The organism is Pseudomonas sp. FG47 (genome assembly GCF_057809115.1).
In genome coordinates, this window is sequence record NZ_JBMDJI010000036.1 from 1 (window position 1) to 41,765 (window position 41,765).

Sequence of the window (41,765 nt, forward strand, 5' to 3'; positions counted from 1 at the left end):
GCGTTCGGCCTCCTGAAGTCGCGAAGTTACGGGCGGCGCCTGCACTGGCGCAGCTATCGCTCGCTGGGGTTGGCGCTAGTCTCTTGATCAGCAACAGCAACCAACATTGACCTGGCTGCTGCCGCCAATCACTGACTCGCCATTTGCAACGAGTCGTCGAGAATCTTCAACAAGGACGCCGCCCGCCGGGCAAACACCGCTGGATTCGCGTACAGCAATTCCACATGCAGGCTGTCGATGATCCCCAGGTAGGCATCCCCATAAAGCTCCAGCTTGTTGCCATCACTGCGCGCCCAGCCATGACGTTCGCGCAGGGCCTGGCAGAAGCCCTGGCGAACCTGCTCCAGGTAAGCCTCGAAGCCCCCCGTGACCACCGCACGTATCGACACCGGCGGCAAGAACGCCGTGCGCAACACAAACCGCAAATTAGCCGAGCCAGCATAACGCTCGGCCAAATGCAGCGGATGCCAGTGCCCCGGCGCCTCGCGAGCCGCCGATTCCTGGCTGAAACCCGACTCGACATAGGCCGTTTCCGCCGCCAACGCCCGCTCGAACGCGCACACGAACAAGGCGTCCTTGTTGGCGAAATGGGCATACAACGAAGCCTTGCGCATCCCCGCCAACGCCGCGATCTCGTTCAGCGACGAGCCGTCGTAGCCATGCTCGGCGAAATGCTCCACCGCGTGATCGCAGACACGGGCGGCAGAAGGGGTCAGGGCTTTCAAGGCGGTCACTCCGGGTTGGCACTGCAGGACGAGGCGCTGATTGTGTTGGCCTGGGCCGCGCGGGTCAAACCCACGATCAGCAACGCCGCCGCCGCCAGCAACCAGGCCCAGGCTTGCGGGCCGAGGGTCGCCAGGTGACCGGCAAGGGGCGTCGCGCTCGAGGCGATCACCAGTTGCAAGGCACCGAGCAACGCCGCGGTGGAGCCGACATCACGCTGCTGCGAGGACATCGCCAAAGCCATCAGCGTGGCTTCGCAGATGCCCAAGCCGAACAGCGCCAGAACCACACCTGCGAGCAGCAACGGCAAGCCAGCGCCATTGATCCCGGCCAGCACCATCAGCACGGCGCCAGCGCCCATGCACAGCGCGCCACGCCAGGCCACCCGTGCCACGCCGTGCGCCACTACCCAGCGTCCGGACAACGCCGCGCCGAGTAAAATGGCCGCGCCACAGGTGCCGAACAGCAAGCCGAAGTGCGCGCTGGATAGCCCGAAATGCTCCTGGTAAACGTAGGCAGAGCCGGCAATGTAGGCGAACAGGAAGAAAAACACTGCCGACAGCGCCAGGGCCGGACGCAGGAATGCGCCGTCGACACCGATGCGTGCGTAGGTGCGCAGGACAGTGCCCGGCGCCAGGCGCACCCGCGCGCGCTCTGGCAGGGTTTCGCCAAGGCTGAGCAGCGAGTTGGCCAGGGTCAACAGGCCCAGGCCCGCCAGCACCAGCATGATCGCCCGCCAACCATAGGCGGCATCCACCAGGCCACCCACCGCCGGAGCGAGAATCGGCGCCAGGCCCTCGATGGTCATCAGCAGGGCGAAGATCTGCGCGGCGCGGGTGCCGTCGGCGACATCGCGGACCATGCTCATGATCACCACCAAGGTCAAGGCACTGGCCAGGCCCTGGACCAGACGCGCCATCAGCAGGGCCTGCAGCGAGTCGGCCGCAGCGGCGGCGAAAGACGCCAGGGCGAACACCAGCAACCCCGCGAGCAGCGGCCGGCGACGCCCCAGGGCATCCACCAATGGGCCGAACAGCAACTGGCCAGCCCCCATGGCCAGCAGGAATACCGTCAGGGTCAGTTGCACCTGGGGATAGCCAGTGCCGAAGTCGCGGGCCATTTCCGGCAGGCTGGCCAGGTACATGTCGACGGCCGAGGGGCCAAGGGCGCCGATCAGGGCGAGGGAGGCGGCGAAGCGCAGGTTGCAGGTGCTGGGCATGACGGGTGTATCCACAAGGAAAAAAAGAAACCTACCGACCGGTAGGTTGTGAACAGGTTAGCCAGGTCGGCCTCGGGGGTCAATACGGCGCTGCTGGACGGCGGCGAACAACTCGCGCCCTTGCAGCTGCTTGCGCGCCAAATGCACCCCCTTCGCTTGTTTAGCGCCACCGGTCCGACGGCCTGGGAAAAAACCGAATCAGCCGTGGTTGCCCGCACTCCCAATTTTGTACGGCGCTGCCGTGCATTCATTCCCCAAGCCACACGAGGTTTTGCAACCATGGCCAACAGAGACAGCAACATGACCGGCCGTCAGGACAGCAACAAGACCGGCAGCCAGGGTGGAACGAAGAACCCCGGCAACTTTGCCAATGACCGCGAGAAAGCCTCCGAAGCCGGCCGCAAGGGCGGGCAGAGTTCCGGCGGTGGCAACCGCCAGAGCGAGTCCGGTCGCAAGGGCGGACGGGCGTAAGTGAGGGCACGCAGTGCCAGGTGCCCTGGCACTGCGCACACCTGCAAAGGAGAACCCCATGCGCATTCCCCCCGTGCTCTGCCTGCTGGCCAGCCTGACCCTGCTCGGTGGTTGCTTCGACCGCGACAACGACCACCCAGCCAAGGACGCCGACCCGAGCAAGCCGTCGCTGCAGATGCAGCAACCCGACACTTCCAGCCCAGCTCCCGAAACCAAGCCGCAGCAACCCTGAGCGAGGTACCTGGCATGAAGGTGATGGCCAGCAAGGGTGCAAGCACTGCGTCCAATGCCTTGCAACGACGCTATCGGGCGCTGCTGGCAGGGCGCTGCGGGCTAGCCTGGCTCGACCGCCAGTTGAGCCACGTCCAGGCGCTGCCCGACGACCTGCCCGACGATCCGCGGCACTTGCCTGGATGGGCCCTGGCCAACGTCAGTGCGGTGGCCGAGGCACACGCCGATTATCTGCGGCAACGCCGGGAGGGCCGGCCCCGGCGCTACTTCGCCAACCGTGCCCAGGCCCTTTGGTTCCTGCAGCAAGTGGCCCCGACCAAGGCGGTCGACGGTGCCTGGCTGCACGGCACCCTGCGCCACTGGCGTGACCCGCGTTACCACGGGCTGATCGGCACCTTTCTCGAGGAACTGGGCAATGGCGACCCGCGGTGCAACCATGTGTTGATCTATCAGCGCCTGCTCAGCCGCCTCGGCTGTCTGCAAGGCCCGCCGCTCAAGCCCGAACGCTACCTGCAGGGAGCCCTGCAGTTGGCCCTGGGCCAGCAGTGCGAGCAGCGCTTGCCCGAAGTGATCGGCTACAACCTCGGCTACGAACAACCGCCATTGCACTTGCTGATCACCACCCACGAACTGGCTGAGTTGGGCATCGATGCCCATTACTTCCAGTTGCACGTGACCATCGACAACGCCGCCAGCGGCCATGCCTGCCGCGCCCTGGAAAGCCTGCGCCTGTTGCAGCCCAGGAGCGCTGGCGAGGCGTTCTACCAACGGCTCAGGCAAGGTTATCGGCTCAACGGCCTGGGCATCGACACGCCTTCGTTGATCGCCACCTTCGACCTTGAGCACGAACTGCTGGGCGCATTGGAGCGCAAGCGGGTGTATGGCCAGTTCATGCATTCAGACCGTTGCCGCCTTCAGGGGCGCACGATCAACCAATGGCTCGCCGAGCCGGGAGCGATGGGTGCCTTTCTCGATGCCTTGCAGGCCCAGGGTTGGGTCGAGCGTGATCGCAACCCGCGGCAGAGCCGGTTCTGGGCGCTCATCGACGGGCCGACGGCAGCCATGTTCGGGGTTTTCAGCCCCTACGAGAAACAACTGTGGCACGACTGGATCGCCGGTAGCTGGCAAGGCGCCAATGTCCGCCGGGTGATACCAGGCCAATGGGAACAGGACCTGGCGTTGGAACCTGCAGCGCCCTGCGCGCCGCAAGCATCGACAATCGACGGGCTGATCGCCGCCATGGCCGGCAACCGCCATGCCGAGCCCTCGGGTCTGCGCGCCACCCGCGACTACATCCGCGCCACCGGCCTTGCCAACGGAGGATCCTGCTGATGCTGCTCGACCAGACCCAGGCCCGCGCCGACCAGGCCTTGCTGCAATTGGGCCGGCGCCTACGCGCCGATGGCTACCACTTCACCTGCGTGAGCCCGGCGACCCAGGCCCGGGTCAACGCCCGCCCTGCGGCGCAACGGGCGGGCAACCTGCGCGAGGTGTTCGGCTGGAGCCGGCCGTTTGCAGGTGCGCTGATCAGTGCCGATGAGCTGGAGCAACTGCTGACGGCAGGTGTACTGGTGGCGCAGGGCGAGCTGCTGCGCAGCATGGTGCGCTGGTCGAGCCTGGATGACTTGCTGCTACTGCACTCGGCCTGGCCCACCGAACGCCGCGACGCGGTGTTCTTCGGCCCGGACAGCTACCGCTTCGCCCAGGTCATCCGCGATCACCTGCAACATTGTCCCCGGCGCGTGCAGCATGCCGTGGACATTGGCTGCGGCGCCGGTGTCGGCGCGCTGTTGATCGCCCGCGCGGCGCCCCATGCCCAGGTCAGCGCGGTGGACATCAACCCACTGGCCCTGCGCTATACCGCAATCAATGCAGCGCTGGCGGGTGTGGCCAACGTCTCGGTGGAACCCAGCGACCTGCTCGACGGCATCAGTGGCCACTTCGACCTGATCGTCGCCAACCCGCCGTACATGCTCGACGCTGCCCGGCGCACCTACCGGCATGGCGGCGGTGCGCTGGGCGCGGAACTGTCGCTGCGCATCGTCGAACAGGCCTGCGAACGCCTGGCCCCTGGTGGTACCTTGCTGTTGTACAGCGGCGTGGCCATGGTCGAAGGCCATGATGCGCTGCTCGAGGCGATCCGCCTGCGCCTGGCGGGGCCTACGTTCAGCTGGCACTACCGCGAGCTCGACCCAGACGTGTTCGGTGAACAACTGCTCGAGCCCGGCTACGAGCACGTCGAACGCATCGCCGCGGTGGCCCTGACCGTTACCCGCAAGGCGTGATGCGGCCATGGGCCGTCCCTGCAGCTTCGGCATCGAGCAAGAGTACCTGCTGGTCGACGCGGCCAGTGGCCGGGTGCTGGCCAAGCCATCGGCGAAGGTGGAGCGGCGCTGTCGGCAGGTCCTCGGTGGCCACTTCGCTGAAGAAATGTTCCGTTGCCAGGTCGAGCTGGTCTCTCCAGTGTTCGACACCTTGCACCAGGCCCACGGCTTCCTCGCCGAGCGTCGCCAGCAGCTGGATGAGGCCTTGAGCGCGTTGGGCGTTGGTCTGTATGGCGCGGCCAGCCATCCCAGCGCGCAGTGGTTGCGCCAGCAGCCACGCGATACGGCGCACTACCGAGAACTGTTCGACGACTATCGCCTGGTGGCCCAGCGTAGCGTGCTCAACGGCCTGCATGTGCATGTCGGCGTGCCGCCCGGCATCGACCGCATGCAGGTGATCAACCGCGTGCTGTACTGGCTGCCGCTGCTTTTGTTGCTGAGCACCTCGTCGCCGTTGTGGGGCGGGCAGGTCAGCGGCTACATGAGTTACCGGCGGGTGATCTGTGGCGAGTGGCCGCACATGGGCCTGCCTGAGCCCCTGGTCGACTGGAGCGCTTACCAACGCTACCGGGCGCTGCTGCAGCGCACCGGAACGCTGGCCGAAGACGGCGACTTCTGGTGGGCGATACGCCCGTCGCGGCGTTTTCCCACGGTGGAACTGCGCATCTGTGATGGCTGCCCGCGGCTGGCGGATGCCCTGGCCATCGCCGGGTTGTTCCGGCACCTGGTCGAACAGTGCCTCCGGCCAGCGGCCGAGCCGCTGCAAGGCAGTCGCGAGTGGCGCTGGGTCACCCAGGAAAACTACTGGCGGGCCATGCGTGATGGCCGCCACGGCAGCTTCATTGGCCTGCACCAGCAGTTGCCGGTGACCGCCGAGGGCTGGCTGGCGCAGCTGCTGGCACAGCATCCACTCGACAGCATCGATGCCGAGCGTGCGGCGTTGCACGCCCGGCGGATACTGCGCGAGGGCACCAGCGCCGATCGCCAGCTCGAGGCCTTGGCGCAGGGGCCGGGGGCGGTCGTGCGGCAGGTGCTGGATGACCATCTGTCGCTGAGCGCGCCAGGCTGAACAAACCATCGGACCTAGGTTGTTCTCGAACTCAGTAGGGCGCTAGCGCGGGGTCAACCCGTCCACAGGGCCCGCCCATTTACCAAGGAGTCGGCCCATGTCCAGCAAGCCGCAAGACCAATACAGCCTGCAAAATCCCCTGACCCAGTATCCCCATCCGCCATTTCCTGCCCAGGGCCAGGCCGCTCCCGGCCTGGACGCCAACATGCAACCCAAGCCCGACCATGGCGAAAGCACTTACCAAGGTTTTGGCCGCCTTGCGCGGCGCCGCGCCTTGATCACCGGCGCCGACTCAGGCATTGGCCGCGCGGTGGCTATCGCCTTCGCCCGGGAAGGCGCTGATATCGCCCTGAACTACCTGGCCACCGAGGAGCGCGACGCCCGCGAAGTGGTGCAACTGATCGAAGCCGAAGGCCGCAAGGCCCTGCCGCTGCCGGGCGATCTGAAGGACCCACGGTTTTGCCGCCAGCTGGTGGATCAGGCCCATGAACAGCTCGGCGGCCTGGATATCCTGGTCAACGTCGCCGGCAAGCAGGAGGCGCGCAAGGACATTGGCCAGATCAGCCACGAGCAGTTCGACCACACCCTCAAGACCAACGTCTATGCGTTGTTCTGGCTATGCCAGGCGGCGGTGCCGCTGATGCCAGCGGGGGCGACCATCATCAACACCGCATCGATCCAGTCGTATCAACCGTCGGCGACCTTGCTCGACTATGCCACCACCAAGGCGGCAATCGTCGCCTTCACCAAGGCCTTGGCCAAGCAGGTGATCGAGCGCGGCATCCGGGTCAACGCCGTGGCGCCGGGGCCGATCTGGACCGTGCTGCAGCCCAGCGGCGGCCAACCGCCAGAGAAAATTCCCGATTTCGGTGGCCACACGCCGATGAAGCGCCCAGGCCAACCGGCCGAATGCGCGCCGCTGTACGTGCTGCTGGCCAGCCAGGAATCGAGCTATATCACTGGCGAAGTGTTTGGCGTCACCGGCGGCAACCCGCTGCCGTAGGGCAATTGCGACTAAACCTTCAGGACGCCGCGCAGTCAGTTGCAGTAAGGGCCCGACTTTGCCAGGGCCAGGGAGGTGGCTGATGAAGCTGGTCTGCCTGCTGCGAGGCTGCCAATGGCGCAGCCTGCACATCGATGAGGTTGCTGGGCTGCATTGCCAGTGTTGTGAACGTTGTGGCGCGTTGCGCTACAGCCAGCCCGGCCAACCGTCGGGCGCATAGGAGCCGACCATGGCCAGGGCTATCTGGAAAGGCGCGATCAGCTTCGGCCTCGTGCATATCCCCGTCTCCCTCAACACTGCCGTGCGCAGCGAGCGCATCGACTTCGACTGGCTCGACAAGCGCAGCATGGAGCCGGTGGGCTACAAGCGCGTGAACAAGGTCACCGGCAAGGAGATCGACAAGGAGCATGTCGTCAAAGGCGTGGAGTATGAGAAAGGCCGCTACGTGTTGATCAGCGAAGAGGAGATCCGCAAGGCCCGGCCCGAAGCGACCCAAACCATAGATATCTTTTCCTTCGTTGAGGCCGGGGAAATTCCCTTGCAGCAGTTCGACACGCCGTATTACCTGAGCCCGGACCGCCGCGGTGGCAAGGTGTATGCCTTGCTTCGCGAAACGCTGCAAAGCACCGGCAAAGTGGCGCTGGCAACCGTGGTGCTACATACCCGCCAGCATCTGGCGCTGCTGCGCCCGCTGGATGATGCGCTGGTGATGATCACCCTGCGCTGGCCTGAGGAAGTGCGCGGCCTGGAAACACTGAAACTGGACAAGAGCGTCACCGACAGCAAGCCCGACAAGCGCGAGCTGGCCATGGCCAGGAAGCTGGTCGAGGACATGAGCGGGCCGTGGACGCCGGATGACTATCACGATGCGTTCCGCCAGACCATCCTGGACCTGGTCGAGGAAAAGGCCAGCAAAGGCAAGATCGAGACGGTGGAAAAAGGCGAGGGCATGGCGGCGCAGAAAGGCGCGGACATCCTCGACCTCACCGAACTGCTCAAGCGCAGCCTGAGTGGTAAAAAGCCCTCCAGCAAACGACCGCGCAAGGCATCCTGAGCCTTGCAGGAGAACCGAACAGGCAACGCGGTGGCTGGCACTGGCTGCGCCGGTGTTCGCCGGCAAGCCGGCTCCTACACCGATAGCGGCCGGCAATACCTGTAGGAGCCAGCCTTGCTGGCGAACCGGGCGACGCGGTGGCATTCATGGCAGTTGCCCTTGCAACCCGCTCAGGTAATCCCCGAACCCTTGCCGCGCTCGGCTATCCGCGCGGCTGCTGGTGGCCACGCTGTGCTGGGCGGTCCAGACGATCTGCGCGCCATTGGCCTCGAGCGCAAGCACCAATTGCACATCTTCGTGGGCGGGCAGCGGCTGGAACCCGCCGACCCGTTGATATGCCTTGGCGCAAACCCCGAGATTGGCCCCGTGGATATGCCGGTGCCCCTCCCGTGCCTGGTAACGCTCCTGGTACAGCCGGCGCAACGCGGCGCTGTGCCAGGGTTGCCAGCGCTCGACATGCACCGTGCCGCACACCGCATCGGCCCGCCATTGCAGCTGCGACAGCAGCCAGTGGCGAGGCACACGGCTGTCGGCGTCGGTGAAGGCCAACCACTGCGCGCCGCGTTCGAGCATCAACGCCGCACCAGCACGGCGGGCGATGCCGACATTGCCTGCGCTCAGTTCCAGGATGCGCACGCCATGGCGCTGGGCGATGGCCAGGCTGGAATCGCTGCAACGGTCGAGCACCACCAGGATGTCCACCTGCAAGCCGGTCAACGCTGCTTGTGCGGCGGCCGCCTGAACCGCCTTGAGGCAATGCCCAAGGCGCCGCGCTTCGTTATGCGCGGGGATCACCACGGCGATCATGAGCACCTCTCGTCCAGGTCGACCACGCTGGGTTGGCACGACCAATATTCGAGCAGGAAGTCCGCTTCCTCATGGCGTAACAGCGGATATAGCGGCAGATGCCTGGCCAGTCGCGCATGCACCTGGCGGCCATCCTGCGGGCAACCGACGATCGGGTGGCGCCAGTGGCAGGCGAGCAGGCCGCCATCGCCGACCAGGCTGGCCACCGACTGTTCGATCACTTGCAGCCAGTCGGTGGGGTCGAGGTAATAGCCGATCTCGCTGAGCACGATCAGGTCGAACTGCCCTGCGGGCCAATCGCCAGGCAGACGGGCCTGCTCGACGCAGGCATGTCTGACCCCGGCCAGGCGCTGGCGCGCCAGGCCCACGGCGCGGGCATCGATGTCCTGGCACAACAGGCTGGCGCAGCGCTCGGCGAGTAGCGCGCTGAGCTCACCATTGGCGCAGGCCGGCTCGAACACCCGTGCATAGCATTGGCGCGGCAGGCTGGCCAGCAACAGCTCGCGCTTGCGCCGTTCGTACCAGCGGCTACGGAACGCCCAGGGATCGTCATCGTTGGCGTACAGGTCGGCAAAATATTGCGCGTCGAGGCTCATGGCGACTCCCTTTTACAAGAACATCAGTTCGAAAGGTTGCAGCAGACACGCCTGCAAGCGCGATGGCAGGACCGGCGGGCGCTGGTCGTCGGCCTGCACCTGGCTGGCATGGCAGGCCAGGGCCTGGCGCTTGCGTGCCAGGCGGTTTTCGTCGAGCTGGATGCGCAGGGCTCGGGCCCAGGGCAGGCGCGGATCGTCCGGTCGCGCCCAGTGCCAGGCCCATACCGGCACTTCGGCCAGTTGCGCTCGGCGCGCCTGGGCCGCCTGGGCACAAGCGCGTCCTGCCGCTTCATGGTCGCAGTGACCATCGCCGCGCCAGGTGGTCAGCAGCAGGTCGTCGGGCTTGAGCAACTGGTTCAGATGGTTGGCCAGGAACGCCTCGTCGCGGGGCAGGGCGCCGTCCTTCAAGTGCAGGCGGCGCCAGTCCAGGCCGTTGAGGTCAAGCTCCAGTTGTTGCAGGGCGTGGCGGCTCTCCAGGGGGCGCTGGCGGCGCAGGCGATGTTCGGTCCAATGCGCGGAGCCGGGGTGGCTGCTTTCGCCGTCAGTGGCGGAGATCAGTAGCAGGTCCTGTTCACGCCCGGCAAAGCCTGCCAGCAGGCCGCCGGCCATCAGGACTTCATCGTCCGGGTGCGGTGCCACTAGCACCAGGCGCCTGCCCGGTGGGCACAGTTGCTCGGGCCTGAGCCAGCGGGCCCGGGCCAGGCGCGCGCTATGCTGCCAGGCGCACCAAGGGGTACCTTGGCTGGCCTGAATCAGGTTCTCGCTCATAGCTGCCAGGCCCCCGCGGGCACTGCGGTCACTTGCCGCCCCAGTTCGGCCAGGTCGCGCTCGGCATGGCTCTGGCGCAGGAACACCGGCAGGTCGGCGCTGAGCCGCGCGAAATGGCTGTCGCGGCAATACGGCGTGGCGCCCAACGCCCGGCCGACATGGCGAATGACCTGCTCCACCGCCTGCTCCACCTGGGCGCGGGTGCGGCGCACCTCGAAGCTGGCATCGGCCCGTGGCTGGCGGTCTATCCAACTGGCACATTCGCGCAGCGCGGCGCGGGCTCCGTACAAGGCACCGTCCACGGCGCCGAGGTGGGCATCGGCGTGCACGTCCACGCGCGGCTTGCGGCAATGTTCGCGCAGGTAGTCGGCCAGCGCCTCGGCGGCGCCATACCAGCAGGCGGCGATGCCGGCGCCACCGTGCCAGAACCCTGGCCGCGACACATACTGGCCCGTAGCGCCCACGGCCACGCCGGGTGAGTCGTCGAACTCGACGGTCACGCTGGCGGTGGTGCCCATGCCCACTGCTTGCCAGTCATTGGCCTGGATCCGCTGGCTGGGATCGGACAACTCGATGGCCACCAACTGCGATTGCTCCTGGGTATCCCAGGCGGTGATCAATGCCCGGTCGATCTGCATGGCGCCGGAACACCAGGCCTTGCGCCCTTGCAGGCGCACCTGCGCGCCTTCGCGGCCAACGATCCGTGCCCGGGCGTCCGCTGGTTCGGCCGCCCACATGCCCCAGATGCCGTCTGCCGCCAGGTGCGCGGCGCCACATTCGGCGAGGATCGCCAAGGCGTCGGTATGGCCTTCGTAGAGCTTGGCCAGGGTCAGGTCGCAACCGGCGATGCGCGCCAGGGTCTGCCAGCGCTCGAGGGTATGGCCCTGGCCGGGCAAGGGCAGCAGGTCGAGATGATCGGCCTGCAATGCCTGCAACAGTTCTGGCAGGTGGTTATCGAGATCGAGCGCCCGCGGCCGCCTGCCGAAGCGCCGGAGCAGGCAGTCGAGATGGGTCAGATCGAAATCCTGGACGATGCTCATGGGCTCAGTTCCCCTTGGGTGTTCTTCTTCCAGCCACGCAGGTTCATGGCGCACAGGCAAAATTGCAGGACGATCAGGGCCCAGGCCTGTACCTGCCAGCCCCAGGCCACCCACAGCACATTGCTGCTGATGAAAAAGCAAAAGCCCACGCGGCGCCGGCGTGGTCGCCGCGAGCCAATGCACCAGGCCGCGGCCAGGGTCAGCAACATCGCCGGCCATTGCAGCAGCTCGAGCAGCAGCCCCATCAGGCCAGCCCCAGCTGCTTGCGCATGCTCATGGTGATCGACTGCCGGGTCGCGGCCATGTCGGCCCAGGGGTCGTCGACCTCAGCCAGTCGCTGGCGCAGGTTGCCGATGTTCCATTGGTTGGCGCTCTTGAGCTGGGGGAGTTCATCGCGCCAGATCGGCACCGAGACCGGCAGCCCTTCACGGGCGCGCAGGGAATAGGCGGCGACGGTAGTGGCGCCCTTGCCGTTGCGCAGGTAGTCGATGAAGATCCGCCCCACCCGGTTCTTCGGCCCCGACACCGCACTGAGACGGTCGGGGAACAGGCCAGCCATGTGCTCGACCAAGGCATGGCTGAAATCTTTCACTTCGCCCCAGCCGGCGCGGCGAGTCAGTGGCACCACCAGGTGCATGCCCTTGCCGCCGCTGGTCTTGAGAAACACCTTCAGGCCCAGTTCATCGAGCAAGGTCAGGGTCAGCTGGGTGGCCTCGCGCATGGCCTTCCACGGCAGCGCAGGGTCGGGGTCAAGATCCAGGACGAAACGGTCGGGGCGCTCGAAGTCCTTGTCGGTGGCATTCCAGGTGTGCAGTTCGAGCATGTTCATCTGCACCGCGCCCAGCAGGCTGTCGGCACGGTTGAGCACCATGGCCGCCTGGCCGGCCTGGGCCTTGGTGTAGCTGACAACCTGGGGAATATGCAGCTGCCCGGCGTTCTTCTGGAAGAACAGCTCGCCGCCCAGGCCATCCGGCGCCCGCACCAGGGCCACCGGCCGGTGCTTGAGCTGCGGCAACAGCCAGTCGGCCACCTGGGCATAGTATTCGGCCACTTGCCGCTTGGTGGCGCCGCAGGTGGCGTCGATGACCCGCTCGGGGTGGGTCAGGCGCAGGCCGCCCAACTCGTCGGGCTGCGCCTTGACGGCTTGCTTGGCTGGCATGGCGCGCTCCAGGTCGATGGCGGTGGCGGGTTTGTCGTCGCGCAGGCCGTGGAACACCGAATGGCGCACGATGCCTTCACGGGTCATCTGCGCATAGGCCACTTCGGCCAGCAGCTGCGGTTCGAGCCAGTGCACGCCGCGGGCTTCGGCGCCGACAGGGGGCTTGGGCAAAGCCGGCTTGCTGATTTCCAGGGGTTTCAAGCGTGCGTGCAGGGTGTCCAGGGTCGTGGCGCTGAAGCCGGTGCCCACCTTGCCGGCATAACGCAGTTGGCCGCTGTCGGGGTCATGCAGGGCCAGCAGCAGAGCGCCGAACCCAGTCCGGCTACCTTTGGGGTCAGTGAAACCGACGATCACGAACTCCTGGCGCTGCTTGCACTTGAGCTTGATCCAGTCGCTGCTGCGCCGACCTGTGTAGGGGCTGCCCTCGCGTTTGCCGATCAGCCCTTCGAGGCCCAGGCGACAGGCGCTGTCGAGCAGCGAGTCGATCGGCTGCTCGAAGGCTTCGGAAAACTTCAGCCGTGCGCTGGCGTTGTGTTCGAGCAAACGCTCCAGGGCCCGGCGCCTATCGTGCAGTGGCAATGGGCTAAGATCTCGGCCGCCAAGGTAGGGCAGGTCGAACAGATAGTAGGTGATCTGGTCGTCATGTTCGGTGTCGAAGGCGTTCTGCAAGGCCTGGAAATCCGCCACGCCGTTGCGGTCGACCACCACCATTTCACCGTCCAGCCATGCCGAGTCCAGGCCCAGCGCCTGCAGCGCCGCGACTTGCTGCGGCATCTTCGCGCTCCAGTCATGGCCATTGCGGGTAAACAGCCGCACCTGGCCCGCGGCGATTCGCGCCATGATCCGATAGCCATCGAACTTGACCTCGTAGCACCAATCACCGCCGGGCGGCGAATCCACCAAGGTGGCCAGCTGCGGCTGCAGACGCTCGGGCAGATCCTGTGCTTGCGCGGTGTCGACGGGCTTTGCCCACTGCTTGGCGGCGCGCCGCGGCAACAGGGTGCGCTCGCTGAGCACACTGTCGGGCAGGGCATCGACAACACTGTAGTCAGCCTCGCTGCGCGCCTGCTCGTCGTTGGACTTGACCAGCATCCACTGCTCCTTCTTGCCCGCCAGGTGGGTGCGGAACAGGTTCCACACCCCCGCAAGCTTTTCGCCTTGCAGGCGAAAGCGCAGCTTGCCCTTGGCATAGGCTTCTTGCGGGTCGCCCTCGGGCTCCCAGATGCCCCGGTCCCAGACGATCACGTCACCGGCGCCGTAGTGACCCTCGGGGATATGGCCTTCGAAGTCGGCGTAGTCCAGCGGGTGATCCTCGACGTGCACCGCCAGCCGGCGCACCTTGGGGTCCAGTGATGGGCCCTTGGGAATGGCCCAGCTCTTCAGGGTGCCGTCGAGTTCCAGGCGAAAGTCGTAGTGCAGGTGGCTGGCATCGTGCTTCTGGATGCAGTAATGCAGGGCGTGGGCGCGGCGCGCGCGGTTGCGCTTGGCAGCCGGCTCCGGGGTGGCGTTGAAGTCGCGCTTGCGTTGGTACTCCTGCAGGGGCTTGGCCATGGCGGGCTCCGGACGGTTCGCGGGTCTTTTGCTTGGGAGGTGATGGGCTGGGGCAGAGTTCAAAAAAGCTGTGGCGATCCATGGGGCATTGGCAACGAACGCGTGTGAAAACTCTGAATCATTTGCCGGCCAACGCAGTCGACCCCATGAGCCCCCACTGATGGAGATCTGCCATGGCCAGACCCAACGACCCCAATACAACTGTCGAGATCGACGACACCGAGGACCGTATGGGAAGCGTTCGTGAACTGGATTTCAGCGAGCGGCGCGATGCGCGCCAGGGCCGGATCGGCGACGAGCGCCCAGCCCGCGAGCTAGCCCAGGACTACCCGCCACGGCGCATCGCCGAGGCTGGCATGAGCGGCGGTGAAGCGCTCAGCGACAGCGCCCACGAGGACAACGTCACCCTCGATGACTTGAGCCCCGACACCCTGTTCGACGAAAGCGGCGCCCGCGACCCACATGAGCCGGGTCTGGGCGGTCCGGCAGACAAGCATCTGCGTCACGTCGAGGCCGAGGAGATCGGCGGCGGTATCGGCCTGGACGAAGCCGAGCTAGCACGTTCCGCGCCGCTCGACGGGCAACCTTGGACGGATGAAGTGTCCAGCGAAGACGACGATGGGAGAAACCACTGATGAACGAGCAACGTTGTTCCTGCAACCACTGTTCCTGCACTGTTGATGCCAATGCCGTGGTCCAGGATGGCAAGGCTTATTGCTGCGAAGCCTGCGCCATGGGCCATCGCAATGGCGAAGCGTGCCGCATGGCTGACTGCAAGTGCGGCGAAGCAACCCAGCCCAAGGAGCGCAATGTCGACAACGCGCTGGACGAAACCTTCCCGGCCAGCGACCCGATCTCACCTTGAAGGGCATCACCAGGCAGGCCCGCTCCCAGCAACGCTGACTGGCTTTGCTGGGAGCGAGCGGGCCCGGCGACAACCCGATCAGGCCTTGCGTAGCGCCTCGATCAATTCATCCTTGCGCATGCGTGAACGCCCGACGATCGCCTGCTTGCGTGCGCGGTCCATCAACTGGGCCTTGGTCATGTCCTCCAGGCGCTGGCCTGGTCGGGCCACCCCTTGCTTGGTGGCCACCGCGCGGCGCGCCGAAGAGGCGCGCGACCGGGCTTTGGCGGCGGGGCTTTTCGCCTGACCCGAACCGCCCTTGCACTCGCCACCGCCGGACTGCTTGTTGACCGTGGCCCAGGCCCGCGCCTCGGCTTGGTCCTTGGGCACGCCTTTGCTTTCGTAGCTGTCCTCGATATGTTCGGCCTTGCGTTTCTGTTTGTCGGTGTACTTGTCTTTGTCTCCACGGGGCATGGTGGTTCTCCTTGCGTTCAGTGGGTCTGCCAGATGCCGTCGTTGCGTTCGCAATCGCTGCGCGCCTGGCCCAGGCTCGGAGTGTCGTAGTAGTAGGTGATGATCCGCGCCTGCTTGGGTACGGCGGGGCGCGTGCTTGGCTCGTCACGGCCGGCCGCGTCGGGATTGGCCAGGGTTTCCTGGGTCAACGGCGCGATGCAACTGCCGATGCTGCCGTCGGCGCAGCGTTCTACCGGGCGCTTGCGGCTGTTGAGCATTGCCTTGCTTTGGTTGCTGCAGGACCAGGCAATCGCTTCGGCGGGCATGTTGCTGAAGCTATAACAAGTATGCCCCTGCACTGGCTTGACCGATTCGCTGGAAGACTGGGTGACGACGTCGCAGCCGGCGGCTTGTACCTGGCCACAGGCCAGGCCGGCGAGCAGGCTGAACAGCAGGATCGTTCGCATGACAGATCTCCTTTAGCGCGTGTCTGGCGCAGCGCTTGTCTGTTGGCGCAGAGCCTTGGCGCGTTTTTCCAGGATCAGGTAGGTGATCACCGCCAGCAGCAACGGGATTAGGTAGTACAACGTGCGATAGCCCAACAGCGCCGCGACCAGGCTGCCTTGCCCGAGTTGGCCATGCAGCAGGGCCAGGAACACCGCTTCCAGCACACCCAGCCCAGCGGGAATATGGGCGACCACGCCGGCCACGCAACTGATCAACAACACACCGAGCACCGACGGATAGGCCAGCTCGGCCGGCAGCAGTAGGTGGATCAGTGCCGCCATCAATGCCCAATTGCTCGCGCCCAATGCCACCTGGCACAGCGCCAGGCGTAACGCGGGCAGGGTGATCGGGTGGCCACGCAAGTGCCAGGTACGGCGCCTGGCGAATGCGCAAGCCAACAGGTAAGCCACAACCACGGCGATCATCAGCCCTCCGACCAGGCGCAGGCCGCCAGCGCCCAGCGCCCAGTTGGCCGGTAATTTGACCTGGCCCAGGGCGAACACCGTGCCGGCCAGCAGCATGTAGCCCATCCAGTTGGTCAACAGGCCCAAGGTGAGGATGCGGGTAATGGTCGGGGTATCCAGGCCCAGGCGGCTGTACAGCCGATAGCGCAGGGCGACACCGCCGACCCAGGTGGTGAAGTTGAGGTTGAATGCGTAGCACACGAACGCCACTGGCAGCACCTGGCGCGCCGGCAAGCGGTGCCCGGTGTAGGCCCGCGCCAGCAAGTCGTAGCTGGCGAACACCAGGTAGCTGCACAGGGCCAGCAGCAGGCCCAGGGCCAGGGTGGCGGGCTGGTAGGCCAGCAGCGACTGGCGCACTTCCTGCCAATCCAGGTTGCGCGCCAGCAGAAACAGCAGGGTCGGCACCAGCACGATGAACAGCAGGGTCAGCAGGCGCTTGCCCCAGACCTGCCACGGTTTGCCTGCCATCAGCTGTTGCCTCCGTGGTAGTTGGCCGCCGTCTCGTCCTCAGGGCGCAGCGCGGTGAGGCGCTGGCGGTGGGCCGGGAACCAGCCGGCAATGCGCGGGAAGTAGCGGGTGATGTGAAACCCCAGGAAGATCAGCGGCGCGCGCCACCAGTAGCCGCGCACCATGCGCTCGAGCGTCACGACCTTGCACTGCTTGGCGGCCAGCTCGCTGAGGTGTTGGTACAATCCTTGGTTGAAGGCCCGGTCGCGAATTAGCAGATTGGCTTCCAGGTTTAACGACAGGCTCAGCGGATCGAGGTTGCTCGAGCCAACCGTGGCCCAGTCGTCGTCCACCAGCGCCACCTTGCCGTGTAGCGGGCGTTGGCAGTACTCGTGGATACGCACGTTGTCGCGCAGCAGGTAGTTGTAGAGCAGGCGCGACAGTGCCCGCACCCAGCGCATGTCGGGTTGGCCCTGAAGAATCAGGGTCACCTCGACCCCGCGCCGGGCGGCATTGCGCAGCTCGCGCAGCAGGCGGTACCCGGGGAAGAAGTAGGCATTGGCCACGACGATACGCGCGCGGGCCTGGCGAAAGGCCTGCAAGTAGTGCTGCTCGATGTCGTTGCGGTGGCGCTGGTTGTCACGCTCGACCAATAGCGCGCTGCAGCTACCGCTGGCGCCGGTGCCGGGGTTGACCTGACTGGGCGTGCGCAACACCGCCGCCAGCAGCCGGCAACTGCTGGCATGCACCTGGGCCACCACGGGGCCTGTGACCTCGACGGCATAGTCCTGCTTGGCCTGTGGGCCGAAGTCGGCGAGGTGATCGGCGCTGTAGTTGATGCCACCAATGAAGGCCCGCTGGCCGTCGATCACCAGGATCTTGCGGTGCAGGCGGCGGAACAGGTTGGTGCGCATGCCGGCCAGGCGCGGCTTGGGATCGAAGGCATGGACGTGCACCCCAGCCTCGGTCATCGACGAGACGAAGGCATCGTCCAGGTCGGCCGTGCCATAGCCGTCCACCGCCACTTCCACCCGCACGCCTCGGCGGGCGGCGTCGATTAGCGCCTGGCGCAACGGCTGGCCGACCTTGTCGTCGTAGATGATGAAGGTTTCCAGGAGGATTTCCTTCCGGGCCTGGGCCATGGCGGCGAACACGCGCGGATAATATTGCTCGCCGTTGATCAGCAACTCGACCTGGTTGCCGTCCAGCCATTGCCCGTTCATAGCGTCACCTGCGCCACCAAGGGCGCATGGTCGGACAGGTGCGACCAGGGGTATTTGGCTAGCACCCCGGCGCTACGGGCCCGGGCATTGCGCAGATAGATGCGGTCCAGGCGCAGCAGCGGCAAGCGCGCCGGGAAACTGCGCGCAGGTCGGCCGAAAGCCTCGACCAGACGCTCGGTCAGCACGGCATTTGCCTTCAGCCGCCAATCGTTGAAGTCGCCGGCGACGATCACCGGCGCATCCGGCGGCAACCTGTCGAGCAGCTGCAGCAACAACTCCACCTGGCGTTGCCGGTGCGCCTCGCGCAGACCCAGGTGCACGCAGATGGCGTGCACCTGGGTCTGCCCAGGCACCTCCAGGCGGCAATGCAGCAGGCCGCGCTGCTCGTTGCCTTGAATCGACACGTCGAGGTTGTCAAACGCGCTGATGGGAAACTTCGACAGCAAGGCGTTGCCATGGTCGCCATGGGGATAAACCGCGTTGCGCCCATAGGCGAACTGCGGCCACATGCTGTCGGCGAGGAACTCGTACTGCGGCGTCTGCGGCCAGGTCGGGTGCCGCTCGGCGTGCTGCTGGTGGCTGCCATGTACCTCCTGGAGGAACACCAGGTCGGCCCCGGTGGCCCGCACCGCTTCGCGCAGCTCGGGCAGGATGAAGCGCCGGTTGAACAGGGTGAAACCCTTGTGCACGTTCAGCGTCAGCACCGTCAGGCGGCGTACCGCGGTGATCTTGTCGATGATGCAGCTGGGGGCTGGCAAGGTGCGGTTCATAGTTGCACCTTTGGGGGCACGCCCGGCTCGGTAGCCAAGTCACCGTCCAGTCCCAGCTTGCCCAACAGGCGCCGGGCGTCGTAAGGGGCATGGACCTTCTGATCGTTGTCGAAATAGCAGTACACTGCGCGCGAGGCCCGCTTGGCCGGGGCGCGCGCAACGATCAGCTGCGCATCGTCGGGCTGGCCTCCCTGGTTCCAGGCCTGGATGCGCAAGCGCCAGCGGCGCAGCGCTTTGGCGGTGTAGCCGCTGCTGTAGAGCTCGACGTCGCCATGCAGACGCATGTAGATGAAGTCGGCGGTAACGTCCTCGACATACGGCCATTTGCCCGCGCTGTCGGCGACTACCAGCGCCACCTTGTGCTTGCGCAGTAGCTTGACGAAGGTGTCGCAGAGAAAGCTCGGGTGACGGATCTCCACGGCATGGCGCAGTCGAGCCTGACCGCCGATGGCGTTGCCGGCGTTACCCCGCAGGCGTTCAGCGCACTGTTCGGCGCAGGCGCGAGCGGCCCGCCGATCCTTGGGCAGGCGGGCGAGGAAGTCAGCGAAGCGCTGCTCATCGAACTTCATCGATGGCGGAAACTGCCAGAGAAAAGGCCCCAGCTTGGTGCCCAGCAATAGCGGCCCGGACGCGAAGAAGTTGGCCAGCGCCTCGTCGATGTCCCTGAGCCGCCGTACATGGGTTATGTAGCGCGGCGCCTTGACGGCGAAGACGAAGTCCTCCGGCGTCTGGTCATGCCATTGGCGATAGCGCTCGGGTGTTTGTAGCGCATAGAACGAACCATTGATCTCGATGCTGTTCACCGCCCGCGAGGCGAACGCCAGTTCGTCGTCCTGGCGCAGGCCCTTGGGGTAGAAGTCCTTGCGCCACGGGCCATAGCGCCAACCGGAAATACCAATGCGGATCTCGCTCACAGGGGCTCCCACTCGTTCGTGCACTTATCACTAGCGACCCTGGGCGCGCTTTGGCGGTTCAGCATTATTGACGAGTGGGGCGACGGACAACCTGGCGGAACTTTGCCTGGCGCCCATGCCTCCACCGGATGGCGGCTGCAAGAACTGGAGGAACGGCACAATGAACGAAAACACTGATTTCGATGAACTCAACGACCCACCGGACCGGCCTGCGCCGACGCCGCAAGACGAACCGGAAGTTCAGCCAAGCGCCCCCGATATCGAAGGCCTGCCTGGTGAACAGCAACAACCTGGTTGAGGGCCTGGGCCATGAAATTCGAGCGTTTTGCCCAATGGCTGGCGAAGGTCAGCGGCCGTCCGCTGACCTTCGCCATCGCTCTGCTGTTGATCGTCACCTGGGCGGTCAGCGGCCCGCTGTTCGACTTCAACGACACCTGGCAGCTGGTGATCAATACCTCGACCACCATCATCACCTTCCTGATGGTGTTCCTGATCCAGAACACCCAGAACCGGGACAACGACGTGTTGCACATAAAAGATCGACGAACTGCTGCGCACCACCAAACGCGCCCACAAGGCCCTGCTGGACCTTGAAGACATGGACCCGGCCAAGCTGCATGCCCTGCGCAAGCACTATCAGCAGATGGGCGAGCAGCAGGCTCCGGACCCAAGCGATGACCCCGACTGATCTGGGAGGACGGCATGGCCAGACATATCATTCACTACACCGGCCCGATCAACTCCGCCACCTGCGGCAACCTCATCAACACCTGTTCCCGGGCGTTGCAGCAAGGCGCCGAGCTGCTGCAGATCAACGTCGCCACCATGGGCGGCGAGTGCAGTTATGGGTTCACCCTGTACAACTACCTGCGTTCGCTGCCGGTGCCGGTGCATACCCATAACCTGGGTACCGTCGAGTCGATGGGCAACATCCTGTTCCTGGCTGGCAGCCAGCGGACGGCCTGCGCCTGCAGCAAGTTCCTGTTCCACCCTTTCCACTGGACCCTGCACGGCTCGGTTGACCATGCGCGGATGGCCGAGTACGCCATGAGCCTGGATTATGACCTGCGGCTGTATGCGCAGATTGTCGCCGAGCGCACCGCGGGCGCCGACCAGGTGCTGGATGTAGCGCGTTACTTGATGGCCTATCCGCGCATCCTCGGGCCCAAGGAAGCCCTGGCCAGCGGGATGATCCAGGCCATCGACGAAGTGCCGATCGCGGCGGATGCCTGCCAGTGGAGCGTGCATGCCTGAGGCTCGCCGGCAAACATCGGCGTAGCCGGTGCCGCTCAGTAGGGCACCGACCCGTTCAGGGCCTCTATCGCCTCGATCAGCTCGTCATAGCCAACCGGTTTGTTCAGGTGGCGGTCGAAGCCCGATTGCCGCGACCTGTACTGGTCGGCGCTGGCGCCATAGCCGGTCAGGGCGATGGCCGGGATATAGCGTAGGTGCTCCAGCGCGCGCAGCGCCTTGATCAGGGCATGGCCGTCCATGCCTGGCATGCCGATATCGGACAGGATGACGTCGTAACGTCCGGCGACGGCCGCCTCCAGCGCCGCGTGCGGGTCGCTGTGGGCCTCGACCTCGGCGCTTTCCATTTCCAGCAGTTGCTGCATGACCTCAAGGATTTCCACCGAGTCGTCCACCAGCAACACCCGCACGCCGCTCAGCCGCCCCTCGGCAGCTTCCGGGTCGGTGCCGGGCTGCGGCTGCTGCCGTGGGTCGCACAACGGCAGGCGCACGCTGAAGGTCGCGCCGCGTCCCAGCCCCTGGGAGTGGGCGCTCACCGTGCCACCGTGGGCCTTCACCAGTTGGCGCACCAGTGACAGGCCAATGCCCAGCCCGTCGCGGCTGTGGCTGGCGAGCTGGGGCGCGGCCTGGCTGAACAGGTCGAACACCGTTTCCAGGTTCTCATCGGTCAAGCCGACGCCCTGGTCGATCACATCCAGTTGCGCCTGGCTATCATGCCGGCTCAGCACCAGGCGGATCTCGCTGCCGGCGGGGCTGAACTTCAGCGCATTGTTCAACAGGTTCCAGATGATCTGCTCCAGTCGCGTGCCGTCACCTTCGATGTAAACCGGCGCGCCATCGGCGGGCAGGGCCAGGCGCACGCTGCAGTCGTGCTGCTCGTTGACCACCACCGCGTGTATGCCCTGCAGCACCAGGCTCAGGTCGAGCTGTTGGGTCTTGAGCTTGAGCTTGCCGGTGCGGATACGCGCGACATCGAGCAGGTCGTCGATGATCCGTGCCTGACTGGCGACCGCCTCGCAGATGGCCGCCACGGCCTTGCTGGCGGCACTGGCCCCCTTGACCGCCGGGACCCGGCGCAGGATCTCGGCGTTGAGCTGGATCAGGTTCAGCGGGTGCTTGAGCTCGTGGGACATGACGGCGAAGAACTCGTCCTTCATGTGGCTGCTGCTCTGGGACTCGGCCAACTGCTTGGTCTGCTCGTCGTGCAGGCGCTTGTGCCCGGTCAGGTCACGGGCGATCTTGACGTAGCCGCGCAGGCTGCTGCCCTTCAGGCGCGACACCTCGCCGCTGCAATAAAAGCGGCTGCCGTCCTTGCGCACGTGCCAGCGTTCGTCCTGGCCACGGCCATGCAGGCGTGCGGCGCGCAGCTCGCGTTCGGGCACACCATCGCCGCGGTCTTGTTCGGTGAAGATCAACTGGTAGTGCTGGCCAAGCACTTCGTCCTTGCCATAACCGAAAATCAGCGCGGCGCCGGTATTCCAGTCGATGATCAGGCCCTGTTCGTCGAGCAGGATGATGGCGAAATCGTGGGTGCTCTCGGCCACCAGGCGCATGCGCTCCTCGCCTTGGCGCAGGCGCTCTTCGGCGGCGCGGCTTTTGCTGATGTCGATGAAGGTCAGCACAGTGCCGTCGACATTGCGCTCGCTGGCCCGATACGGCAGCAGGCGGGCCAGGTACCAGTGCTGGTTGTCGCCGAGCACTTCGCGTTCGATGGTGGTCTCGCGCTCCACCACGGCCCGTGCGTCATCGGCCAGGCCTGGGTAATCGAGGCGGTGGGTGATGTCGAGCAGCGAGCGCCCGGTATCGACCGGCAGCATGCTGAAGATGTCGGTGGCACGCGGGGTGAACCAGCGGATATGCAGGTTGCGGTCGACGAATACGGTGGCGATGTCGGTGGAGGCGATCAGGTTGCTGAGGTAGTCGTTGACCTTGTCGGTTTCCTCGACTTTGGTCTTGAGCTCGTAGTTGACCGTCAATAACTCCTCGTTGATCGACTGCAACTCTTCCTTGCTGGTTTCCAGCTCTTCGCTGGCCGAGCGCAGTTCGGCGTTGATCGCCTGCATCTCTTCGTTGGACGCGGTCAGCTCCTGGCTGGAAAACTCCGATTGCTCGATGGTTTCCTGCAATTGCAGGCGGGTGCGATGCAGTTCGCGCTCCAGGTTGCCCAGCAACGTGCCCTCGGCCAGTTCGATAGCTGGCCCGACAGCGGTGGGTTGGTCCGCTTCGCAGGCCTGGAACACCACCAGCAGGCACTCGCTGGCGCTGAGCTCGTCCTGGTGCGGCTGTACCAGGATGCGCACGTCGCTGCGCTGCTCATCGAGGTTGACGCTGATCGCCCGTGATGTCACCGCCTGGCCGCTGCCCTGGGCCTGCAACAAGGCGCTGCGTAGCGCTGGGCGCAGTGGCGCGAGCACCAGGTTGAGCAGGTTGTGGCTGAGCTCGCCGCCTGCATGCCGTAAAAAAGGCCCGACGCCCTCGCTCATGTGCAAGATATTACCGTCGGCATCGACGATCAGGCTGGGCGGCGACCGACGCGCCAAGGCGCGGTGATGAATTTCGGCGTAGGCCAGCCGGCGCCCGGCCCGTGCCTTGACGGGCGCCTGCGCCGCCGCTGGCAACGGGGCCTGGAGGCGCTCGGGATGACGGCTGCTGGACACCTCGCGGGCGCGGAAGATGCGGTTGCGTTTGTCCACCGCCACGAATAGCTCGGCGGCCAGGTCCGTCGATTCGGAACTGCCCAGGAACAGGTGGCCGCCGGGACGCAAGGCAAAATGGAACAGTCGCAGGATGTCCCGTTGTACTTCACGGTCCAGATAGATCAGCAGGTTGCGGCAGACGATCAGGTCGAGCTGGGAAAACGGCGGATCGGACAACAGGTTGTGCCGGGCGAACAGCACTTGCTCGCGAATCTCCTTGCGCACCCGGTAGTGCTGGTCTTGCTTGGCGAAGAACTGCCGCAGCCGTTGCGGTGAAACATCGGCTGCGATCGCCTCGGGGTACAGGCCAAGCCGGCCGATCGCCACCGCGCGCTCGTCAAGGTCGGTGGCGAAGATCTGCACCTGGGCGCTGCGCTGGGCCAGGGCCAGTTGCTCGGTGACCAGCATGGCCAGGCTGTAGGCTTCCTCGCCGGTGGAACTGCCGGCCGACCAGACGCGGATCTCATCGTCGCCATGATCATTGACCAGGCCTGGCATCACGTGACGCTGCAAGGCGTCGAACGCTTCGCGATCACGGAAGAAGTTGGTCACCCCGATCAGCATGTCGGCCAGCAATGCCCGCGCTTCCTCGGGGTGCGCCTGCAGAAAGTCGCGGTAGTCCGCCAGGTCGGTCTGTCCGGTGACATGCAGGCGCCGTTCGAGGCGGCGCAATACCGTGGCGCGTTTGTAATGGGCGAAGTCGTGGCCGGTGTTGCCATGCAGCAGGGCGAGGATTTCCTCCAGCAGCGGGTCGCTGACGGTGGGGTCGCCTTCGCGCTCACCCAACGCCGGCGGCAGGCTGTCGTCCTCGATGCGTGGCAGCTTGACCGCGCGCGCGGTGCGCCAGAGCGTCAGCAGGCGGGCGGGCATCTCGGCCACTGGCAGCAGCAGGTCGACCATCCCGGTGGCCAGCGCGGCCTGGGGCATGTCGGGGTACAGGGCATCCTCGGGGGTTTGCACCAAGGTCACGCCACCTTGTTCCTTGATCCGCGATAGCCCCACGGCGCCGTCGCTACCGGTGCCTGAGAGTACCACGCAGAAGGCATGGTCCTTGTGCACGTCGGCCAGGTCGCGGAAAAACAGGTCGATGGCCACATGGTCGCCGCGGCTGCGGTTGGCGGGGCTGACCCGCAGGTATCCATCGTTGGTCGACAGCCGGTTGGCCGGGGCGATCACATAGACATGGTTGCGCTCGATCGGTACCGGTTCGGTGACCTGACGCACTGGCATCCGGGTAACCGCCTGGATGATGCGGTCGGCCTGGCTCTGGTGGTCCGGGGACAGGTGCAGGACCACCACGAAGGCCATGCCGCTGTCTTGCACCATGTGCTGGAAGAAGGTGCGGATTGCCTCCAGCCCGCCCGCCGAGGCACCGATGCCGACCACTGGAAAATCCAGGTGGCTGGGGCTCAGCGCCGGGTTGTGCGGCGAGGCGAGGGTGGTTTTGCTGGACGACTTCATGGGCACGGGCCTTGTGCGAATCGGGAGATGGCCCTGCCGGGCACTGTGGGCGGATTATAGGCTGCGGATCGATTGGCAGACGAGCGGTCATGGGCCGTTCGACGACGGCTCCCACCGAACCGAGGGCCAATGGTTCGTGGTGCATGACTGTGACCCTTGGCAGAGGACAAAAGTGCGAACGCGGTTGCCCAGTGGTGGCATTTTTGATCGTGCTGCCTGCTGCCGCTCGTCCGAACCTTGGCCGCGCCATTGAGCAGATTCGCGCTCAGCCGGTTCGGAACCTGTGCACGGGTGATTCCGTGCCACGTCAAACCAATGGGTAAAGGAGAAACGACATGGCTCGTGACCAGGAGCAGGCCGGCCAACGCGGCGGCACCAAGGAAACCAACCCAGGCAACTTTGCCAATGACCGCGAGCGCGCTTCGCGCGCCGGACACAAGGGCGGGCAGAATTCGGGGGGCAACTTCGCCAATGACCGTGCCCGGGCTTCCGAGGCGGGACGCAAGGGCGGCCAGAACAGCCACGGTGGTGGTCGCAACCGGTGACTTGAGCGCCGCGCCTGCGGTGACGTCCGCCTGTGGTTTCAACGCGGGCGTCGCCTTGTCTGACAATCTTTTGAATTTTTTCGCCAAAGCTGGATCAGTCGAAGTGTCATCCATGGAAAAGAGGAGGGCTTCGCGCAATGCCTAATCCCCAGCTGTACACCATCGAGTACCAACTGCATGGCCAGCCACGCCAGTTCATCATTCGTCTGGAGCACATGGACAATGCCGAGGCTTGGCATTGGGCCAGTTGCGATGCGGGCCTGGGGATCATTCCGAAATTCGGCCGGGAGCGGATCAGGAAAGTCAGCCGACCCATGGCCGAGCGTTATGGGATCACCCAGGTGCGTTGGCGGGAGTAGGGCTTTTCAGGTTATTGCAGGCTGTGGCGTGGAAGCGACCAGGCGCTGCAAGCCTTTCGCCAAACGCCCTTGCGCCCAACGCGCCTCAACTCCCGGAATACTTCACCGCCGCCGCAGTACGGGTCGGCACGTTGAGGGTCTTGAGTAGCGACGAGACATGGATGCGCACGGTGAACGGCGAGATATCCAGCTCACGGGCGATCTCCTTGTTGGTCTTGCCCTGGGCGATCAGCCGCAGCACATCCTGCTGGCGATGGGTGAGCTGCTCCAGCTCGCTATCGGCGGCCATCTGCGGCAGCAACCCGGAAGGTGCATAGCGCACCACCACGTCGCCCTCGCGAATGGCTAGAATCGCCGCCCTGATCTCATCCGGGGTCAGGCTCTTGCCAATGAAACCATCGGCACCGGCGTCCATCACCTCGGCAACGACTGTAGGGTCGTCGACCATCGAGGCGATGATCAGGGTGGTGCGCGGCAGTTGCCGACGCAGCTCGGCAAGGCGGGCGATGCAGCTCAGGCCGGGGAAACGCAGGTCGAGGATCAGGGTGTCCGGGGGCGCGCCCTGGCTGGCCAGGCGCAGCACGTCCTGAAGGTTGCCAGCCTGGTCAAGCTCGGCATCCGGCAACAGGCGGCGCACGGTACTGGCCATGGCTTCCCTGAACAGCGGATGGTCGTCCGCCACGATGATGCGGCACGTCACGTCGTGGAACTCCCTGTTAGCCAACACATGCTAATTTAGCAGTCACCTGCGGCCATTTGCCGGGCACTTGCAGGAAATGACTACTGGCGCACAAGGAAGTTACCCCATGAAGTTCGAGAAAAACAACGAACTGGACCAAGCCAACCTGCGCATCATCGTCGCCTCCTGTGCCATCACCTACGTGGCACTGCTGGGTTTCCTGCCGGGGCGGGAGGTCGCAACCTATCTGCCGGTGCTTCTCTATTACGCCTGTTTCGTGGTGGCCTCGGTGGGCATGCGCCAGGCCATCAAGCGTTGGCCGGGGCATTACCCGGCCCGGCGAATCCTTGGCATGCTGGGCGACTACACCGGCACCAGTTTCGGACTGGTGGTCGGTGGCGAGGCGGCGTTGCCGCTATATGCGGTGATGGTCTGGATCAACCTGGGCAATGGCATGCGCTTTGGCTCGCGCTACCTGGCCATCGCCACGGTGCTGGCCCTGGGGGCGTTGCTGGTGGTCTGGCAACTGACCCCGTACTGGCAGCAGCAGCCGTTCATGCTGCTGATGTTGCTCACCACCAGCACCTTGATTCCGTTCTACGCCCACCTGCTGCTCGAACGCACGCGCAAGGCCACCGCCCTGGCCGAGGCGGCGACCCGAGAAAAGTCGCGCTTCCTGGCCCAAGCCAGCCATGACCTGCGCCAGCCGATCCACTCCATTGGCCTGTTCACCGCCTGCCTGCGCGAGGCGCGCCTGGGCGATGAGGAGCGGCGCCTGGTGGACAGCATCGATCGATCGCTGCTCAACGTCTCGCAGCTGTTCCGCTCGATCCTCGACCTGTACACCTTGGACAACGGCCGGGTGCAGCCGAAGTGGGAGTCGTTCGCCGTGGAGCCGTTCTTGCGCGAACTGCTGCGCCAGAACCACGAAGCGGCGCGCTGGGCCGGCGTGGAGATGCGCCTGATGCCCAGCCGGCACTGGACCCGCGCCGACCCAGGGATGCTGGCAACCATGGTGCAGAACGTGCTGTCCAACAGTTTCAAGTACGCCGCCGGGCGTCCCTTGCTGATTGGCCTGCGGCCCCGCGGCGAGGGCCTGGCCATTGTCGTCTGCGACCGTGGCCGGGGCATCGCCGAGGAGCACCAGGACAAGGTGTTCGAGGAGTTCTACCGGGTGCGCGAGCTGCGCGACAAGGACGTCGAGGGCGTGGGCCTGGGGCTGGCCATCGTCAAGCGCCTGGGCCAGTTGATGGGGCTTGAGGTCAGCCTGCGCTCGCGACCTGGGCATGGCACCTGCGTGACCTTGCAAGGGTTGGCCAAAGTGCCGGCGCAAGTGCCGCGCGCGACTGCCGACCAGGCGATCCAGGCCGGCATGCTCAGTGGTTTGCGGGTGTGCCTGGTGGAGGATGACCATAACGTGCTGCAGGCCACCAGCGCCTTGCTGCAGCGCTGGGGCTGCCAGGTGCAGGCCGAGAGCTCGGCCAATGGGCTGAGCAGTGACTGCGAGGTGATCGTCGCCGACTACGACCTGGGGCCGCAGGCCACGGGCATCGACTGCATCGACCAACTTCGCGCCCAGCGCGGCGAGCGAGTGCCGGCACTGATCATGACCGGGCACGATCTCGACCGCCTGCAAGGCGCCTTGCAGGCACGCGGCATCGCCGTACTGGCCAAGCCGGTGCGGCCGGCGGAACTGCGCGCGGCGTTGCGGGCATTGCGTGAAACCAGCGCGGCGCCTACCAGCTAGTGTCCTGTCGCGAAAATCACTCGCCAAAAGAGAACGTATTTGCGAGACAGGGCACTAAGGTGACGCTGCGAATGGTCACTGGAAGGTCGGCGCCTGACCTTCCTTCCAGCAGTTGGGTGATGGGGTGACCAGGCCCATGCCGGCGATGGCCACCATGCCGCCACTGGCCACTTGGCAGTCGAACTGCCCTTTGCCGGTGCTCACGGTGTAGTAGGTGGTGGAGGAGTCGCTGCGCAGGTTGCTGACCTTGCTCACCGGCACGCCGAGGGTGACCTCGGTGCGTTGCTTGAGGGTGTCGGCATTGGGCGAGGCGGTCTGGCAACCGGCCACGGCGGCGAGGCCGGCGAGCAGGACCAGGGACTTGATGGGGAGGGACATGGGGATCATCGCGTTGCTTCCTTGGCATTGTTCTCGGAACGCCACCCGCCCGGCCAGGAAAGGGAGGTACTGGCCGGACGAGGGGTAGAACGACTATAGCGTCGCTGTACCCTGCGGGATGTAGGGCAGATGTGCTAGGTGGCTAATGGCCGCCTGGTGCTACTTCAGGGGCGGCTGATAGGCGCTGCAAAGGCCAGCGGCGCATGCCCACGGGGCCAGCGCTCACCCCCTGCGCCGCAGCAACATGATAAAAAATCCGCCCCCCAACGCCGCCGTGGCAATACCGATGGGCAGGTCCTGCGGCGCAATCAAGGTACGCGCCGCCAAATCGACCCAGACCACGAACAATGCCCCCAGCAACGCGCAAACCGGCAACAGCCGACGGTGCTCGGCGCCGACCAGGCGCCGGGCCATGTGCGGCAGCATCAACCCGACGAAACCGATAGCCCCGGACAACGACACCAGCACACCGGTGAGCAACGCGCAGCCGACGAACACCACGGCGCGCACACGGCGCGTGTCGAAGCCCAGGCTGACCGCGGTCTGTTCGCCGCTCATCAGCGCATTGAGCGCGCGAGCCAGCGCCATCAGCAGGGCAAAACCGGCCAGCACGGCCAACCCTGGCAGCCACAGCAGCGACCATTGCGCCAGGCCCAGCCCGCCGAGCATCCAGAACATCACCGAGCTGGCGGCATGGGGGTCACCGGTGTACAGCATCAGGTTGGCCAAGGCCATCACCACGAACGACACCGCCACCCCGGCCAGCAACAGTTGCTCGCTGTCCAGGCGCCCACGCCGGCTGGCAACGCCCAGCACCAGCAGCATGCAACCGAGGGCGCCGACAAAGGCCGCCAAGGGCAGGCTCAGCACCCCGGCGAAAGGCCCAAGGTACAGCACCACCAGCACCGCCCCTAGTACCGCGCCCGAACTCACGCCCAACAGGTGCGGGTCGGCCAGCGGGTTGCGGGTGACCGCTTGCAGGGCGCTGCCGACCAGGGCCAACCCGGCACCGACCAAAGCCCCCAGCAACACTCGTGGCGCGCGGATCTGCCAGACGATCTGGGTCTGGCCACGGCCGGCGTCTGTCGCCGGGGCCAGGCCCAGTTGCTGCAACACGATCTCCAGTATCTTGCCTGCTGGTACCTGCGCTGCGCCGAAGCCCAGCGACAACAGGCATGAGGCAAACAGTGCGGCGCCCAGGCCGATCAACAGCAGGCGGTAGCCGATAGGACGGCGCAACAAGCTCACCGTTGCGCCCCGGCAAAGCGCTGCGGGTGCAGCGCCTGGGCGAGACGTTCAATGGCCTCGGCGTTGTCCACCGATGGCGTCACCTGCAGATAGGACAACACCACGAAGCGCTTTTGGCGAATCGCCGTGACGCTGCCCAGCGCCGGGTGCTGCAACAGGTAGTCGCGTTTTTGCTGCCAGGTGGTCGGGCCGTAGTCGACGATGACGATTACCTCGGGATCGCGCTCGACCACGCTTTCCCAGCTGACCTCGGTCCAGCTGGCAGGCACGTCGGCCATGACATTACTGCCGCCGGCCGTATCGATCAGTGCCTGGGGCATGCCCAGGCTGCCGGAGGTGGTGGGGCGGTCCTCGCCGCTGTCGTAGAGAAACACCCGTGGTCGGGCCTGGAGCGAGGCCAACGAAGCGCGGACTCGTGCGATACGCAGGCGCAGTTGCTCGACCAGACTGTCGGCCCGTGCGCTGACGCCGAAGATCCGGCCCAGGTTGCCCAGGTCGGTGTACAGGTCGTCGAGGCTTGCCGGGTGCCAGGGCATGATCCGTGAGCAGGATTCGCTCAGTTCGTATACCGGAATGCCGAACGTTGCCAGGCGCTGCGGGGTGAGCGGCCCGCCGACCTGCATGCCATAGCTCCAGCCGGCGAACAGAAAGTCGGCGTCGGCCGCGAGCAGGGTTTCCACCGACGGATAGCGCGATGCCAGTTCCGGCAGGCCGTGCAGGGCCTCGCGCATCGTCGGGGCGAGGCTTTTCCAGCCACTGATGCCGCTGTAGCCGACCATGCGCTCGCGCAGCCCCAGTGCCAGCAGCATGCCGGTCAAGTTGACGTCGTGGCTCACCGCCCGTTGCGGTGGCTGGCTGAAGGTGACCGCGCGCTCGCAACTGCGCACGGTCACGGGGAAGCCTTGTGCCAGGGCACACAGTGGCAGGCAGGCGAACAGGGCAAGCAACAGGCGGGTCATGCGTGACGAATCCAGGTAATGCGTGGGTGCTCGCCCACGGGGTGACGGTCGACCAGGGCGTGAACCCCGAACACCTCGGCCAGGCATTGCTCGGTCAACACCTCGGCGGGCGTGCCCTGGGCGATGATCCGGCCTTGCTCGATCAGGTACAGGCGGTCGCAGAACGTCGCCGCCAGGTTGAGGTCGTGGAAGCTGGCCAGCAAGCCCAGGCCGCTGCCGCGCAGGTGTTGCAGCAGGGCGAGCTGGTGGCGTGGGTCGAGGTGGTTGGTCGGCTCGTCGAGAATCAGCAGGCGCGGCTGCTGGGCCAAGGCCCGGGCCAGCAGCACACGCTGCTTTTCGCCACCGGACAGGCTGGCGAAGCCTTGCTCGGCGCGATCCTGCAGGCCCAGCTGGCGCAGGGCGTGGTCCACCGGCGCCGAATCGCCGCCTGCGTCGAGCCAGCCCAGGTGCGGGGTGCGACCCATGGCCACGACGTCGCGCACGCTCAGGCCGAAATCCTCGGGAAACTCCTGGAGCATCACCGCCACCCGCTGGGCCAGCCAGCGCGGCGGGTGCAGCCAGATATCCTCGCCATCGAGCAGCACCCGGCCAGCCCGTGGCCGGCTGAAACGGTAGGCGCAGCGCAGCAGGCTGGTCTTGCCGCTGCCATTGGGCCCGATCAGGCCGACGAATTCGCCGGATTGGACCTTGAGGTCGATACCGGCCAGCAGGTCCGGCCCGGTGGCGGACAGCGACCAGTGCAGGCGCTCTAGGTGCAGCAGGGAACAAGACATGGATGGACACCGCAGGAATGAATGAGCCCGACGGTGACGGTGCGAGACGGCCGCGCAGGCGCGCGGGCGCCTGGCAAGCTGAGCGCACCCGCCCTCCGCGGGAATGGCCATGGGCGAATCAGGCCGGTCTCCGGGCTGGCGAGGGTCATCGGGCATTCACCTTCCCATGCGCGGGGCACAGTGGCGTGTCGAATGCCAGGCTCGCTTACCGTTGCGGGGGCAGCGCCGGACTTCTCGCGCGGGCGAGGCACCGGCTTCCCGTTTAATCCCTGGCGCGGCGGCCAGGGACACCTGAAAGCAGGGGCGCATCTGAGCATTTATGCCCATGGGAGTCAACGCATGCCTTTTGTTGCTCTGCCAGGTCGCCTATTGCTCAGAGTGGGTGCCGATCCATTGCGCGAAATCTGTAACCACCTGTCGCTGATAGAAGGTGGCTTAAGTGGGGCGGAAGTTGAACGTCTCGCCGCTCATTTCAAGAGTCAAATTGTAGCGGCCACTCTTCTTGTCAAGAGTCACGCAATGGAATTTTTCCGGGCCGCTTGTTTCGGGTGGACCCAGCTTCGGTTCAACGATGAGTAGACGTATGAATGTCAAGGCATCGTCATCATTGAGGCGTGCCGTCACGCTTTTTTGCGGCAGCCCTAAATATGAAATATCAATTTCTACATTTCTCGCGTTGTCGAATTTGTAAAAATACCAAGTATTAAGCCAGAACCACACATCTCCAGGCGCTGATTTAAAGGCGTCCGCATGTATCAATCTATCTTCATTCGGAATGGTCGTGACGGAGGCAATGGTGGTGCCGCTCTTGGGCTTCAGTCGCCACATGTCTATCAAGTAAGACTTGAAGCCCGTTGCCTCGGTTTCGACGACGTATAGAAGACGAAGCCAGTGTCCGCCCACTTGTCAACTTCTTCATCCTTGCTCCAATAAAATTTGTATTGCACATCTGGCTTGAGGTTGTTAATCACCTTGAATGTCTGCAGATCGGTAGCCATGCTCGACTCCCTCTTCGAATAGATCAACCCGCTGCAACTCACCTTACTCTGCGCTGATAAAATCGACACCTAGTAAAATTACCAGTATCAACGATTCGATGATAATAGTTACCACGCCTTATATGCTCGCAGGAGAGTACGGGTTTTTGGCACGCCCCTGACTGCCCAAGGCAAAAACGATTGTGCAAGGTTGCTGGGCTGCGGGATCGCGTTGCGCGCCTTTCGCGGCATCGATACCGTAGCCCGTGGTATCAAAGCTGGTCGAAGTCCAGCACCACCTTGTCGCTGATCGGGAAACTCTGGCACGACAGCACGTAGCCGGCCGCCACTTCGTAGTCCTCCAGGGCATGGTTGCTGTCCATCTCCACCTCGCCCTCGATCACCTTGCACTTGCAGGTCGAGCACACCCCGGCCTTGCACGAATAGGGCAGCTCGGCACCAATGGCGTTGCCGGCGTCGAGCACGCTGACGGTGTTGCGCGGCAGGTCGAAGGCCAGCGCCCGACCATCGCTGATCACGGTGATTTGACTACTGCTGGCGTCGAGCTGGCGAGCGGCCTCGCGTGCCTCGCGGCGGGCCGTGCCATCGGCGGCGGCGAACAGTTCGAAGTGAATGCGCGCCTTGTCCATGCCGTTGGCCTGCAAGCTGTCGCGCACGGTCTCGGTCATGGCCTGGGGGCCGCAGATGAAGGCGGCGTCGAGGTTGGGCACATCCAGCCAGCGAGAGAACAGCTGGCCGCACTTGTCGGCGTCGATGCGGCCGTTGTACAGGTCGACATCCTGTTGTTCACGGCTGAACACGAAGATCAGGTTCAGGCGCTCCAGGTACTGGTTCTTCAGGTCTTCCAAGCGGTCGCGGAACAGCGCGCTGCTGCTGGCCCGGTTGCCGTACAGCAGGGTGAAGCGGCTGTGCGGCTCGCAGGCCAAGGTGGTGGCGATCAGCGACAGGATAGGGGTGATGCCGCTGCCGGCGGCGACGCCCAGGTAGTGGCCCTGGCGGCTCGGCTCCAGTGGCACGAAGAAGCTGCCCGAGGGCGGCATCACCTCCAGTTGCTGGCCGGCCTCGAGCACGTCGTTGGCGAACGCAGAGAAACGCCCGCCCGGCACGCGCTTGACCGCCACGCGCAGTTCGCCGTCCTGCACCGCGCTGCAGATCGAGTAGGAGCGGCGTACTTCTTCATCGTCCAGATGAGTGCGCATGACCAGGTACTGGCCCTGGGTGAAGCGAAAATCGTCCTGCAGGTGGCTGGGCACGTCGAAGGCGATGGACACGGCGTCCCGTGTTTCCTGACGCACTTGCTTGATGGTCAGGCGGTGAAACTGGCTCATGGTGTTCTCCACGGCTCATAGGCATTTGAAATAGTCGAACGGCTCCAGGCACGCGCGACAGCGGTACAGGGCCTTGCAGGCGGTGGAACCGAACTCGCTGAGCAGCTCGGTGTCGCCACTGGCGCATTGCGGGCAGCACACCACGGGGCTATGGCCGTGCAGGCTGGCCCCGCCCTCGGGCGGGGCGATGCCATAGGCAAGCAGGCGTTCACGGCCCAGGGTGCTGATCCAGTCGGTGCTCCAGGCCGGGGTCAGCCGCCGTTCCACGGCGGGGGCCGGAAAGCCGGCGTGTTCCAGGGCCTGGCGGATATCGCCCTCGATCACCTCGGTGGCAGGGCAGCCGGAATAGGTCGGCGTCACCACCAGGTGCAGGTGGCCGGCGCGCCAGTCGAGGTCGCGGACGATGCCCAGGTCGACCACGCTGACCACCGGCACCTCCGGGTCCATTACCTCGGCCAGCACCGCCCAGGCGCGGGCCAGGTCGCCCGGTTGCTGGGCCCGGGCGCCACGGTCGCCGACGATCAGCTCACCAGGTCGCATCGGGGTAGGCCCGTGGCAAAAATTGCATTTCGGCAAGCAGCAGGCCCAGATGCTCGGTGTGCAAGCCTTGGCGGCCGTCGAGGTAGAAGTGGCTGGCGGCCTGGGGCAGCGGCAGCTCGACCGAGGCGAACAGCGCACTGACCGTGGCTTGCCAGCGACGGCCGACCAGGGCCGGGTCGGCGCCGACACCCGCCGCGGCCAGTTGCACCTCGTGGTCGCTGGCGGCGGTCAGCTCGACGGTAAAGCGCCACAGCAGCGGTATGGCGTCGAGCATGCGCCGGCGGCTTTCTGGCGTGCCGTCGCCCAGGCGCTGCACCCACTCGCCGGAGCGGCGCAGGTGATAGGTGACTTCCTTCAGGGCCTTGGCGGCGATGCCGGCGATGCGTTCGTCGCGCGAGGCGCACAGGCCGTCGAGCACGGCATGGTGCCAGGCGTCGTAGAGGAACTGCTTGAGCATGGTCACGGCAAAGTCGCCATTGGGCTGTTCGACCAGCAGCAGGTTACGGAAGGCGCGTTCGTCGCGGCGAAACGCCAGAGCGTCGGCGTCGCGGCCATCGTCCAGCAGCTCAGCGGCGTATTCGAGCCAGTTGCGGGCCTGACCTACCAGGTCGAGACCGACATTCATCAACGCCAGCTCTTCTTCCAGGGCTGGCGCCTTGCCGCACCACTCGCACAGGCGCTGGCCCTGGATCAGGGCGCTGTCGCCGAGCAGCAGCAGGTAGGGGATCAGTGCTTGCTTGTGCATGGCGCGCCTCACATATGGCCGACTTCGGCGGGCAGCTCATAGAAGCTTGCGTGCCGGTAGACCTTGTCGTCCGCCGGGGCGAACAGCGGGTCTTTCTCGTCGGGGGAGGAGGCGATGATCAGCGCCGAAGGCACAACCCACAGGCTGACGCCTTCGCTGCGACGGGTGTAGAGCTCACGGGCATTCTCGATGGCCATGGCGGCATCGGCGGCATGCACGCTGCCGACGTGCTTGTGGTTCAGGCCGTGCTTGCTGCGCACGAAGACTTCGTAAAGGGTCCAGGTGGACATGGTGGTTCCTCAGTATCGCGGGCCGCCTCAGGCGGCGTTCTTGTTCTGTTGTTTGCGGGCGTAGGCTACGGCGGCCTCACGCACCCAGGCGCCGCCTTCGATGGCGTTGCGCCGCTTGGCCAGGCGTTCCTGGTTGCACGGGCCGTTACCTTTGAGCACCTCGTAGAACTCCTGCCACTGGATCTGGCCGAAGTCGTAGTGACCGCGCGCCTCGTTCCACTTCAGCGCCGGGTCCGGCGCGGTGCAGCCGAGCAGCTCGAGTTGCGGCACGGTCTGGTCGATGAAGCGCTGGCGCAGCTCGTCGTTGGTCTGGCGCTTGATCTTCCAGGCCATGGACTGGGCACTGTTGGGCGAGTGCTCGTCGCTGGGGCCGAACATCATCAGCGACGGCCACCACAGACGGTTGATGGCGTCCTGGACCATGTCCTTCTGTGCCTGAGTGCCGTGGCGCATCATGGTCAGCAGCAGCTCGTAGCCTTGGCGCTGGTGGAAACTCTCTTCCTTGCAGATGCGGATCATGGCGCGGGAGTAGGGGCCATAGGAGGTGCGTTGCAGCACCACCTGGTTGACGATGGCGGCGCCGTCGACCAGCCAGCCCACCGCGCCCATGTCGGCCCAAGTCAGGGTCGGATAGTTGAAGATGCTCGAATACTTGGCCTTGCCGCTGTGCAGCTTGGCGATTTCTTCGTCGCGGTCGGCGCCGAGGGTTTCCATGGCGCTGTACAGGTACAGGCCGTGACCGGCTTCGTCCTGGATCTTGGCCATCAGTTGCAGCTTGCGCTTGAGCGACGGGGCACGGGTGACCCAGTTGCCTTCGGGCAGCATGCCGACGATTTCCGAGTGGGCGTGCTGGGAGATCTGGCGGATGAGGGTCTGGCGGTAGGCGTCGGGCATCCAGTTCTTGGCTTCGATCTTGATCTCGGCGTCGATCTTTTCCTGGAAGGCGCGTTCTTCGGGCGACATCTCTTCCAGCGACTTGAGGCGTTTGACGCCGGTTTCCACTAGCTGTGCGTACATTTGCAGGGCTTCCGATTGAGGGCGGCTTGAAGCGTGAGTCATTTATATTCGATACAAAATACAACATCAAACACAATTTATAGTATCGGTTAAAATGATGTGTCGCATTGTCGCCCTTGCGCATTGTGGACCTGGATAATGCGAGCCTCCAGCCATAGGGCGGTTGCCGGCATGGCTCCAGAATAAATTTCGATACAGGAAATGCTTTCAGTCTTGCGTATTTTTCGGTGTTAGAACCGCGCCGCGCACCTTGTAGGATTTGCCATGGAACAGGGCGATCAGTTGGCCCTGCTGGTTTTCGATGCGCACGTCGTAGTTGCCGGTGCGCCCCTTGCGGCTCTGTTCACTGGCGTGAGCGACAAGGCGATCACCGAGCCCGGCCGGCGCCACATAGTCGATGCTGCAGCCCAGGGCCACGGTGGCTTCGTCATAGCTGTTGCAGGCAAAGGCGAAAGCCGAGTCGGCCAGGGCGAACAGGTAGCCGCCATGGCAGGTGCCATGGCCCTGGAGCATGTCGGGCCGCACGGTCATGCCCAGGCGGGCGCTGCCGGGGCCGGCATCGAGCAGGTCGATGCCCAAACCCTGGCTGGCGGGGTCGCGGGCGAACATGGCCTGGGCGCACGCTTGGGCCAAGGCTTTGGGGGAGTGTTCAGGCATGTAGTCGGCCTCCTTGGCACGGATACGGCGCAGCAGTTGCGCCGCGGGGGTCAGCGCCCCTTGAACTCGGGGCTGCGTTTGTCCATGAAGGCCATGACGCCTTCGCGGTAGTCCTCGCTGCGTCCTGCCAGGCGCTGCAGATCGCGTTCCAGCTCCAGTTGCTGGTCGAAACCGTGATCGAAGCTCTGGTTGAGGGCGCGCTTGATCAACGCCAAGCCATAGGTGGGTTGGGTGGCGAGCTGGCGGGCCAGCGCCAGCGCCTCGTCGCGCAATGCGGCGTCGTCCACCACGCGGTGGATCAACCCCCATTGCTCGGCCTGCTCGGCGCTCAGGCGGGTGCCGAGCATCGCCAACGCCTTGGCCCGGGCCATGCCGATCAGTCGAGGCAGCTGCCAGGTACCGCCGGAGTCTGGCACCAAGCCGATCTTGCAAAATGCCTGGATGAAACTCGCCGAGCGTGCTGCCAGCACCAGGTCGCACGCCAGCGGCAGGTTGGCCCCGGCACCGGCGGCCACGCCATTGACCGCGCAGATCACCGGCAACGGCAGGTCGCGCAGGCTGCGTACCAGGGGGTTGTAGAAAGTGTCGATGGATTCGCCCAGGTCGGGCATTTGCGCGGCGGGCGCCACACTCGGGTCGGCCAAGTCCTGGCCAGCGCAGAAGCCGCGGCCTTCCGCGGTCAGCAGCAAGACCCGGGCGTGCTCGCTCTGGCGCACCTGGCGCAGCGCTTCGCCGACCTCGAGGTGCATGGCGGTGGTGAAGCTGTTCAGTTGCTCGGGCCGGTTCAGCGAGAGCAGGGCAACACCATCGGCGTCGATGGAGAACAGGATGTGTTCGAAGGGCATGGCGGACTCGCTTCGTTGTGTCGATGGAAGGGGTGGCCTGCAACCCCTGGGAGTGAGCGTGAAGAAGTATAGGGTTTAATGGATACCATTTTGCAACTCGCATATTAGATTGCGTGTCTTATAAAGCGCGCATGAACCGCTGGCCCCTGCATCGTCTGCCAGGCCAGGCATCAAGCTTTGTAGCCCTATTCTATTAGGTGGAGTAGACGTAGTTCGAACGCGACGCGGCCGCTACAGCCTAGGCCGTGCACGCAAGAAACATGATACAAAAACCTAATTTATTGACTGCATTGAGCGAAATGTTACATGCTCATCCCCTCTCAAGACCCTATCGAGCCCGCACTTCTATGCCTTGCTACCGCCTCGACGGCCTCACCCCCGTGATCCACCCCAGTGCTTACGTCCACCCCAGTGCTGTGCTGATTGGCGACGTGATCATCGGTGCCAACTGCTATGTCGGCCCGCTCGCGGCGCTGCGCGGCGACCTGGGTCGGATCGTCATGGAGGAGGGGGCCAACTTGCAGGACACTTGTGTGATGCATGGCTTCCCCGGCGGTGACACGGTGATCGAGCGCAACGGCCATATCGGCCACGGCGCGGTGATCCATGGCTGCCGGATCGGTGAAGACGCCTTGGTCGGCATGAACGCGGTGGTGATGGATCGCGCGCACATCGCCCCACGCTGCATCGTCGCCGCCACGGCATTCGTCAAAGCTGGCTTCCAGTGCCCGGAGCGGAGCCTGGTGGTCGGCGCCCCGGCTGTGGTGAAACGCTCGCTCAGCGACGAGGAGCTGGCCTGGAAACGGCGCGGCACGGCTGAGTACCACCGCCTGACGCAACGCTGCATGGCCGGCCTGGTGGAGTGTCCGCCGCTGTCGGTCGCCGAACCCGGACGCGCGCGGATGGGCGACTCTGGCGTGCGGCCCAAGGCCGAGGGCGGCGCATGAGCCTTGCGCGGTCGCGACAGCCGGGTATAGTCGAGGCTTTGGCCGCGCCTCGTCCCCTCATGAGCAGTCTTGCCCCCCTGAATCACCTGATCACTCGCTTCCAGGAGCAAACCCCGATCCGCGCCAGTTCGCTGATCATCACCCTGTATGGCGATGCCATCGAGCCCCATGGCGGCACGGTGTGGCTGGGTAGCCTGATCAACCTGCTGGAGCCGATGGGCATCAACGAGCGGTTGATCCGCACCTCGATCTTCCGCCTGACCAAGGAAGGTTGGCTGACCGCGGAGAAGGTCGGCCGGCGTAGCTATTACAGCCTGACCGGCACCGGGCGGCGGCGGTTCGAGAAGGCCTTCAAGCGTGTCTACAGCGCCAACCTACCGGCGTGGAACGGCGCCTGGACCCTGGTGTTGCTGAGCCAGTTGGATGCCCCCAAGCGCAAGGCCGTACGCGAGGAGCTGGAGTGGCAAGGGTTTGGCGCCATGGGCCCGAACCTGCTGGGCTGTCCGCGCAGCGACCGCGCCGACCTGCTCGCCACGTTGCGCGAACAGGGGGCCGAGGACGACAGCATCGTGTTCGAAACCCGAGCCCAAGAGGTTTTAGCCTCCAAGGCGATGCGTGCCCAGGTGCGGGAAAGCTGGAACATCGACGAACTGGGGCAGCACTACAGCGAGTTCATTCGTTTGTTCAGGCCACTCTGGCAGGCCATGAAAGCGCTGCAGGCGCCCGAACCTCAGGATTGTTTCCTCGCCCGCATGCTGCTGATTCACGAGTACCGCCGGCTACTGCTGCGCGACCCGCAATTGCCGGAAGAACTGTTGCCCGGCGATTGGGAAGGACGTGCCGCCCGGCAACTGTGCCGCAACCTGTATCGCCTGGTGCAGGGCAGGGCAGAGGCGTACCTCGCCCAGGCATTGGAAACGGCTGATGGACCACTGCCGGATGCCAACGAGAGTTACTACCGGCGGTTTGGCGGGTTGGAGCCATGACGCTGGTAACACGGGGCTTACTTGCGAAATGAATTGATATGGGCCCTGGTTTTTTGAATGTTGGCCATGGCCATTGTATAGGTATTCATATAGTCATTTTTGAGCGCCCAACCACCGGATATAGGGTGTCTATTGACATCGATTTTTACACCCAAACCCTCTCCATTTACGATCCGGTCTTTCCTAGGTCGGGTCGTCCAGCCCCCCGGCCCGATGTCGCCCAGCCGTGTACCGCCTTGCACGTGATGGAGGAGCACACCATGCTCGTTGAACCCGTCCATAATAGGACCGTGCAACTCATTTAAATAGCCCTCAGCCTTTTCCAGGCTCTCGAGCATGGTGTCGATCAACTGCGTTTTAGTCAGTTTTTTCGCTTTGACAAGGTCTTCGACGGCATGGATAAAGCCAGAGAAAGGGATAGATAAGCCCAGGCTCGTGCTACCGTCTGGGGTAATGGGTACAATCACGGAGGTTGGGACATTGGCACGCTGCAGCCCATCAACTAGACGCTCATTCATACCCTTGTCGCTCAGCTTGTCTCGGATTTTTTCCAGATGGAATTTTTCCTTGATAAAGTCTTTTGTCGCCTTGCCGGCGCCGCGGGTTTTCTTTTTTATTTGATCGGCCATTTCTATATTGGGTGTAGCCGGCGCTTTTGGCAGGATGCCTTTTATGCCCTCTTTTACAAGCAAATTCCCCAGGAAGGCCCCATCAGGTCCTGCTAAGACCATGCCTGCAATACCGCCCAGCTTTCCGTAAAGCGTGGCAAGGATTTCTGTGCCAATCGTGTAGGTGAAAGTAAAGGCAACAGCGGCTCTTTTATTTCTCAGGAACGCATCAACGGCATCGTGAGTATTTTGGATAATAGCTGAGGCAGCGGTTACCCCCTGCATCTTGTGATACATTTCGTGGACGCTGATTGCATCCAGCCCGCTGTCATCGCGGAATGTCGCGGGATTATTTTTCACCATTCGGTACAAGTTGAGCCCATCGACGACACCTGCCGGATCAGCACTCAGCCAGCGCCCCAGCGGCTGGTAGTAGCGATAACCGTAGTAGTACAGGCCCGTGGCATCGCGCTCCTTGCCGGAATAACGCAGCGTCTTGTAGTCAGCCTCCACCTCGCTGCGTGCGGACCAAACCGCGGTACCGCCGTAGGGGTAGTATTCCTCCTGGCTGATGACCAACCCCTTGTCGTCGAGCTCCAGGCAACCGCTGCCTATGAGGTTGTCATAGCTGTAGCGCAGGCCATCATTGGCGATGCCGTCCGGCAGCCCACTGTCCCAATGCAGCATCCGCACTTGCGCGCGCCCCGCCTGGCCAATGGTCACCACCTGCAGCGCTTCCTTGGGTACATCATCTTGATGGCGCGTGCGGATTTCCAAACCCGGCAGGTAGAGCACGCGCCGATGATGGCTGGCCGCCTTGGCTTCCCGGCTGGAAGCTTTGACCAAGCGCAGGCCGTCACCGCCGTAGCGATAGCTCTCCTGGTCATCCAGGCCCTCGGCGTCGCGCGAAACGGGCGTCACCCGCAACAGTTGCTCACGGGCGGTCCAGGCCAGCGTCTGCCCAGGCTGCAACTGCAGCTGGTTGCCTGCGGCATCGAAGAAGCCATCGACCAGGACCGGGTCCGCGGTGAGTGTGTCAGGCACCGCGCGGTTGCTATGCCCGGAAACGGT

The 41,765-nt window shown here is 64.9% G+C and carries 46 protein-coding genes, 1 pseudogene and 1 riboswitch; of the genes and pseudogenes, 18 read left to right on the forward strand and 29 right to left on the reverse strand.

The features are described from left to right. Nucleotides 1–128: 128 nt before the first annotated feature. Nucleotides 129–725: a TetR/AcrR family transcriptional regulator gene (locus ACODS5_RS20355; protein WP_489109520.1), complete on the reverse strand. Its 597-nt coding sequence runs from the start codon at nucleotides 723–725 to the stop codon at nucleotides 129–131. A gap of 5 nt (nucleotides 726–730) precedes the next feature. Then, the gene (locus tag ACODS5_RS20360) at nucleotides 731–1,942 is read right to left on the reverse strand and encodes a multidrug effflux MFS transporter (RefSeq protein ID WP_489109521.1); all 1,212 of its coding nucleotides are present in this window, start codon (nucleotides 1,940–1,942) and stop codon (nucleotides 731–733) included. A 279-nt stretch (nucleotides 1,943–2,221) separates the two neighbouring features. Between ACODS5_RS20360 and ACODS5_RS20365 the strand changes: the two genes are divergently transcribed. The 8 genes from ACODS5_RS20365 to ku all read left to right on the forward strand — a co-directional run bounded on the left by ACODS5_RS20365 (nucleotide 2,222) and on the right by ku (nucleotide 8,094). Then, nucleotides 2,222–2,413 (forward strand): con-10 family general stress protein, encoded by a 192-nt coding sequence (locus tag ACODS5_RS20365; RefSeq protein ID WP_134690791.1) that lies wholly within the window; start codon nucleotides 2,222–2,224, stop codon nucleotides 2,411–2,413. 58 nt (nucleotides 2,414–2,471) lie between these two features. After that, a complete protein-coding gene (locus ACODS5_RS20370; protein ID WP_167659454.1) occupies nucleotides 2,472–2,645 on the forward strand; it encodes a hypothetical protein in 174 nt (57 codons plus the stop codon). Nucleotides 2,646–2,659: 14 nt separating this feature from the next. Continuing rightward, nucleotides 2,660–3,976 (forward strand): iron-containing redox enzyme family protein, encoded by a 1,317-nt coding sequence (locus tag ACODS5_RS20375; protein WP_489109522.1) that lies wholly within the window; start codon nucleotides 2,660–2,662, stop codon nucleotides 3,974–3,976. Further along, nucleotides 3,976–4,929 (forward strand): methyltransferase, encoded by a 954-nt coding sequence (locus tag ACODS5_RS20380; protein ID WP_134690787.1) that lies wholly within the window; start codon nucleotides 3,976–3,978, stop codon nucleotides 4,927–4,929. Before ACODS5_RS20375 ends, ACODS5_RS20380 begins: the two co-directional genes overlap by 1 nt. A 7-nt stretch (nucleotides 4,930–4,936) precedes the next feature. Then, nucleotides 4,937–6,037, forward strand: coding sequence for a carboxylate-amine ligase (locus ACODS5_RS20385; RefSeq protein WP_489109523.1), 1,101 nt, complete (start codon nucleotides 4,937–4,939; stop codon nucleotides 6,035–6,037). A 97-nt stretch (nucleotides 6,038–6,134) separates the two neighbouring features. Continuing rightward, entirely contained in the window at nucleotides 6,135–7,040 is a 906-nt protein-coding gene (locus tag ACODS5_RS20390) for an SDR family oxidoreductase (protein ID WP_489109524.1), read from the forward strand. A gap of 82 nt (nucleotides 7,041–7,122) precedes the next feature. Beyond that, on the forward strand, nucleotides 7,123–7,260 hold the full coding sequence (locus ACODS5_RS20395; protein WP_302467645.1) for a PSPA7_2676 family Cys-rich small protein: 138 nt from the start codon (nucleotides 7,123–7,125) through the stop codon (nucleotides 7,258–7,260). Nucleotides 7,261–7,269: 9 nt separating this feature from the next. After that, nucleotides 7,270–8,094, forward strand: a complete 825-nt coding sequence (ku, locus tag ACODS5_RS20400) for a non-homologous end joining protein Ku (protein WP_489109525.1) — start codon at nucleotides 7,270–7,272, stop codon at nucleotides 8,092–8,094. 144 nt (nucleotides 8,095–8,238) lie between these two features. Here the strand turns inward: ku and ACODS5_RS20405 are convergent, their stop codons facing one another. Genes ACODS5_RS20405 through ligD form a run of 6 tightly spaced genes read right to left on the reverse strand, consistent with a single transcriptional unit; the run spans nucleotide 8,239 to nucleotide 14,015 of the window. After that, the gene (locus ACODS5_RS20405) at nucleotides 8,239–8,901 is read right to left on the reverse strand and encodes a glycosyltransferase family 2 protein (protein WP_134690811.1); all 663 of its coding nucleotides are present in this window, start codon (nucleotides 8,899–8,901) and stop codon (nucleotides 8,239–8,241) included. Further along, on the reverse strand, nucleotides 8,898–9,497 hold the full coding sequence (locus tag ACODS5_RS20410) for a class I SAM-dependent methyltransferase (protein ID WP_489109526.1): 600 nt from the start codon (nucleotides 9,495–9,497) through the stop codon (nucleotides 8,898–8,900). The genes ACODS5_RS20405 and ACODS5_RS20410 overlap by 4 nt, the downstream gene beginning before the upstream one ends. A gap of 12 nt (nucleotides 9,498–9,509) precedes the next feature. Beyond that, entirely contained in the window at nucleotides 9,510–10,265 is a 756-nt protein-coding gene (locus ACODS5_RS20415; RefSeq protein WP_489109527.1) for a PIG-L deacetylase family protein, read from the reverse strand. After that, nucleotides 10,262–11,305 (reverse strand): acyl-CoA dehydrogenase, encoded by a 1,044-nt coding sequence (locus ACODS5_RS20420; RefSeq protein WP_489109528.1) that lies wholly within the window; start codon nucleotides 11,303–11,305, stop codon nucleotides 10,262–10,264. Before ACODS5_RS20420 ends, ACODS5_RS20415 begins: the two co-directional genes overlap by 4 nt. After that, entirely contained in the window at nucleotides 11,302–11,550 is a 249-nt protein-coding gene (locus ACODS5_RS20425; RefSeq protein WP_134690776.1) for a hypothetical protein, read from the reverse strand. Before ACODS5_RS20425 ends, ACODS5_RS20420 begins: the two co-directional genes overlap by 4 nt. Then, nucleotides 11,550–14,015, reverse strand: coding sequence for a DNA ligase D (ligD, locus tag ACODS5_RS20430; protein WP_489109529.1), 2,466 nt, complete (start codon nucleotides 14,013–14,015; stop codon nucleotides 11,550–11,552). Before ligD ends, ACODS5_RS20425 begins: the two co-directional genes overlap by 1 nt. A 173-nt stretch (nucleotides 14,016–14,188) precedes the next feature. Between ligD and ACODS5_RS20435 the strand changes: the two genes are divergently transcribed. Continuing rightward, entirely contained in the window at nucleotides 14,189–14,650 is a 462-nt protein-coding gene (locus tag ACODS5_RS20435) for a phosphotransferase system, HPr-related protein (protein ID WP_489109530.1), read from the forward strand. Further along, a complete protein-coding gene (locus ACODS5_RS20440; RefSeq protein ID WP_489109531.1) occupies nucleotides 14,650–14,880 on the forward strand; it encodes a metallothionein in 231 nt (76 codons plus the stop codon). Before ACODS5_RS20435 ends, ACODS5_RS20440 begins: the two co-directional genes overlap by 1 nt. A 78-nt stretch (nucleotides 14,881–14,958) precedes the next feature. Here ACODS5_RS20440 and ACODS5_RS20445 read toward each other — a convergent pair whose 3' ends face one another. From ACODS5_RS20445 to ACODS5_RS20470, 6 genes are read right to left on the reverse strand one after another with little or no spacing between them, the layout of a single operon-like run. Then, a complete protein-coding gene (locus ACODS5_RS20445; protein WP_489109532.1) occupies nucleotides 14,959–15,333 on the reverse strand; it encodes a Rho termination factor N-terminal domain-containing protein in 375 nt (124 codons plus the stop codon). 17 nt (nucleotides 15,334–15,350) lie between these two features. Further along, entirely contained in the window at nucleotides 15,351–15,779 is a 429-nt protein-coding gene (locus tag ACODS5_RS20450; RefSeq protein WP_134690767.1) for a hypothetical protein, read from the reverse strand. A 12-nt stretch (nucleotides 15,780–15,791) separates the two neighbouring features. Further along, complete coding sequence (locus ACODS5_RS20455; RefSeq protein ID WP_134690765.1) at nucleotides 15,792–16,751, reverse strand: lysylphosphatidylglycerol synthase domain-containing protein; 960 nt, start codon at nucleotides 16,749–16,751, stop codon at nucleotides 15,792–15,794. Next, complete coding sequence (clsB, locus tag ACODS5_RS20460; protein ID WP_489109533.1) at nucleotides 16,751–17,953, reverse strand: cardiolipin synthase ClsB; 1,203 nt, start codon at nucleotides 17,951–17,953, stop codon at nucleotides 16,751–16,753. The genes ACODS5_RS20455 and clsB overlap by 1 nt, the downstream gene beginning before the upstream one ends. Beyond that, complete coding sequence (locus ACODS5_RS20465; RefSeq protein ID WP_134690761.1) at nucleotides 17,950–18,723, reverse strand: endonuclease/exonuclease/phosphatase family protein; 774 nt, start codon at nucleotides 18,721–18,723, stop codon at nucleotides 17,950–17,952. The genes clsB and ACODS5_RS20465 overlap by 4 nt, the downstream gene beginning before the upstream one ends. After that, a complete protein-coding gene (locus tag ACODS5_RS20470; protein WP_489109534.1) occupies nucleotides 18,720–19,637 on the reverse strand; it encodes a DUF72 domain-containing protein in 918 nt (305 codons plus the stop codon). Before ACODS5_RS20470 ends, ACODS5_RS20465 begins: the two co-directional genes overlap by 4 nt. Nucleotides 19,638–19,797: 160 nt before the next feature. Between ACODS5_RS20470 and ACODS5_RS20475 the strand changes: the two genes are divergently transcribed. The 3 genes and pseudogenes from ACODS5_RS20475 to ACODS5_RS20485 all read left to right on the forward strand — a co-directional run bounded on the left by ACODS5_RS20475 (nucleotide 19,798) and on the right by ACODS5_RS20485 (nucleotide 20,891). Continuing rightward, nucleotides 19,798–19,935 carry a hypothetical protein gene (locus ACODS5_RS20475; protein ID WP_489109535.1) on the forward strand — a complete coding sequence of 46 codons (138 nt, stop codon included), beginning with the start codon at nucleotides 19,798–19,800 and terminating at the stop codon, nucleotides 19,933–19,935. 11 nt (nucleotides 19,936–19,946) lie between these two features. Next, a pseudogene (locus tag ACODS5_RS20480) lies at nucleotides 19,947–20,325 on the forward strand (low affinity iron permease family protein). Between the two features lie 14 nt (nucleotides 20,326–20,339). Beyond that, nucleotides 20,340–20,891, forward strand: coding sequence for an ATP-dependent Clp protease proteolytic subunit (locus tag ACODS5_RS20485; RefSeq protein WP_134690755.1), 552 nt, complete (start codon nucleotides 20,340–20,342; stop codon nucleotides 20,889–20,891). 35 nt (nucleotides 20,892–20,926) lie between these two features. On the opposite strand, the gene ACODS5_RS20490 is transcribed toward ACODS5_RS20485, so the two are convergent. After that, the gene (locus ACODS5_RS20490; RefSeq protein ID WP_489109536.1) at nucleotides 20,927–25,045 is read right to left on the reverse strand and encodes a CheR family methyltransferase; all 4,119 of its coding nucleotides are present in this window, start codon (nucleotides 25,043–25,045) and stop codon (nucleotides 20,927–20,929) included. 335 nt (nucleotides 25,046–25,380) lie between these two features. Here ACODS5_RS20490 and ACODS5_RS20495 point away from each other — a divergent pair, with 335 nt between their 5' ends. Beyond that, nucleotides 25,381–25,590, forward strand: coding sequence for a con-10 family general stress protein (locus ACODS5_RS20495; RefSeq protein WP_134690751.1), 210 nt, complete (start codon nucleotides 25,381–25,383; stop codon nucleotides 25,588–25,590). Nucleotides 25,591–25,727: 137 nt separating this feature from the next. Next, the gene (locus ACODS5_RS20500; RefSeq protein WP_134690749.1) at nucleotides 25,728–25,949 is read left to right on the forward strand and encodes a DUF6555 family protein; all 222 of its coding nucleotides are present in this window, start codon (nucleotides 25,728–25,730) and stop codon (nucleotides 25,947–25,949) included. 85 nt (nucleotides 25,950–26,034) lie between these two features. Here the strand turns inward: ACODS5_RS20500 and ACODS5_RS20505 are convergent, their stop codons facing one another. Further along, a complete protein-coding gene (locus ACODS5_RS20505; RefSeq protein ID WP_489109537.1) occupies nucleotides 26,035–26,649 on the reverse strand; it encodes a LuxR C-terminal-related transcriptional regulator in 615 nt (204 codons plus the stop codon). A gap of 106 nt (nucleotides 26,650–26,755) precedes the next feature. Between ACODS5_RS20505 and ACODS5_RS20510 the strand changes: the two genes are divergently transcribed. Next, entirely contained in the window at nucleotides 26,756–28,375 is a 1,620-nt protein-coding gene (locus ACODS5_RS20510; protein WP_134690745.1) for an ATP-binding response regulator, read from the forward strand. Between the two features lie 75 nt (nucleotides 28,376–28,450). Here ACODS5_RS20510 and ACODS5_RS20515 read toward each other — a convergent pair whose 3' ends face one another. The 12 genes from ACODS5_RS20515 to paaG all read right to left on the reverse strand — a co-directional run bounded on the left by ACODS5_RS20515 (nucleotide 28,451) and on the right by paaG (nucleotide 38,153). After that, the gene (locus ACODS5_RS20515) at nucleotides 28,451–28,753 is read right to left on the reverse strand and encodes a hypothetical protein (protein WP_489109538.1); all 303 of its coding nucleotides are present in this window, start codon (nucleotides 28,751–28,753) and stop codon (nucleotides 28,451–28,453) included. Between the two features lie 222 nt (nucleotides 28,754–28,975). Beyond that, on the reverse strand, nucleotides 28,976–30,001 hold the full coding sequence (locus tag ACODS5_RS20520; protein ID WP_489109539.1) for a FecCD family ABC transporter permease: 1,026 nt from the start codon (nucleotides 29,999–30,001) through the stop codon (nucleotides 28,976–28,978). Then, nucleotides 29,998–30,960 carry an ABC transporter substrate-binding protein gene (locus ACODS5_RS20525; RefSeq protein ID WP_134690739.1) on the reverse strand — a complete coding sequence of 321 codons (963 nt, stop codon included), beginning with the start codon at nucleotides 30,958–30,960 and terminating at the stop codon, nucleotides 29,998–30,000. Before ACODS5_RS20525 ends, ACODS5_RS20520 begins: the two co-directional genes overlap by 4 nt. After that, nucleotides 30,957–31,733, reverse strand: coding sequence for an ABC transporter ATP-binding protein (locus tag ACODS5_RS20530; protein WP_489109540.1), 777 nt, complete (start codon nucleotides 31,731–31,733; stop codon nucleotides 30,957–30,959). The genes ACODS5_RS20525 and ACODS5_RS20530 overlap by 4 nt, the downstream gene beginning before the upstream one ends. 116 nt (nucleotides 31,734–31,849) lie before the next feature. Then, a riboswitch (cobalamin riboswitch) is annotated at nucleotides 31,850–32,030 on the reverse strand. 138 nt (nucleotides 32,031–32,168) lie between these two features. Continuing rightward, nucleotides 32,169–32,636: a hypothetical protein gene (locus tag ACODS5_RS20535; protein WP_489109541.1), complete on the reverse strand. Its 468-nt coding sequence runs from the start codon at nucleotides 32,634–32,636 to the stop codon at nucleotides 32,169–32,171. Between the two features lie 346 nt (nucleotides 32,637–32,982). Continuing rightward, nucleotides 32,983–34,059, reverse strand: a complete 1,077-nt coding sequence (gene paaE, locus ACODS5_RS20540) for a 1,2-phenylacetyl-CoA epoxidase subunit PaaE (RefSeq protein ID WP_134690733.1) — start codon at nucleotides 34,057–34,059, stop codon at nucleotides 32,983–32,985. A 15-nt stretch (nucleotides 34,060–34,074) separates the two neighbouring features. Further along, nucleotides 34,075–34,599 (reverse strand): 1,2-phenylacetyl-CoA epoxidase subunit PaaD, encoded by a 525-nt coding sequence (paaD, locus tag ACODS5_RS20545; protein ID WP_134690731.1) that lies wholly within the window; start codon nucleotides 34,597–34,599, stop codon nucleotides 34,075–34,077. After that, on the reverse strand, nucleotides 34,586–35,344 hold the full coding sequence (paaC, locus tag ACODS5_RS20550) for a 1,2-phenylacetyl-CoA epoxidase subunit PaaC (RefSeq protein WP_489109542.1): 759 nt from the start codon (nucleotides 35,342–35,344) through the stop codon (nucleotides 34,586–34,588). Before paaC ends, paaD begins: the two co-directional genes overlap by 14 nt. 8 nt (nucleotides 35,345–35,352) lie before the next feature. Then, nucleotides 35,353–35,634 carry a 1,2-phenylacetyl-CoA epoxidase subunit PaaB gene (gene paaB, locus ACODS5_RS20555; protein WP_134690727.1) on the reverse strand — a complete coding sequence of 94 codons (282 nt, stop codon included), beginning with the start codon at nucleotides 35,632–35,634 and terminating at the stop codon, nucleotides 35,353–35,355. 27 nt (nucleotides 35,635–35,661) lie between these two features. Next, nucleotides 35,662–36,651 (reverse strand): 1,2-phenylacetyl-CoA epoxidase subunit PaaA, encoded by a 990-nt coding sequence (gene paaA, locus ACODS5_RS20560; RefSeq protein ID WP_134690725.1) that lies wholly within the window; start codon nucleotides 36,649–36,651, stop codon nucleotides 35,662–35,664. A 207-nt stretch (nucleotides 36,652–36,858) separates the two neighbouring features. Then, the gene (gene paaI / locus ACODS5_RS20565) at nucleotides 36,859–37,308 is read right to left on the reverse strand and encodes a hydroxyphenylacetyl-CoA thioesterase PaaI (RefSeq protein ID WP_489109543.1); all 450 of its coding nucleotides are present in this window, start codon (nucleotides 37,306–37,308) and stop codon (nucleotides 36,859–36,861) included. Nucleotides 37,309–37,358: 50 nt separating this feature from the next. Continuing rightward, nucleotides 37,359–38,153 carry a 2-(1,2-epoxy-1,2-dihydrophenyl)acetyl-CoA isomerase PaaG gene (paaG, locus tag ACODS5_RS20570; protein ID WP_134690721.1) on the reverse strand — a complete coding sequence of 265 codons (795 nt, stop codon included), beginning with the start codon at nucleotides 38,151–38,153 and terminating at the stop codon, nucleotides 37,359–37,361. 347 nt (nucleotides 38,154–38,500) lie between these two features. Between paaG and paaY the strand changes: the two genes are divergently transcribed. Both paaY and paaX read left to right on the forward strand, forming a co-directional pair. Then, complete coding sequence (paaY, locus tag ACODS5_RS20575; protein WP_489109544.1) at nucleotides 38,501–39,100, forward strand: phenylacetic acid degradation protein PaaY; 600 nt, start codon at nucleotides 38,501–38,503, stop codon at nucleotides 39,098–39,100. 59 nt (nucleotides 39,101–39,159) lie between these two features. Beyond that, entirely contained in the window at nucleotides 39,160–40,086 is a 927-nt protein-coding gene (paaX, locus tag ACODS5_RS20580) for a phenylacetic acid degradation operon negative regulatory protein PaaX (protein ID WP_489109545.1), read from the forward strand. A gap of 17 nt (nucleotides 40,087–40,103) precedes the next feature. Here paaX and ACODS5_RS20585 read toward each other — a convergent pair. Continuing rightward, the coding region (locus ACODS5_RS20585; protein ID WP_489109546.1) for an RHS repeat-associated core domain-containing protein at nucleotides 40,104–41,765 on the reverse strand (1,662 nt) is incomplete at its 5' end.

Coding starts and splice junctions, on each gene's coding strand:
- ACODS5_RS20360 (WP_489109521.1), bottom strand. CDS start 1,942: ATGCCCAGCACCTGCAACCTGCGCTTCGCCGCCTCCCTCGCCCTGATC.
- ACODS5_RS20365 (WP_134690791.1), top strand. CDS start 2,222: ATGGCCAACAGAGACAGCAACATGACCGGCCGTCAGGACAGCAACAAG.
- ACODS5_RS20370 (WP_167659454.1), top strand. CDS start 2,472: ATGCGCATTCCCCCCGTGCTCTGCCTGCTGGCCAGCCTGACCCTGCTC.
- ACODS5_RS20375 (WP_489109522.1), top strand. CDS start 2,660: ATGAAGGTGATGGCCAGCAAGGGTGCAAGCACTGCGTCCAATGCCTTG.
- ACODS5_RS20380 (WP_134690787.1), top strand. CDS start 3,976: ATGCTGCTCGACCAGACCCAGGCCCGCGCCGACCAGGCCTTGCTGCAA.
- ACODS5_RS20385 (WP_489109523.1), top strand. CDS start 4,937: ATGGGCCGTCCCTGCAGCTTCGGCATCGAGCAAGAGTACCTGCTGGTC.
- ACODS5_RS20390 (WP_489109524.1), top strand. CDS start 6,135: ATGTCCAGCAAGCCGCAAGACCAATACAGCCTGCAAAATCCCCTGACC.
- ACODS5_RS20395 (WP_302467645.1), top strand. CDS start 7,123: ATGAAGCTGGTCTGCCTGCTGCGAGGCTGCCAATGGCGCAGCCTGCAC.
- ku (WP_489109525.1), top strand. CDS start 7,270: ATGGCCAGGGCTATCTGGAAAGGCGCGATCAGCTTCGGCCTCGTGCAT.
- ACODS5_RS20405 (WP_134690811.1), bottom strand. CDS start 8,901: ATGATCGCCGTGGTGATCCCCGCGCATAACGAAGCGCGGCGCCTTGGG.
- ACODS5_RS20410 (WP_489109526.1), bottom strand. CDS start 9,497: ATGAGCCTCGACGCGCAATATTTTGCCGACCTGTACGCCAACGATGAC.
- ACODS5_RS20415 (WP_489109527.1), bottom strand. CDS start 10,265: ATGAGCGAGAACCTGATTCAGGCCAGCCAAGGTACCCCTTGGTGCGCC.
- ACODS5_RS20420 (WP_489109528.1), bottom strand. CDS start 11,305: ATGAGCATCGTCCAGGATTTCGATCTGACCCATCTCGACTGCCTGCTC.
- ACODS5_RS20425 (WP_134690776.1), bottom strand. CDS start 11,550: ATGGGGCTGCTGCTCGAGCTGCTGCAATGGCCGGCGATGTTGCTGACC.
- ligD (WP_489109529.1), bottom strand. CDS start 14,015: ATGGCCAAGCCCCTGCAGGAGTACCAACGCAAGCGCGACTTCAACGCC.
- ACODS5_RS20435 (WP_489109530.1), top strand. CDS start 14,189: ATGGCCAGACCCAACGACCCCAATACAACTGTCGAGATCGACGACACC.
- ACODS5_RS20440 (WP_489109531.1), top strand. CDS start 14,650: ATGAACGAGCAACGTTGTTCCTGCAACCACTGTTCCTGCACTGTTGAT.
- ACODS5_RS20445 (WP_489109532.1), bottom strand. CDS start 15,333: ATGCCCCGTGGAGACAAAGACAAGTACACCGACAAACAGAAACGCAAG.
- ACODS5_RS20450 (WP_134690767.1), bottom strand. CDS start 15,779: ATGCGAACGATCCTGCTGTTCAGCCTGCTCGCCGGCCTGGCCTGTGGC.
- ACODS5_RS20455 (WP_134690765.1), bottom strand. CDS start 16,751: ATGGCAGGCAAACCGTGGCAGGTCTGGGGCAAGCGCCTGCTGACCCTG.
- clsB (WP_489109533.1), bottom strand. CDS start 17,953: ATGAACGGGCAATGGCTGGACGGCAACCAGGTCGAGTTGCTGATCAAC.
- ACODS5_RS20465 (WP_134690761.1), bottom strand. CDS start 18,723: ATGAACCGCACCTTGCCAGCCCCCAGCTGCATCATCGACAAGATCACC.
- ACODS5_RS20475 (WP_489109535.1), top strand. CDS start 19,798: ATGAACGAAAACACTGATTTCGATGAACTCAACGACCCACCGGACCGG.
- ACODS5_RS20485 (WP_134690755.1), top strand. CDS start 20,340: ATGGCCAGACATATCATTCACTACACCGGCCCGATCAACTCCGCCACC.
- ACODS5_RS20490 (WP_489109536.1), bottom strand. CDS start 25,045: ATGAAGTCGTCCAGCAAAACCACCCTCGCCTCGCCGCACAACCCGGCG.
- ACODS5_RS20495 (WP_134690751.1), top strand. CDS start 25,381: ATGGCTCGTGACCAGGAGCAGGCCGGCCAACGCGGCGGCACCAAGGAA.
- ACODS5_RS20500 (WP_134690749.1), top strand. CDS start 25,728: ATGCCTAATCCCCAGCTGTACACCATCGAGTACCAACTGCATGGCCAG.
- ACODS5_RS20510 (WP_134690745.1), top strand. CDS start 26,756: ATGAAGTTCGAGAAAAACAACGAACTGGACCAAGCCAACCTGCGCATC.
- ACODS5_RS20515 (WP_489109538.1), bottom strand. CDS start 28,753: ATGTCCCTCCCCATCAAGTCCCTGGTCCTGCTCGCCGGCCTCGCCGCC.
- ACODS5_RS20525 (WP_134690739.1), bottom strand. CDS start 30,960: ATGACCCGCCTGTTGCTTGCCCTGTTCGCCTGCCTGCCACTGTGTGCC.
- ACODS5_RS20530 (WP_489109540.1), bottom strand. CDS start 31,733: ATGTCTTGTTCCCTGCTGCACCTAGAGCGCCTGCACTGGTCGCTGTCC.
- paaE (WP_134690733.1), bottom strand. CDS start 34,059: ATGAGCCAGTTTCACCGCCTGACCATCAAGCAAGTGCGTCAGGAAACA.
- paaD (WP_134690731.1), bottom strand. CDS start 34,599: ATGCGACCTGGTGAGCTGATCGTCGGCGACCGTGGCGCCCGGGCCCAG.
- paaC (WP_489109542.1), bottom strand. CDS start 35,344: ATGCACAAGCAAGCACTGATCCCCTACCTGCTGCTGCTCGGCGACAGC.
- paaB (WP_134690727.1), bottom strand. CDS start 35,634: ATGTCCACCTGGACCCTTTACGAAGTCTTCGTGCGCAGCAAGCACGGC.
- paaA (WP_134690725.1), bottom strand. CDS start 36,651: ATGTACGCACAGCTAGTGGAAACCGGCGTCAAACGCCTCAAGTCGCTG.
- paaI (WP_489109543.1), bottom strand. CDS start 37,308: ATGCCTGAACACTCCCCCAAAGCCTTGGCCCAAGCGTGCGCCCAGGCC.
- paaG (WP_134690721.1), bottom strand. CDS start 38,153: ATGCCCTTCGAACACATCCTGTTCTCCATCGACGCCGATGGTGTTGCC.
- paaY (WP_489109544.1), top strand. CDS start 38,501: ATGCCTTGCTACCGCCTCGACGGCCTCACCCCCGTGATCCACCCCAGT.
- paaX (WP_489109545.1), top strand. CDS start 39,160: ATGAGCAGTCTTGCCCCCCTGAATCACCTGATCACTCGCTTCCAGGAG.